This is a genomic window from Bacillus sp. FSL M8-0266, from assembly GCF_038613425.1.
GTDB classification, from domain to species: domain Bacteria; phylum Bacillota; class Bacilli; order Bacillales; family Bacillaceae; genus Bacillus; species Bacillus pumilus.
In genome coordinates this window covers 1-57,671 of record NZ_CP152015.1, presented here as the reverse complement: position 1 = coordinate 57,671, position 57,671 = coordinate 1, and the positions used below count along the sequence as shown (strand labels likewise).

Sequence of the window (57,671 nt, the reverse complement as noted above, 5' to 3'; positions counted from 1 at the left end):
TCTTTAATATCTCCATTTACAAAGTCTCCAGCTGCTGTTAATGGAATCTGCCCGGAGCTGTAAAACATGTTATTGACAATAATCCCTTGAGAGTAAGGTCCAATGGCTGCTGGTGCATGTTTGGTTTGAACAACTTTTGTCATATCAATCTCTCCCATTCAACTACATGTTTATCAACGCTTAAGCTTTCGAATGAAAAAACTCGTGGAAATTGCCTTCATTGATCTCAATGATCTTCTGCTTCATATCAATGGTTGAAAGCTTTAAAAGCGATACATATTCATCAACGAGACGTTCATCTACGCCTTCATCTTCTAAAAGAACACCGATCCCTGCAACATTTGCATTAAATTCCTCAAGCAAATTCACCATGCCGTTAATGGTTCCGCCCGCTTTCATAAAGTCATCAATGATCAGGACATTGGATCCTTTATCTAAGCTTCGCTTTGCAAGTGACATGGTTTGAATTCGATTAGACGAACCTGACGCGTAGTTAATACTTACAGTTGATCCCTCAGTTACTTTATTATCTTTTCTAACGATCACAACCGGCACATTTAAATAAGCAGCAACAGAATAGGCAATAGGAATACCCTTTGTCGCAACAGTCATGACGACATCAATCGCACGGTCTGCAAAGATGGTCGCAAATAGCTTACCGATTTTCGCAAGGATTGATGGATTCCCTAAAACATCGGTTAAATATAAATAACCGCCAGGAAGTACACGTTCAGGAGTCGATAGAGCTTCTCCGATATCGTTTACCACGTCGTCTGCTTCTTTTAGGTGAATCTTCGGAATATATTTCACTCCGCCAGCAGCACCAGGTACAGTAAGCAATGTGCCTATTCCCTGCTGTTCGAAGGTCTGTTTGATAATCGTTAAGTCTTCACTAATGGAGGACTTCGCAGATTGATATCTTTCTGCAAAAAAAGTTAACGGTACTAGTGCGTGCGGGTGGGCTAACAAATAATTTGTTAAGTCCACCAATCTGCCGCTTCGACGAAACTTCATGAACTTACCCCCAGAACCCGAATAATTTATGATAAATATAACTTAATATACGGATTTAATCAAGGGCATTTTGTTCGCCGATCATGCGGACAGCGTATACTTGATCACAAAATCCTCTCAGTCCGTTATATATTCTTTGTACCTTCGATTCATATTGAATCAAACCAAATACTGTAGGGCCGCTTCCACTCATTAAAACAGCGTCAGCACCGAAACGCTTCATCTGCCTTTTGATCATATCTACTTCTGGATACATCTTTAATGTCACAGACTCTAGAACGTTTCCGAGTGAGCCGCACATCTCTTTATAATCTTTCGCTTCAATCGCTTCAATCATACGCTTTACATTCGGGTGTTCTACTTTGCTTGCGTCATATTGTCTATAGACTTCTGCTGTAGATACCCCAATCACCGGCTTCGCTAAAATCACCCAGCAATGCGGCGGTGCCGCAATATGCTTCAGCTTTTCTCCACGTCCTGTCGCTAGTGCTGTGCCTCCGTGTACACAAAAGGACACATCTGAGCCGATCTCCGCTCCAAGCTCAGCTAGTTCATCTAACGTGAGGTTTAACTTCCACAAACGATTTAAGCCGCGAAGTGCTGCTGCTGCATCACTGCTGCCTCCAGCTAACCCTGCTGCGACTGGAATTGTTTTTGTGATGACAATGGATACACCTTTTTGAATACCGAACCTTGTTTTAAGTAATTTAGCCGCCTGATAAGCCAAATTACGCTGATCATCAGGCACGAATCGATTATGAGATGATACACGAATTTCATCCTTGTCCAGCTCCGTCAGCTCTAGTCGATCTGCAAGGTCTATTGTTGTCATCACCATCTCCACTTCGTGATATCCATCCGGTCTTTTTCCATGAACATCAAGTGAGAGATTAATTTTCGCCGGTGCTTTTTCTAAAATACGCAAACATTTCACCTACTTCTCCATCTAAACATAAGTATCAATATTGTATCACATTTGATGGATCTGATGAATATAGGCTTTTACGCCGAGCACACTGACTTTTTCATCAAAAAAAGCCAGAGACACCCGAGGTATCCCTGACCGTTTTTCTATCATTGATTCTCATCCTGAGCCATGTGCTGTTGAGCTAATTCAATGGCACGTTTGACCATATTACCTGCGTCACGCGCACGAATCTCTCCCCAGCCTCCATTTTTGACGGTATCATAAAATCCAAGATCCTTCGCCAGCTCGTATTTGAACTCATCTGACATAATGCCTCGGCGTCTACCCAAACGAAACAGCCCCTTTAGTCGAGAATTCGAATCAGCGCCACTGCTTGTGTGGCTTTCTTATTTTGTATCGAATCCTTTCTTTTACCCCTTTCAAAAAATGGACAGACTCCCATTCAGAAAAAAAGGCAAAACAAAAAGCAGTAAACAAAAAGTTCACTGCCCATTAATAGGCGACTGAGCTAGCGGTATCATCGAACGTTAATTCGACCGTCTCAGTCAGTATATCTGCATAACTATAAGAAACTCTTTCAAACGAATTCTCATCTTGATCTAATTGAATCACAAATACAGAAGGGTACGTTTCAGCTAAAATGCCCGAACGCTCAATTGTTTTACGGCGGCCCCCGTTAGCCTTTAACGTCAAACGTTTACCTAAGTTACCATCAAGCGATCTTTTGATGTCGGACAAAGTCTTCGCCATTGCATCCACCTCACTGAGATAATTATACAACAACGGCCCGTTTTTGTCAAATAAAAATTAAATTATATCAACGAACACGAGCCATTGTCAACAAAATAATTTTGACAAACTTCTACCTTTTCTCCTCCCTATTTTTCTCAATTTCCGGTGAATTATGTATCCTTTTGCAATTTCTTTTTGAACATAAAAAAAACCAGACTGAAATCAGTCGGGTTATGTCGATTCATGATCTCTTTTATATGGCATACCTACCCTTAGAACACCCTTCGTCTCGATGCCTCCGAGCCCTTTTTCTCTTGTTAATGTATTTCGGAGCACATCCCACACGTTGATTCGATCTACAAATGGAGTGAAGCTGATCTTCGCAACGATATAGACGGGGTCGAGCGCATGGATATTCACACGGGAAGGCGAGCTCGCAAAATTGGCACCTGCTTGGATCAATGATTCGAAATGAGATTGACAGGCACCAGCAAAGATCACAAGCTGATCTAAATGAGGGATTTTCCGTCTGGCTTTTTGAACCGTTTCAACGAAATGCCGAGAATGACGATAGGCACTGATATCATGTACGCCGCCCTTTTGCTTGGAATACGCATCATGTCCTGTGATAACCAATATATCTGGTCGATATTGATCAATTAACGAGTCAATCATGCTTGGCATTTTCTTCTCATGGCAATGCACCCCATACACAGGTACACCAATTCGTTCATATACATCTAAGCATTTCTTTAAGTATGAAGCATCTCCATCTAAATGAAGGACCTTTCCAGGCATGTGAAAATACTGCTCCTGATGCTGATATTGTCCAGAAGTATAATACTCTTGTTTTTCCCGCAGCAGCTGATAATCCTGTCTTAGTAAGTCGAGCGATTCATTGATTTTTCGTTCGTCATTTTTCTCTCTAGTCAGCTGTTCCTCTTTTTGAACCTTGACGAGATCTGACAACTTGGCATCAGCAATCAGCCTCACTTCATTCCCATGCAATATGGCGGTGGCTTCGTGCTGATCGGTCTCATCAATTCGAATGATTCGAAACAAAATATCCATTTGATAGGATGCCCTTGTCACCATATCTCCTATTTGAAATTGCATGCTTTTCACTCCACAATCAGGCTCATATCCTGTTGGTATCGTCTTGCACTAAATATGTTCGTCTTTCATGGTGCTGTTCTTTCTAGCCTATGCCCGAACAAACGAAGTGGTGAAAAACAAAAGAAAAAAGCCCTTAAGACAGGGCTTTTTGTAAAACATTCGACAAACGGGCAAATTCCTCAATGGATAATGACTCGCCGCGGCGCTTTCCATCAATGTCTGCTATTTGAAGTGCTTCTTCAATGATCGCTTTATGTTGCTTTCCATCAGGTAAGTTGTTCATGAGATTATTCATCAATGTTTTTCGGCGCTGACCAAAGCTCGCACGGATCAATTGAAAGAAAAACTCATTATTTTCTACTGAGACAGCAGGCGTTTCACGAACAGTTAGCTTGATCACAGCCGAATCGACATTTGGCTGTGGAACGAAAACCGTTTTAGGCACAACCATCACCGTTTTCGCTTCCGTATAGTATTGAACTGCGATAGACAGCGAATTGTATTCCTTTGATGAAGGGACAGCGGCCATACGATCTGCTACTTCTTTTTGCAGCATAACCACAATCCCTTTCAATGGAAGGTTTTCTTCAAGCAGTTTCATAATAATCGGTGTCGTCACGTAATATGGAAGGTTCGCGACCACCATCACTTCTTTACAGTCAGCAAAATTTTCCTCGATGACCTTCCTCACATCCGCCTTTAATACGTCTTGATGAATGATCGTAACATTATCATACGGAGAAAGCGTATCGTTTAAAATTGGCAATAAACGCTGATCGATTTCAAAAGCGGTGACTTTCTTTGCACGCTTAGCGAGCTGCTCGGTCAATGCACCGATACCAGGCCCAATCTCAATCACGCCGGTCTCATCCGTCACCTCTGCGTGATCGACAATACGATCGAGTATATTTGTATCAATTAAAAAGTTCTGCCCTAAGCTCTTTTTAAAAGAGAAACCGTATTTCTTCAGTATTTCCTTCGTTCTGATGGGTGTCGCTATATCTTTATTCATCGGCTTCCTCCTGCATGACGGTCTTTAAGGCCGCAATAAAATCATGTTTGGTTATTTGGAACATGTGAAGGCGCTTATGCAGCTGCTTCGCATTGGTATATCCTATATTTAATAGCACACCTAGTCGTTCTCGGCGGCGTTTCGATGATTCGCCTCCGATTAGGCCTGCGTCAAATAAGTCATCTAATGTAATGTCACTTTCCGTTACTTCCATTTCCTCATGGACATGGGCAAGGCATTCCCGAATACTGTCCAAGGAAGCATGCTCGACACCAATTCCTTTGTCCCGCTTCGCCTTCGCAAGATGTTTTGGCAAAAATGCGTGCTTACAGCCAGGAACCGCTTCTGCGATGGTTTTCCGGATCTTCTCCCCAGGGAAATCAGGATCAGTTAAAATAATGACCCCTCTCGTCTCCTGAGCAAGACGCACTTGTTGAATAACTGTATCGCCAATGGCTGATCCGTTTGTTTCGATCGTATCTGCATCAACTGCCATCTTCACCCTCGCAGTGTCGTCACGACCTTCCACTACAATGATTTCTTTGATTTTCATGTATTCCTCCGCTTGCAAAAACAATAAACAATTTTTGGTTAAAAAAACGAAACCTTTTATGCTGTTTTTGCGTCTAATTAATTAGAAAACAGTGCTTCTATTATAACCAAAAAAACAGAGGGTGCGCAAAGCCCTCTGTTCATATAAATGATTTGATGTGTTTATTTGAGTACTCTAATTTTCACTCGTTTATTTCCCCATTGATAAGCTGCCGACTTATTTGGGACGAACACATCAATTTTATTCCCTTTTATAGCAGATCCAGTGTCTGATGCAACGGCATATCCATAGCCTTCCACATACACTTTAGAGCCTAGCGGAATGACACTCGGATCAACTGCTATGACCTTTGCACCTGGATTTGATTTTAAATTATAGCCTGTTGACGTTCTGCCCGTACATCCAGCACAGCTCGCTGTATAGGCTGTCGACGCCACATAGAATTCTTTTCCTGACGATTCATTGCTTCTTGAAACGGCAGGTGTCGCTTTAGGCTCTTTTTGGGACTCTTGTGTACCAATGGCCACTAAACGATCCTTGCTATCTTTTTCAGTCACTTCTTTAATCAATTCTTTAGACACCACTTTGCCGTTTTCTTTCACAATGGCATAGTGCTTCTTCAATTTACCTTCTTCACCTTTTTTAAGCACCTTCTCTTTACCTTTTTCAAGAGAACGATCCTTTTTATGTTTGGTATCAAAAGCAATTTTCTCTTCCACTACATCGGTGACTTTTTCCACCCGAGTGATCTGGATATCTGCGCTTTTTTTAGAAATATGACTATGTAACGCAGGTTTGATCTTATCGTGCTTCTTGAGCTTCAGCTCTTGTTGCTTTAAAAAGTCAGCGACCGTAGTCGAAGTGGTCCACACTTTTTTCTCTTTTCCTCCATCATTTACGCTGACCTGAAAGGCCTGCTCAACCACAAGATCCATATCCTTTTTAATCTTGTCATTCTTTCCTGGAGTTACTTGATCGTGCTTCCCAATATCTATCTTCTCATTCTTCAATAATGCTCCTACCGTCTGATCTGTTGTCCATATCGTTTTCTCTTTCCCATCTAGGGTCAGATGAACCGGTATAGCCGCATCATACACAATGTTCATGTTGTCTTCAATCTTTGTATTTAGACTTGGAGAGATATGATCCTCCGCCTTGGTCTTTATTCCAAGGTCTGAAAACAGCTGTGCTACTGTCTCTTCATGTGTACGAATTGTCTTCTCTTTACCATTGATTGAAATGGTAATAGACTGCTTAGTGAGCTCATGCGCACCGTAAGCCGTCCCAGTTCCAGCTAAAAGCAAGCAAACAACTAGTAATAAAACCTTGCCTTTTCCTAGCTTAACAGAAAACAGATTTTTCATTTTTTGTACGATGAAAAACGCCTCCTTCTCCTCGGAGAGATTATATAGAGTATCTCAAAACCTGTCAACCCTTCCACCCACTGTACAAAAATGCTCGATTGTAACCCTATTATGGGAGATTAATGGAAGGAAGGGAAGAAAGACTTATCGACAACTTATCCTATGAAGAGGCGTAAACGTGTAGAACATTTTCGTTATGTTTCACAAATGGACAAGCTTAAACAAGGATTGACATCATATACTGTCAGTTTATACCGAAAACTTTTTTCGCATTTTTTGTGGTCAATTCAGCAAGCTCTTCAAAGCTTATTTCTCGTAACTCCGCAATTTGTTCTGCGATATATTTCACATAACTTGGCTCGTTGCGTTTTCCTCTAAATGGCGCTGGTGTTAAGTATGGGCAGTCTGTTTCAATCAAAAGTCGGTCACTTGGTATGTCTTTGACAACTTCCTTCGGTTTTTTGGCATTTTTAAATGTCACGGGTCCACCGAATGAAATATAAAAGTTCATATCCATACACGCTTTTGCGATTTCTAGGCTGCCAGTAAAGCAATGCATAATCCCTCCAACTTCAGCCGCTCCCTCTTCCTTTAAGATCGTCACGACATCTTCCGTTGCGTCACGATTATGAATAATAATTGGAAGATTCACTTCTTTCGCAAGAGCAATTTGACGTCTAAAGACTTCTTTTTGCACATCTTTTGGCGACTTGTCCCAATAGTAATCCAGACCCATTTCTCCAATCGCAACGACTTTTTCATGTTGAGATAATTCTTTGATCCACAGCAAATCCTCATCTGTCATATCGATGGCGTCGACTGGGTGCCAGCCAATGGCTGCATAGATGAAATCATACTCTTCAATTAATTCCATTGCTCTCGTAATTGTCGAGCGGTCAAACCCTACCACCACGATTTTTTCGACTTTTTCACTCTTCGCTCTTTCGATCACCTGCTCTAAGTCTTCATTATATTGTTCCGCATTTAAGTGGGCATGTGTATCAAATAACATCGTTGATTGCTCCTTTCGACAATTCTTCTAAAAAACAAAAGGTGTTCGACGAAATGTTACACGTGGAACACCTTTGTTGATTTATAAAATTTTTGTTCCATTCGCTAGAGATTGATCCACTTCAAGAACCTGCAATTTCCCGCTAGTTTCTCCAGTTAAAATCATTCCCTGGGAAATTTCCCCTCTGAGTTTAACTGGTGTGAGATTCGCTACACAGACAAGCTTCTTCCCTACTAATTCCTCAGGTTGATAATGCTTGGCTATCCCTGAAACAATTTGTCTCTTTTCAAATCCAAAATCAAGCTGCAGCTTTAAGAGACGATCTGCTTTTTTCACTGGGGCTGCTTCCAGTACCTGTGCGACTCGAAGATCAACTTTTGAGAAATCATCAAAAGCAATTTCTGCTCCCAGCTCAGGTAATTCTGTTTCTTCTATTTCTACTTTCTCTTCTTCTACCTTTGGTGCACTTCCCTGCATTTTCTCTTTAATATATGCTACTTCTTCTTCAACCTCTAAACGCGGGAACAAAGGCTCGCCTTTTTGTACCGTCGCTTGTTGAATCGCACCGAAAGTTAGAATGCTATCCCAGCTTTTAAGCTTCTCTTCTTCAATGCCAAGCTGGAAGAAAATTTTCTCAGGTGTTTTCGTTAGGAATGGCGTTAAGAGCACTGCTGTGATGCGCAATGATTCTGCTAAATGATACATGACAGAATGCAGCTCTTTTCGTTTTGTTTCATCCTTTGCCAGCACCCAAGGAGCTGTCTGGTCAATATATTTATTGGTTCTGCTGATTAATGTCCAAACATTTGAAAGAGCCACCGAGAATTCAAGATTTTCCATCGCTTCTTCATAGGCTTTGACTGTTTGCTCAGCTACTGCTTTAAGTTCCTCATCAAACTCATTAACTGGACCCTTATAGCTGCTTAATGTCCCGTCAAAATATTTTTGTACCATCGCAACTGTACGGTTAAGCAAGTTACCTAAATCATTGGCAAGATCATAGTTTACACGTTCCACGAATCCTTCTGGTGTAAACACACCATCCGCACCAAATGGTACTTCACGAAGGAGGTAATAACGAAGGGCATCAAGACCGTAGCGATCAATTAATGTGACCGGATCTACTACGTTCCCTTTTGATTTAGACATCTTACCATCTTTCATCAGCAGCCAGCCGTGTGCGAAAATTTGTTTCGGCAGCGGCAGATCGAGTGCCATCAGCATAATTGGCCAATAAATCGTATGGAAACGAACAATTTCTTTCCCTACGAGATGCACGTTGGCAGGCCAATATTTTTTATATTTTTCATCCTGATCAGTTCCGTAACCAATCGCAGTTAAATAGTTGAACAACGCATCAATCCATACATAGATGACGTGCTTTGGATTGTTTGGAACTTTAATTCCCCAGTCAAAGGTTGTTCTTGATACAGCTAGATCCTCTAAACCTGGTTTGATGAAGTTATTGATCATTTCATTCTTTCTTGATTCAGGCTGAATGAACGTTGGATTCTTTTCGTAATAGTCTAGTAAACGATCCGCATACTTACTCATACGGAAGAAATATGATTCCTCTTTAATTAATTCGACAGGATGTCCGCTGTCAGGGCTTTTCCCGCCAGTGACTTCTCCTTTTTCATTCCGCTCAACATCCACAAGCTGTGTTTCCGTATAGAATGTCTCATCAGGAATACTGTACCAGCCTTCATATTGATCTAAATAAATATCACCTTGATCAAGTAGCTTTTGAAACACTTGCTCAATGATTTTCGTGTGTCTTTTTTCTGTTGTACGGATGAAATCATCATTGGAAATGTCGAGTTTCTTCCATAGTGATTGAATGTCTGCTACGACCGGATCTAAATACTCGATCGGTGTGATGTTTTGTTCTTCAGCTTTTTGCTGAATTTTTTGTCCGTGCTCATCTGTACCCGTTAAATACATCACATCATAGCCTTGAAGACGTTTATAACGAGCCATAGCATCCCCTGCTACTGTCGTATAAGCATGTCCAATATGTAATTTTCCGCTCGGATAGTAAATAGGTGTTGTCAGATAGAACGTTTTTTTCTTTTCCGGCATGTTGGAACCTCCTGCGTGTGTGTAAAAGTCAAAAACTCCCGCCCAATGGACGAGAGCGGTTATCATCATTACATGAAAATGTGTTAGATCCATTTATTAAATTTTGCACTTGTGCTTTCTCTATGATACCATCTTAGCCTTTAAGATCAAGCATATATACATAGAACAAGATGAAATGATCGAAAAAGATGAGTTTTTCAAAAAAAACGACAACCTTGTCGACATTTTGTCGAATATTGTCGTATGAAATCTATCTCCAGATTTACAATTGTCTAATTTAGGGCAAAAGTCTTGTTAATCTGAACTCGTCATTTCTCATATTTTCATAGAAAAAACCCGCAAAATCCTTATAAATCAGTAGTTTCAAGGTCTTTTGACTTTAAGAGTCATATTTTACAAACAATAGTAAACAAAATGATTGACGATTTATGGAAACCTTGTTATGCTATGAATGTAAGGAATTTGTCGAATAATGACGAAGATAATATTATATTAAGAATAAGAACTCTTTGGGAGGAGAATGAAGATGAAATCTACAGGTATTGTACGTAAAGTTGACGAATTAGGGCGCGTGGTGATTCCAATCGAACTTCGCCGTACTCTAGGAATCGCTGAAAAAGACGCTTTGGAAATTTATGTTGATGATGAAAAAATTATCCTAAAAAAATATAAACCAAACATGACTTGCCAAGTTACAGGTGAAGTATCAGACGATAACCTTAAACTTGCTAATGGTAAATTAGTTCTTAGCCGTGAAGGTGCAGAGCAAATCATTAACGAAATCCAAAACCAACTTCAATCACAAAAATAAGTTTGATATAAAAAAGGTTCTTGCACCGTTTGCAAGAACCTTTCTTTATTGTTCAATATGATAGGCATCATATATGTTGCGCTTTGGTACACCACGTTCGACGGCTGTACGTTTAATGGCTTCCTTCGACGTTAATCCTTCTTCTATGTAATGGATCACGTGTTCTTTTTCTGATAAGGACTTCCACCAGGCTTCTTCATTTAGCTCTTCTTCATCTTGATCGTTACCTTGTACGACAAGACAGAATTCACCTCGTATTTGATTCTCTACCGCCCATGTCAGCACAGACTCTAAATCTCCACGAATAAACTCTTCAAATTTTTTCGTTAGTTCTCTCGTAATGGCGATATTCCGGTTGCCCCACACTTCCTTCATCAAAGTCAGCGTTTCTTTTAACCGATGAGGCGCTTCATAGAAAATGATTGTTTCTTGACGCTTCTTCAAAGCTTCGAGCTGTTTTTTCTTTTCCTTTTTTTGTCGGTCAAGAAATCCATAAAAGAAAAATGGCTGCGGCGTGATCCCTGAGGCAATGAGTGCTGTAAGTGCAGCATTTGCTCCAGGTAACGGAACGACATAACCGCCGATATTAGTAAAGTCACTGACCACTTCAGCACCTGGATCAGAGATCGTCGGTAAACCAGCATCACTCACTAGTGCGATGTTTTTTCCTTCTTTTAACCATTCGATCAACTTGTGGCCGCTGCTGTCTTTGTTATGCTCATGATAACTCGTTAATGGCGTATCAATTTCATAGACATGACAAAGTTTTTTCGTTTGTCTTGTATCCTCTGCGGCAATATAGTCTACATCTTTTAATGTTTGGATGGCTCGAAACGTCATATCTTCTAAATTGCCAATTGGGGTTGGGACGAGATATAGAATGCCCATATCTGATTGACCATCAAAGCTTTTCTGTGTTTTCATGTGCCGCCTCCTTTTCAATACGCATTTCTTCTATATAAAGATCTTTCTTTTTCCGTGTCCACGTTTTAAAACGATATTCTTGCTGCATGGCTTCTCTTTTGGTTGCAAAACATTCATGATAATACAGCTCAACCGGCCGTCTTGCTCTTGTATACTTTGCTCCCTTTCCACTATTGTGGGTCGTCAGTCTTTTTTGTAAATCATTTGTATAACCTGCATATAGGCTGCCGTCTGCACATTTCAATACATAGAAAAAATGATTATGCTTCTCCATACAGTATCGTCCTGATTTCCTCTGTATACTCTTGATCATCTCCATAAACAAAAAGAGGCGGGAGAATTTTCAGATCTGGTTTTCCATCTTTTATTCCCTCTACTAAGATGGTATTGGCTTCCTTACCCTGTTTGGGATAAACAAATTGAATTCGTTTTGGCTCAATTCGGTACTTCTTCATCAATTCCACAATCTCAAGTAGCCGGCCAGGCCGATGAACCATCGCCAGTTTCCCTCCTTGCTTCAGCAGCGTGGAAGAAACGCGAATGACATCTTCTAATGTACAATGAATTTCATGCCGAGCAATGGCCAAGTATTCATTTTCATTGATTTCTTCCTTAGAAGGTGTCTTAAAATATGGCGGATTACATGTGATGACATCTACTTTGTGATTGCCGTAGCGTGATGGCATATCATTCAGATCTCCATGAATCAGTTCTATCTGCTTTTCAAGTTGATTATACGCCACACTTCTTTTTGCCATATCAAACAGCCGTTCTTGAATTTCGACCCCAGTAATGGAGGCCTTAGATCGTGTCGAAAGCAGCAATGGCACAATGCCATTTCCCGTACAAAGATCAATAATCTCTCCTTTTTGGATGGGCACATACGCAAATTTTGCTAATAACACTGCGTCCAATGAAAAGGCGAAAACCGTTTTACTTTGAATAATCTTCATATCTTCGGCGAGCAAATAATCTAATCGTTCATCTTCTCTTAGTGAAACCATGATGTATCCTTTCTTTTCCTGTGAAAAAGGCTTCCGATTCAGCGGAAGCCTTTTCTCATTTTTTATTTAAAAATGACAGACAGAACAAACAGTCTCCCTCTTTACGTATGCTCCCATAATGTACATTGCAAATATGGAAGCCCTCCTGATATAACCGAGCCAGGTTATCATGACCTTCTCCTATATCAGAATGACCTGGTTTCTGAGCAGAATCATTCTCTGTCTCAGACGATTTGTCCCGATCGGACTGATCCAGACGTTCACGCAAGTGCTGATTCTCCATCTGCAGCTGATGATTTTCTTCAATCACTTCACCGATATGATTTTTCAAATCACCTAACTGGCGATAAAGAGAACCAATTTGTTCTTCTAAATTGATCACCGTATCAAATAGTTCCTTTTTATCCAAGGTGGCACACCTCGTTACTCAGTTGTTTGTGCAGATACAACGCCTTCTTGTAATAATTCTTCCCAAGTATATTCTACCACTTTTTCTTGCCCGGTTAATTCAACTTGCAAAATTCGTTCTAAAATGTTGAGCCCTACTACCTTTGCAGAGCCACTAGATGTTTGAATCGTTTCACCGATATCAGGCAATTGTTCTTTCGCTGTTTCATACTCATCATTCTCATACTTCAAGCAGCACATCAAACGACCGCAAAGCCCTGAAATTTTTGTGGGATTTAGCGACAAGTTTTGATCTTTTGCCATCTTAATGGATACTGGTTCAAAGTCTCCTAAGAATGTCGAACAGCAAAGCATTCGCCCGCAAGGTCCTATGCCACCCAGCATTTTTGCCTCATCTCTTACACCAATCTGGCGAAGTTCAATTCTCGTTTTGAAGATCGATGCAAGATCCTTCACTAGCTCGCGGAAATCTACTCTGCCATCCGCTGTGAAGTAGAAGATGACCTTGTTTCGGTCAAATGTAAATTCAACATCAACCAGCTTCATTTCAAGCCCATGTTCACTTACCTTCTGAAGACATGTATCAAAGGCTGTCATCGCTGCCTCTTTGTTTTCCTCAACGATGAGCCGGTCTCGTTCATCTGCTACACGAATCACCTTACGCAGAGGAAGAACGACATCGTGTTCATCTACTTTTTTATTAGCGATGACCACTTGTCCGTACTCAACACCTCTGACCGTCTCTACAATGACACAACTATCATTTTCTATATGAAATCCATTAGGATCGAAATAATAGATTTTGCCCGCTTTTTTAAAGCGAACACCAATTACGTTGTACAAGCTTATCCCTCCTGCAACATCAACACCAATTGCTCCATCAGCCCTTGGGCATTCACGTTGGATTGAAGTCTCTTTTTCGCTTCTAATACAGCAAGGATCTGGTTCGTCACCATCTGCTGTGTGGAATGCAGCGCGTGCTGCTTCATTGTCTGGAATAAGTCTTGATAAATGACTTTATCTTCATTTCCTATTTGAATCGACAATACATCACGATATATAAATAAAAGCATATCCAGACCTGTTTCTTGAAGGTCTTTCTCTTTGAAAAAAGGCATCCATTGATCTTGTATATAAAAAAATGCATGTTCTTTTCGCTGGTGTAAGACTTCATACAATTTTATCACTTTCGCTCTAGACTCTGCAAACTGATCATTTCGACTTAATTCGAGTGCTTCTGCTAAATTGTTGGTTAAATTCGACAAAAGCCTTGCAAGATGCTGAGATACGCCTTCTTGTAATAGCTGCTGCTCCAAGGATTGTGGCTGCAGCGGCTGAAAGCTGAGCATCTGACATCTTGAAATAATCGTATCCAACATTTTATGCGATTGCTCAGTGATTAAAATTGCCATCGTTTCCCGGTTAGGCTCCTCTAGGAACTTTAATAAACTGTTCGCGGCATTGACCGTCATTTTGTCCGCATGAAGAATGATATACATTTTTCGGTGAGATTCCACACCTGCTTTTGTAAATTCCTCTTGCAATGCCTGTACTTGCGCTTTCTTAATTGATTGACCATCAGGCTGCACGAGATGTAAATCGGGATGGTTTCCTGACTCAATCCTTTTGCAGTTTTGACAGGATTCACACGGTTTCACTCCTGATTCCAAGCAAAAAAAGCTCTTAGCCAAAAGCATCGCAGCATCCCGCTTACCGGTCCCTTTTTTCCCTTCAAATAAGTAGGCATGCGCAAGTCGGTCTTTATCAATACTATTAAAAATCAGCCGCATGACGCGCGGCTGCAAATCATTCATGTCATCCCAGCTAATTGCCATGTTATCACTCTCTATGTGTAAAGGTTAATCAATAAACCTTTTATTTCTCCAATACGTTCAAGCAAATCAATAGATGGCTTCTCTTGATCCATCATATCCTCTGTTAATTCAATCAGCTTTTCATCTAATGCTTTGACTAAAGCGAGTGTACGCGTGTTGCCATAAATGTCAAAGCTTCTTGATGTTTCTATATTTAACCCATTATCGACTGTCTCTTTCACAAAGCGCTTCACAAGACCTTTAAACCTAGCCAAGTCCTTTAAGTTTCGTGACTTTGTCAGCTTTTTACCGAACACTTCGATATCACTCAGCATAACCGTCAGCTGCTCTAAGCGCATTTTGCCGCTTTGCGTCTCCATCGATGCTTTAAAGGAGGCAGATGTCTGGCTTCCTTTCATGCCTTGGAGTTCACGCTTTTCTAAAAGCAGCCGCATATCTTGATTAATTTTCACAGCAACCCATCCTTAGAATTGATGAAATTGTTCAACTGGCAGAATAAAGACAGTAGCTCCACCAACTTCAACCTCAACAGGGTATGGTACATATGAATCTGCGTTACCACCCATTGGAGATACAGGTGCAATCATTTGATCACGTTTGCGGCAATTTTCTTTTATAAGCTGCAATGCTTTATCCACTCGGACATCATCACAACCAATGATAAAAGTCGTATTCCCAGACTTTAAAAACCCACCAGTTGAAGCTAATTTTGTCACGCCGAATTGATGTTCAGTCAATATTTTCAACAACTTGCTGCTATCTTGGTCCTGTACAACGGCAACAATTAATTTCATTTGATTGGCCTCCTTTGTTTTAGGCACAGGTGACATGCCGATGTCTTCCTCTATATTATAACAACGATTGGGAATGAGGTCATATTTGATTTTTCTTTAATGTGTCCTGAATCACTCGAAGTACTTCTTCATAAACATTTTGCATCGGCTGAGAAGCATCCACTACATGGAATCGTTCTGGTGATTGCGCAATAAGTAGTTCATAGCCTTCTCTGACCAACTGGTGGAAATTCAGCGTCTCCATGTCTAATCGATTCTTTTCTCTTCCTTGATTGGCGTGAATTCGCTTTAGCCCTTCCTCAGGTGTAATGGAAAAGTAAATCGTCATTTGCGGCATCGTGCCATTAATAGCAAAGTCGTTAATTGATCTGACTTGGTCAATTCCAAGCCCTCTCGCATAGCCTTGATAAGCAAGAGAGCTATCAACAAAACGATCACACAAGACTGTCTCTCCGCGCTGCAATGCCGGTTCTACCTTTTCAGCCAAATGCTGCCTTCTTGCTGCTGCATACAGCAATGCCTCTGTTTTCGCGTCCATTTTTGTATTTTTTTCATTTAAAATGACTTCACGGATCTGCTCAGCAATGTCAATGCCACCCGGCTCGCGTGTCGCCATCACTGCATATCCTTGACGTTCCATTTCTTCGTACACTTTTCGTATCACTGTCGTTTTTCCGGCACCCTCTGGCCCTTCAAACGTAATAAACATACCGCTCATAGTGTCTCCTCTTCTATATAAACATATAATTTTCTCTGATGAATGACCTGACTTGCTTGAATATGAACCTCGTGACCAAGCAAACGGCTTAACGCTTCAATTTGTTCTTTTTCAATACGCTCTCCCTTAATCATCAAAGGAATTCCAGGTGGATAGGGAATAATGGATTCTGCACTCATCCGGCCTGCTGCATGTTCAAATGGGACAGCCTCTATATCTTGATTTTGTTCATCAGTCTCAATAGATACCGTCTCATTTTGGGTATATTTTTTTCCTTTGAGCAATGAATCACTTTGCTTAAGAGCCTGCTCGATCCGCTTGAAAGGGACGTCCTTCCTCTGTTCTAAGCTAAGTACAAGTAAAACCTGATGTTCGTCCGCAAGCTCTGGATGAACATCCACTGATTCAAGCACCTGCTTTAGTTCGTAACCAGTCAGTCCTTTTGTTGATCGAATGACGCATTTTAAAGGATCGGAATGTAGCGAGTCAGGTTCAACCACTTCAAGATGGGTCAGACGGTTGAACTGATCTTTCAGCTCTGTCAGTTCTTTCATGATTACATCCAATGTCCCTTTTCCTTTGATCTCCTCGACATAAGCTCTTGCTACATCTAATGAGGCCATAATTGGATAAGAGGGCGAACTACTTTGAAGCATCGTGAGCAAGGTTTTCAAACGCTTCGCATCGATTCGGTCCCCTTGAAGATGAAGATAGGAACCCATCGTCATTGCCGGAAGGGTTTTATGTGCTGATTGTACCACCACGTCCGCTCCATAGGAAAGAGCAGATAGAGGAAAGGCACCGCCTAATACAAAATGCGCACCATGTGCCTCATCAACCAAAACAACCATTCCTGCTTCATGACACATGTGAATCAGCTTTGATAAATCAGCTGCATGTCCGTAGTAGTTCGGATAAGTCAAAACGATTGCCCGGCAATGAGGATGTCTTGCTATGGCTTTTCTCACTATATCTTCCGTCACATGTGTTGGAACGTGCAAGTGTGCGTCTATCTCAGCGTCTATCAGAATAGGCGTTGCCCCTGCAAGCTCGATCGCATGAAAGACAGACTTATGGCAATTACGCTGAACAAAAATCTCGTCTCCCGTGCGGCATGCTGTCATCACCATCGCCAAATTTCCGACTGTTGTACCATTCACAAGGAAGAAGCTTTGATCTGAACCATATAGCTTAGTCAATAAATGTTCTGCCTCTTGGATGACCCCAGTCGGGTGATGAAGATCATCTAGGCCTTCAAGCTCCGTCACATCCAATTGAAGGATTGAAGCATAGTGAGACCGTGCCTCATCAAAAAAGACATCTCCATTGTGATGTCCTGGAACGTGAAAAGAATAAGGCTTCTTTTCCGCATGCTGTGCTAATGCTGTATATAAAGGTGTTCTCAAACAAATCGACCCTTTTCACTTTAACGATATCTTAAGTCTATTATAACGTCCAAACAAGTGAACCGAAAGATGGTTTCTCATTCCTTTATTGGATTCGCCAACTGCTGCTCTGCCTCATACATACTGCTTTTCAATTGAGCTCGCTCTTGGCTTCCATGCTCTTTCACCTGTAACGTTTCCTGTAATGTTTCAGCTAATTGACGTTGAACCTTTTTCAAGGTATCTATAGGGGCTAAAGATGCCTCTTCAAAAATCTGCCCCTGCTGTTTCGATACATTTTCATATGTTTTTTGGATTCGGTCCTCAAGAACTGAATTGGCCCGCTGCTGAATATGCGTTAATGCAATCGACATTTGGTTGATCCATAGAGGAATAGATGCTGAAACAGTTGATTGAATGTGATTGGCCAATGTATGATTCGTATGCTGGATCATCCGAATTTGAGCATTACATTGCAATGCAATTTGCCGGCTTAACAGCAAATCATACTTTCGTTCCTTTAGTCTCTCCACATACTCTTCTTCATTGACTTCTTGACTCATCAATTGCTCCTCTAACGTCCGTTCAACAGAAAGTTGCGTTTCTGAAAGAGGCTGCTGCTCTAACGTTGTCATTTTCGCTTCAACTGCGGCAACCTGCATCGTCATCTCTTGTAAATATGTTTGATTTTCTTCAAATAAACGCTCTAATAACATATGGTCCGAGATTAATACGCCTCTTGCATATCGAAGCCTTGCTGACAATCTCTCGATCTGTGATTTTGCATGTTGAAAACGTGATATGATCTCCTGAGTAGATCGCTTATCCCGTTGAAACCATTTCAAAAAAAAACCCTGTTTCTTTGGCACTAAATCCTCAGGCTCCACTACATGTAGCTGCTGCAAAAAGGCCTCCAGCACGTCTCCTATTTGATCAATATCTTTTTTCTCAACATATTTCATCATCTGTTGTGATTGTTCCAATAGTCGTTCCTGCACACGTGTACCATAGAAAAGGAGCTTTTGCGGATTTTCAGGGATCTGCTGAGCTCGCTGCACAGCTTCGTTTTTCTCTTCATCAGATAAGGTATCAAACACCCGAAACTGAAGATCTGTATTGGGGATAGGCGGTGTTGTGGCGTGATCTTCCGGTTTCATCGAGTTTGACTCCTTTCATCTATTTCTTCATCATTTTATCAGCTACTTCAAGCTCAATATGAAGAGCTTCTATATCTCTTCCTAACACTTGCTGCAAATCATTCGTCAATTGCTTTTGCAGCTCTGTCAATGTCACTCGGGTTTGGCTCAATGTCATTTCCAGCTCATGACTACGATTGGGCTGATTATACAATAGTGCATATTTCTCAGTTAGTTCAACGACAGAATCCAAGCTTTCAAAATAAAAACGCTGTGCATCATAAAAGCGATTAGGCTCTTTTTTTGTTATTGTATAGATTCGTCGCGCAAGCCGAAAAACTTCATAATTATATTTGATCGTTTGTACGTTTTTCACAGCAAATAAAGCTTTTTTTAAACGCACAAGCTTTTGTCCTGCTTCTTTTAAATGCTGTTTGATATATACATAATCACTTCGAGACAGTCCGTGTTTCTTTAAAAACAATTGGAAAGCAGTCCATCTGCTCCCTACAAACATCACGCCCCACCCAATCATCGCATACAGTATCGATAATCCAGCATGATGATGGAAAACCCCTATACTGACGGTTAAAATCACAAGCGAAAAAAAAGTAGAGAGGATGGCCCATATAAATGTATAAAAGATTGATTTCATGTTCATCGACTCCTATGAATAATCAGGCTCTCTGTTTATCTTATTATGAATTACGGATGATGTCCAAACTAAGTTCCAAAAAACAAGCCCAATCCTTCATAGCTCATAAAAAAAGACCATCTAGTGGTCTATGAATACAAAGGCGGCGTATGAAGATTTTTAAGCTTTCTCACATAATCGGAATAGCTAGGATCCGAGGTCGATGTAGAAATTAACTTTCGCTCACAGTCGCGGCACAAAAACTGATGATATAAATAAATTCCCTTTGTCTTTTTCTCTTCACAAATCAAACAAATCGCTTCTCGCTCTTTTATGCTCATTGTGACACCTCCACTTATAGCTTCAGTATGCCCTAGCGCTTTCAATTGTATACAAAATTAAGAATGTTTTAGATGGTAGTTTAGTATATGTATCCATGTCAGATCGGGTGTTTGTTCCTTTTCTTAAAAAACAAAAAAGACCAGTTCCTTATGGAACTGATCCTTAGAAAAGCTTGGCGGCGTCCTACTCTCACAGGGGGAGACCCCCAACTACCATCGGCGCTGAAGAGCTTAACTTCCGTGTTCGGTATGGGAACGGGTGTGACCTCTTCGCTATCGCCACCAAACCTGATGGAGAGAATGTTCTCTCAAAACTAGATAACAATGTTCAAGCTTCACATTAGAATATAGGTTAAGTCCTCGATCTATTAGTATCTGTCAGCTCCACGTGTCACCACGCTTCCACCTCAGACCTATCAACCTGATCATCTTTCAGGGATCTTACTTCCTTGCGGAATGGGAAATCTCATCTTGAGGGGGGCTTCATGCTTAGATGCTTTCAGCACTTATCCCGTCCGCACATAGCTACCCAGCGATGCCCTTGGCAGAACAACTGGTACACCAGCGGTGCGTCCATCCCGGTCCTCTCGTACTAAGGACAGCTCCTCTCAAATTTCCTGCGCCCGCGACGGATAGGGACCGAACTGTCTCACGACGTTCTGAACCCAGCTCGCGTACCGCTTTAATGGGCGAACAGCCCAACCCTTGGGACCGACTACAGCCCCAGGATGCGATGAGCCGACATCGAGGTGCCAAACCTCCCCGTCGATGTGGACTCTTGGGGGAGATAAGCCTGTTATCCCCGGGGTAGCTTTTATCCGTTGAGCGATGGCCCTTCCATGCGGAACCACCGGATCACTAAGCCCGACTTTCGTCCCTGCTCGACTTGTAGGTCTCGCAGTCAAGCTCCCTTGTGCCTTTACACTCTGCGAATGATTTCCAACCATTCTGAGGGAACCTTTGGGCGCCTCCGTTACATTTTAGGAGGCGACCGCCCCAGTCAAACTGCCCACCTGACACTGTCTCCCTGCCCGATAAGGGCAGCGGGTTAGAAGGTCAATACAGCCAGGGTAGTATCCCACCGATGCCTCCACCGAAGCTAGCGCTCCGGTTTCCAAGGCTCCTACCTATCCTGTACAAGCTGTACCAACATTCAATATCAGGCTGCAGTAAAGCTCCACGGGGTCTTTCCGTCCTGTCGCGGGTAACCTGCATCTTCACAGGTACTATAATTTCACCGAGTCTCTCGTTGAGACAGTGCCCAGATCGTTGCGCCTTTCGTGCGGGTCGGAACTTACCCGACAAGGAATTTCGCTACCTTAGGACCGTTATAGTTACGGCCGCCGTTTACTGGGGCTTCAATTCGCACCTTCGCTTACGCTAAGCGCTCCTCTTAACCTTCCAGCACCGGGCAGGCGTCAGCCCCTATACTTCGCCTTACGGCTTCGCAGAGACCTGTGTTTTTGCTAAACAGTCGCCTGGGCCTATTCACTGCGGCTTCTCGGGGCTTTAACACCCTAAGAAGCACCCCTTCTCCCGAAGTTACGGGGTCATTTTGCCGAGTTCCTTAACGAGAGTTCTCTCGATCACCTTAGGATTCTCTCCTCGCCTACCTGTGTCGGTTTGCGGTACGGGCACCTCTCACCTCGCTAGAGGCTTTTCTTGGCAGTGTGGAATCAGGAACTTCGCTACTAAATTTCGCTCGCCATCACAGCTCAGCCTTTACGGGAAACGGATTTGCCTATTTCCCAGCCTAACTGCTTGGACGCGGATATCCAATACCGCGCTTACCCTATCCTCCTGCGTCCCCCCATTGCTCAAATGGTGAGGAGGTGGTACAGGAATATCAACCTGTTGTCCATCGCCTACGCCTTTCGGCCTCGGCTTAGGTCCCGACTAACCCTGAGCGGACGAGCCTTCCTCAGGAAACCTTAGGCATTCGGTGGACGGGATTCTCACCCGTCTTTCGCTACTCATACCGGCATTCTCACTTCTAAGCGCTCCACCAGTCCTTCCGGTCTGACTTCACAGCACTTAGAACGCTCTCCTACCACTGTTCGTAAGAACAGTCCGCAGCTTCGGTGATACGTTTAGCCCCGGTACATTTTCGGCGCAGAGTCACTCGACCAGTGAGCTATTACGCACTCTTTAAATGGTGGCTGCTTCTAAGCCAACATCCTGGTTGTCTAAGCAACTCCACATCCTTTTCCACTTAACGTATACTTTGGGACCTTAGCTGGCGGTCTGGGCTGTTTCCCTTTCGACTACGGATCTTATCACTCGCAGTCTGACTCCCAAGGATAAGTCATCGGCATTCGGAGTTTGACTGAATTCGGTAACCCGGTAGGGGCCCCTAGTCCAATCAGTGCTCTACCTCCGAGACTCTTACCTTGAGGCTAGCCCTAAAGCTATTTCGGAGAGAACCAGCTATCTCCAGGTTCGATTGGCATTTCACCCCTACCCACACCTCATCCCCGCACTTTTCAACGTGCGTGGGTTCGGGCCTCCATTCAGTGTTACCTGAACTTCACCCTGGACATGGGTAGATCACCTGGTTTCGGGTCTACGACCACGTACTCATGCGCCCTATTCAGACTCGCTTTCGCTGCGGCTCCGCATCTTCTGCTTAACCTTGCACGGGATCGTAACTCGCCGGTTCATTCTACAAAAGGCACGCCATCACCCTTTAACGGGCTCTGACTACTTGTAGGCACACGGTTTCAGGATCTATTTCACTCCCCTTCCGGGGTGCTTTTCACCTTTCCCTCACGGTACTGGTTCACTATCGGTCACTAGGGAGTATTTAGCCTTGGGAGATGGTCCTCCCGGATTCCGACGGAATTTCACGTGTTCCGCCGTACTCAGGATCCACTCTGGAGAGAACAACATTTCAGTTACAGGGCTGTTACCTTCTTTGGCGGGCCTTTCCAGACCTCTTCGCTTATATCGTTCCTTTGTAACTCCGTATAGAGTGTCCTACAACCCCAAGAGGCAAGCCTCTTGGTTTGGGCTGTTCCCGTTTCGCTCGCCGCTACTCAGGGAATCGCATTTGCTTTCTCTTCCTCCGGGTACTTAGATGTTTCAGTTCCCCGGGTATGCCTTCTCATACTCTATGTATTCAAGTATGGATACTACTCCATTACGAGCAGTGGGTTTCCCCATTCGGAAATCTCCGGATCAAAGCTTGCTTACAGCTCCCCGAAGCATATCGGTGTTCGTCCCGTCCTTCATCGGCTCCTAGTGCCAAGGCATCCACCGTGCGCCCTTTCTAACTTAACCATTTCTTACTTTAGAAAGAATCACTATGTGTGATGAACTTTGCATTGCATTCAATGTGAATGTATTACTTATTGTTATCTAGTTTTCAAAGAACACGTTGGTGGAGCCTAGCGGGATCGAACCGCTGACCTCCTGCGTGCAAGGCAGGCGCTCTCCCAGCTGAGCTAAGGCCCCGATTTAATAGAAGATGGTGGGCCTGAGTGGACTCGAACCACCGACCTCACGCTTATCAGGCGTGCGCTCTAACCAGCTGAGCTACAGGCCCATCTTTCATATCGAAGATATGATGTTGTAGGATCTTTTGCAAGTTCCTTCAAAACTAAACAAGACGAAAACGCACACTGCTCCATATATCCTTAGAAAGGAGGTGATCCAGCCGCACCTTCCGATACGGCTACCTTGTTACGACTTCACCCCAATCATCTGTCCCACCTTCGGCGGCTGGCTCCATAAAGGTTACCTCACCGACTTCGGGTGTTACAAACTCTCGTGGTGTGACGGGCGGTGTGTACAAGGCCCGGGAACGTATTCACCGCGGCATGCTGATCCGCGATTACTAGCGATTCCAGCTTCACGCAGTCGAGTTGCAGACTGCGATCCGAACTGAGAACAGATTTATGGGATTGGCTAAACCTTGCGGTCTCGCAGCCCTTTGTTCTGTCCATTGTAGCACGTGTGTAGCCCAGGTCATAAGGGGCATGATGATTTGACGTCATCCCCACCTTCCTCCGGTTTGTCACCGGCAGTCACCTTAGAGTGCCCAACTAAATGCTGGCAACTAAGATCAAGGGTTGCGCTCGTTGCGGGACTTAACCCAACATCTCACGACACGAGCTGACGACAACCATGCACCACCTGTCACTCTGTCCCCGAAGGGAAAGCCCTATCTCTAGGGTTGTCAGAGGATGTCAAGACCTGGTAAGGTTCTTCGCGTTGCTTCGAATTAAACCACATGCTCCACCGCTTGTGCGGGCCCCCGTCAATTCCTTTGAGTTTCAGTCTTGCGACCGTACTCCCCAGGCGGAGTGCTTAATGCGTTAGCTGCAGCACTAAGGGGCGGAAACCCCCTAACACTTAGCACTCATCGTTTACGGCGTGGACTACCAGGGTATCTAATCCTGTTCGCTCCCCACGCTTTCGCTCCTCAGCGTCAGTTACAGACCAGAGAGTCGCCTTCGCCACTGGTGTTCCTCCACATCTCTACGCATTTCACCGCTACACGTGGAATTCCACTCTCCTCTTCTGCACTCAAGTTTCCCAGTTTCCAATGACCCTCCCCGGTTGAGCCGGGGGCTTTCACATCAGACTTAAGAAACCGCCTGCGAGCCCTTTACGCCCAATAATTCCGGACAACGCTTGCCACCTACGTATTACCGCGGCTGCTGGCACGTAGTTAGCCGTGGCTTTCTGGTTAGGTACCGTCAAGGTGCGAGCAGTTACTCTCGCACTTGTTCTTCCCTAACAACAGAGCTTTACGATCCGAAAACCTTCATCACTCACGCGGCGTTGCTCCGTCAGACTTTCGTCCATTGCGGAAGATTCCCTACTGCTGCCTCCCGTAGGAGTCTGGGCCGTGTCTCAGTCCCAGTGTGGCCGATCACCCTCTCAGGTCGGCTACGCATCGTCGCCTTGGTGAGCCATTACCCCACCAACTAGCTAATGCGCCGCGGGTCCATCTGTAAGTGACAGCCGAAACCGTCTTTCATCCTTGAACCATGCGGTTCAAGGAACTATCCGGTATTAGCTCCGGTTTCCCGGAGTTATCCCAGTCTTACAGGCAGGTTACCCACGTGTTACTCACCCGTCCGCCGCTAACATCCGGGAGCAAGCTCCCTTCTGTTCGCTCGACTTGCATGTATTAGGCACGCCGCCAGCGTTCGTCCTGAGCCAGGATCAAACTCTCCGAAAAAGTACAAAACCGAAGTTTTGTTTTTCGTCAGCGTTTGACTGACTACCTATGATGTTTCATAGGATTTTTTTATAAAAACTCGAATTAACAGGTACGTTTTGTCTTGTTTAGTTTTCAAAGAACTTGTTTACCGCTTCAGAAGCGACTAGAACATCATACCACATTTAAATTGTTAATGTCAACAACTTTTTTGTTATCATGTTTTTTCGTTTCTTCGTCATCAGCGACGTATATTAATTTACCACCATACAGAATCAAAGTCAATAATATTTTTCATTAAATAATAAATTTTTCAATTACGACTAAAGCTGCTACGCCTGGGATGCCCAATAAACCACTGATTCCACTTGTTACAGGGTTAATAGAGACATGTAATCCTAGACTCTCACCAAATAGATTGAGGGAAAATAAAAAAAGAGCACCTGCCACAAACTTTATTCCGATCAGCCCTAACCATTTGATGGGGTTCGCTTGAACACCTGACATAAACAACAATAGTACAGCAAGCAAAATTGACCCGATCACAATAACAGGTTCCATAATCCTCTCATCTCCTCTTCATATGAATAGTACAAGCATATGAGAGGACTATGTAAAATAGACCTGCTATCTCCAGTTGTTTAAACGTAAATTCCTCTTTTTCGCTTCTCTTAGATAGAAAAAGTACTTCGCTTGAGCAAGCTTTAATTCGAATAGAATGTCCGGTGAAGGCTCAACGCTATTTGCGACAAGCTTTTTTTGTCTGTTCCATTCTTCCTTTTGCTTAAAAAGCTGTTGAATTAATTTCTCATCGAATTCTTTTCGAATTGATTTTCTGCGAAGAAAACCCATGTACCGTACTTCTCCTTCCTACATCTCACGTCTGCCCTCTAGAGCTTTAGACAGTGTGACTTCATCCGCATACTCTAAGTCTCCACCTACTGGTAGTCCGTGAGCAATACGAGAGAGTTTAATTCCTGATGGTTTCAACAATCTAGAGATATACATGGCTGTAGCCTCTCCTTCAATGTTTGGATTCGTTGCAAGGATTACCTCTGTCACTTGATCGTCTTGCAATCTTTTTAACAGATCAGGAATTTTAATATCCTCTGGACCAATGCCATCCATTGGCGAAATAGCACCATGAAGTACATGATATAAGCCGTTGTATTCTTTCATCTTTTCCATCGCGATCACATCTTTTGGATCTTGTACTACACAGATAACAGATTGATCTCTTCTTGTATCTTCACAAATATAGCAAGGATCTTGATCTGTGATATGGCCGCATACCGAGCAATAAGTTAAATTACGCTTTGCGTTAACAAGCGCCTTCGCGAAATCTAGTACGACATCTTCCTGCATACTAAGAACAAAAAAAGCCAGACGGACCGCAGTTTTCGGTCCGATTCCTGGCAATTTCATAAAGCTGTCAATCAGCTTTGATATTGGTTCAGGATATTGCATCTTCAGTTATTCCTCCTAGAATAAACCTGGCATGTTCATTCCTTTTGTGAATTGACCCATTGTTTCATTTGTTAACTCATCAACTTTTTTCAATGCATCGTTTGTCGCTGCAAGTACAAGATCTTGAAGCATATCGATATCTTCTGGATCAACAACTTCTTCATTGATTGCTACATCGACAACTTCTTTTTGTCCATTTACTTTTACAGTGACCATACCGCCACCAGCTGTACCTTCAAGGACTTTTTCTGCAAGCTCTTCTTGAGCCTTAGCCATATCCTTTTGCATTTTTTGCATTTGTTTCATCATTTTTTGCATATTTCCCATTCCACCACGCATATGAACACCACTCTCTTTCATTTTTATTAATCTTTAATTTCAATTAAATCGGTTCCTACTAACTTCTCTGCTTCTGCAATCAATGGATCCTCTTCAGCAGGAGTCCCCTGACCATCTGCCTGTTCATCTGGCTGATGATCTCTTAAAAATTCTTCTCTTATTTTACCCCATTGAGCGTCAGGAACGCCAACTAATTCCACTCTTTTCCCTAACATAGACTCTAGTAGCTGCTCAAGGTTGGTTCGAACACCACTTTTATCTTCAGCAACCATTTTACAATGTATTTCAAACTTGAATTTTAAAACAAAGGCATGAGTAGCAGCAGCAACTGGTTCACTATCCGTTAATAGTGCAGCGTGAGACACCTTATTCTGCAGTTTCAAGTGGGCAAGGAGTTCTCCCCATTTACCTTTAATTTTTTCTAGCTCTGGACGTTTTGCCTCTTTTAGAATCTCGTGAATTCGACCGACAGGTGCACGGTATCCATTTTTGTTACTCGTTTGTGGTCGAGGTGCTTCCTTTTTTTCTTGAGGATGATGAGAATGAGACATTGGCACACCCTCAGCTTTTATCCTAGATAGCTCCTGTTCCAACCTATCTATTTTATCCGTTAGCGCCGTTAAATCAGCGTTAGCATGAGCTTGTGGTATTCCAGCCGTTGACTGACATAGCTTGACAACAGCTACCTCAAAGAAAATCCTTGGATGATTCGTCCATTTCATTTCTTGGTGACTTTTATTCAGCACTTCAATTGTTTCATATAGAAATTGAGGTGTCACACGATCCGAAAGCGTCACGAAATTTTCATCGACCTTTACCTTTTCAAGGACCCCTTCCAGATCTGGTGCTGTTTTATAAAGCAGCATATCTCTAAAATAAAAAATCATGTCCTCTATTAATTTAGCAGCATCTTTCCCCTGCTGAAGTAATTCATTTAAGGTATCTAACGCCACAGCAATATTTTGATCAAAAATTGCTTCGGCTAGCTGACTAATGAATTGCTGAGAAACAGCTCCTGTAATGAGCAGCGCATCATCAATTGTCAGTTGCTCACCACTAAATGAAATTGCTTGATCTAAGAGGCTTAGTGCATCACGCATACCGCCATCAGCTGCACTAGCGATAATCTCGAGCGAGCCCTCTTGTACATTTAGGCTTTCTGCATCTACAATTTTCTGCATTCTTCCAACAATATCTTTTGTTGTGATTCGTTTAAAATCAAATCTCTGGCAACGAGATATGATGGTAAGAGGAATCTTATGAGGCTCTGTGGTAGCCAAAATAAAGATACAATGAGCGGGCGGCTCCTCTAACGTTTTAAGGAGGGCATTAAACGCCCCGATAGAGAGCATATGTACTTCATCTATAATATAAACCTTATATGTAACCGCCGAAGGAGCAAATTTCACTTTATCACGTATATCACGGATTTCATCTACCCCGTTGTTTGAGGCAGCATCTATTTCGATCACATCTGAAATCGAGCCGTTAGTAATCCCTTTACAGGCATCACATTCATTACAAGGTTCACTCACAGGTGACTTTTCACAGTTCACTGCCTTCGCAAAGATTTTAGCAGCACTTGTTTTACCTGTTCCTCTAGGACCTGAAAATAAGTAAGCATGAGAAAACTTCTTCTGCAAAAGGGCATTTTGCAACGTTTTTGTGATGTGTTCTTGTCCAACAACATCCTCAAAAACTTGAGGTCTGAACACTCGATACAAAGCTTGATAACTCACAAATACGCCCTCCTCCATTTATCATCTTTTTTATTATACATGATGCACCGATCAATTCAAAAGCACACCTTTATTTTCTAATAAACGAAAATGATGATTTCAACTATAGATTTTCTACTTTCTATGAATCAAAAACCTTTTTTCTAGATTTTCGAATTGATCTGCTACACCATAAAGAACACTAGTTCTCATCATGATTAATAAAAAAACAAAAGACTCTAAAAAGATTTTTTGGCTATTTGTATAAACAAAGCAGCTGAGCTATTCTTTAAACAGCAACAAAAAACTCACCTAGATTAACTAGATGAGTTACATTTAATATTGATTTACCGTGCACCTTCTGTCGATTCGCTACCCCAAGCGTTACTTAAACAGTTAGCTCGGCCCAGGCAACCCTGCGGCACATGAGAGGTTTCACTTAATGCTGCTTCCTTCCGGACCTGACATGGTTCATGAATTCCCATTGCGCAGGACCCAGACGTCAACACCACTTATTTAAGGCAGACCTTGAAGTAAACGAACCTTGAGAAGGGATTCGGCCTCGCTAGAGCGGATTGCGAGTACAGGGCACCGCTACCTCCCCGCTTAGCACGGCAAAATGAATATTAAATTGTTAGTGACGCAGACATAAGTATACCTTCTTATAGCCGAAATTGCAAACGACATCCATTCATTTACTTTTGGCTTGTTTCTTTCGCTGACGGAGATTTCGGAAGAACTGACTTAACAGCTCACCACACTCATTTTCAAGTACACCACCAATGACTTCAGACTGATGATTGAACCGTTCATCATCCAGTAAATTCATTAAAGTACCTGCACATCCACCTTTTGGATCGTATGCACCGAAAACGACCTTTTTCACTCTAGAAAGGACAATCGCTCCCGCACACATAGGACATGGTTCAAGCGTCACATAAAGTACAGCATCCTCTAAACGCCAGCTTCCAGCCGTTTTACACGCTTCATCAATGGCAAGTAATTCTGCATGTGCAATTGAACGCTGCTCTGTTTCCCTTAAATTATGAGCTCGGCTCACAATTTGGTCATCAACAACGATGATGGCACCGATTGGTACTTCTCCTATTTGTTCTGCTTTTAAGGCTTCAGAAATAGCTTCTTGCATAAACTGTTCATCTCTCGTCATAGCACGGCTCTCTTTTCATGTTTTTTAAAAGGATATTGAGGTTAACATATTAGCACAATCTTTTAAAGGGGGTCTTACTTTGTCAAAGCACCAAAAGGCACTGCTTATTATCGACATGATTAATAATTTTGATTTTGAAATGGGACATGTGCTCGCTGATAAAACAGAGCAAATGACCAATAAGATTTTAGCTCTTAAAGATCATGCTTTCAAGGAAAATTGGCCGATTATCTATATCAACGACCACTATGGTCTCTGGAAGGCTGATATTCAAGCTGTGATGGAAACATGTAAAAATGAAAGAAGCGCCCCTATTTTAGAGAAAATGGCACCATCTAAAGATGATTACTTCTTAATTAAACCGAAGCATTCTGCCTTCTATGGAACTGCATTAGAGACACTCTTAAATGAATTAGGTGTGCAAGACATCATTTTGACCGGAATTGCAGGAAACATTTGCGTTCTGTTCACTGCAAATGACGCATACATGCGAGAATACAACTTAATTGTACCTAAAGATTGTATCGCATCAAATGACGACAGAGACAACGAATACGCTTTAACGATGATGGAGAACGTTCTACTAGCAAAAATCACCACTGCTAAAGAGATCACGAATGAAAATCAAACATGATTTATCCATAACCCTCATAAATTGTTAGCAATAACAAAGGGGGCGTTGACTATTCAAATTTATGTTGTCAAAAGAGGAGATACTTTAAACGAAATTGCCATGCGTTTTAAAACAACAGTCAATGAAATCATCCGTACCAACGATATTGAAACACCAAATCAACTCGTCATTGGACAAACAATTGTCATTCCAATTAGAGGACAATTTTATGAGGTCAAACAAAATGACACACTTTATCAAATTGGAAGACGATTTCGAATTTCAGTGGAAGAGTTGGCACGTGTGAATAGAATACGGCCTGAAGCGATACTTCCTATTCGCTTCTTGCTCTATATTCCTCAAAGACCTAAGAGGAACATTAATTCGAATGCTTACATTGAACCACGGGGAAATCAAGTCAGTGAAAACTTAAAACAAGCAGCTAGAGAGGCCTCTCCATATTTAACGCATTTAGGCGCCTTTAGTTTTCAAGCGCAAAGAGATGGAACACTGAAAGAACCACCGTTAGATCAGCTACCTCAAATAGCCGCTCAGAGCAGAACCGTTTTATCCATGGTGGTGACTAACCTAGAGAATGATAAATTCAGTGATGAACTTGGGCGAATTCTTTTGAATAACCAATCTGTCAAAGCCACATTTTTAAATGAAATCGTTCGTGTTGCAAAAAAGTATCAATTAAAAGAAATCCATTTTGATTTTGAATATTTACGTCCCGCTGATAAAGATGCTTACATTCAATTTTTAAGAGAGGCAACAACCCGCTTCCATCAAGAAGGATGGACAATATCTGTTGCGCTTGCCCCTAAAACAAGTAGTCAGCAAAAGGGAAAATGGTATGAAGCTCATGACTATGAAGCCATTGGGAAGATCGTCGATCATGTTGTATTAATGACCTACGAATGGGGATACAGCGGCGGCCCTGCGCAAGCAGTCTCTCCCATTGGACCTGTCCGCCAAGTCATTGAATATGCACTGACCGTTATGCCAGCCAATAAAATTGTTATGGGCCAGAACTTATACGGCTATGATTGGACGCTACCTTACGTTCAAGGCGGCCCTATTGCTAAAGCTGTCAGTCCCCAACAAGCGATTGCAATTGCTAGAAGTAATAATGCCTCCATTCTATATGACGAAACAGCACAAGCACCTTATTTTCGTTATACAGATGCCAATAATAAAGAGCACGAGGTATGGTTCGAAGATGCTAGATCAATTCAAGCAAAGTTCAACCTCATCAAAGAGTTAAACTTGAACGGAATTGCTTATTGGAAATTAGGTCTATCCTTCCCTCAAAATTGGCTCTTATTATCCGATCAATTTAATATTGAAAAAAGAACGACATCGTAATCCGTTCGCTCTATCTCTCGGAAGGGGTATGGTACAATATACATTGGTTTGACAACTTTATAGATAGAGGAGAACGCCTATGTATCCTGCCCCTTTTATTGCAGTGGAAGGCCCAATTGGAGCCGGAAAAACAACTTTGGCTACAATGCTTGCGAAGGAATTTCAATTTCCTTTAGTAAAAGAGATTGTAGAAGAAAATCCATTCTTAGATAAATTTTATGAAGATATGGAACAATGGAGCTTTCAGCTTGAGATGTTCTTTTTATGCAATCGGTTCAAACAATTAGAATCTATTCAAGAAAACTATGTGAATCAACAGCAGCCGATTGTCACTGATTATCATGTCTATAAAAATATGATATTTGCAGAAAGAACATTATCAAAAAAGCACATGGACAAATACAGAAAGATCTATCACCTGCTAACAGATGATCTTCCTAAACCAAATGCCATCATCTATATAAAAGCCAGCCTTCCTACCTTACTTGAAAGAATACAGATGAGAGGACGCTCTTTTGAAGAAGACATTGACCCGGCTTATTTAAAAACACTCATTGAAGATTATGAGCTGGCCATTGAGCATTTAAAACAGACTGACCCAGGGCTTCCTATCATTACAATTGAAGGAGATCATACAGACTTCGTTTCCTCACAGCAAGATTACCAGCAAATTGTACAGAACATAAAGGAGCAAGTGCTATGAACAATATCGAAATACCAAAGGATGCAGTGATCACAATCGCCGGGACTGTTGGTGTCGGAAAATCAACTATGACTAAAACAATAGCGGACAAGCTTGGCTTTCAAACCTCTCTTGAAAAAGTAGATGATAACCCATACTTAGAGCCCTTTTATTCAGATTTCCAAAGATGGAGCTTCCATTTACAGGTCTATTTCCTAGCTGAGCGTTTTAAGGAGCAAAAACGGATTTTTGAATCTGGTGGAGGATATGTGCAAGATCGTTCAATTTATGAGGACACAGGCATTTTCGCAAAAATGCATGCGGACAAAGGTACGATGTCTGAAGTAGATTATGAAACGTATACGAGTCTATTCGAGGCGATGGTGATGACACCTTACTTCCCTCACCCTGATGTTCTCATCTATTTACACGGGGATTTAGATCATATTTTACATCGTATTGAGGAACGCGGCAGAGAGATGGAAACTCAAACGGATCGAGCCTATTGGGAAGAAATGTACACGCGATACACGGAATGGATCGAACAATTCGATTTATGTCCAGTGATTAAAATTAACATTGAAGATTATGACTTACTTCATGATGAAAGCTCACTTGATCCCATTCTTCATGAAATAGCTTCTGTTATTCAAAAAAATCGCTCTAAAACAAAATAAAAAAACCGCTGCATTTCGCGAATGCAGCGGTTTGACAATTCCAATTTTTATGCTTGCGTTTCAATTCAACTAAGGTAAAAAATCAATATGGCGGAGGAAGAGGGATTCGAACCCCCGCGGGCTTTGACACCCCTGTCGGTTTTCAAGACCGATCCCTTCAGCCGGACTTGGGTATTCCTCCGTATCGACAAGAATTAATATACCATATCGTTTTATTTCAAGTCAACATCTTTTCGAAAAAAATTTCAATAAGTTATTTTGGTATGAGAATCTGCCCATAAAAAAGCAGCCATCGACGGCTGCTCTTGATCTATTTTGTATCCTGTCTAATCTCTTCAATAAAATGATTCATCTCTTCTTTAAACTCATTTAATGATTCAATAATTTTCGTAAAGTCTGTCACTTGTTTTGCTTGTTCATTTGTTGAACTGCTGATTTGTGAGATGTTTTCAGACAAAGTGCCAATGCTGTCTTGGATCTCTTTTAAGAAGGTATTAATGGTTTCAGCCGCTTCCTTTGATCCATCTGATAATTTACGAACTTCATCAGCCACGACAGCAAACCCTTTTCCATTCTCTCCTGCTCTTGCTGCTTCAATTGCAGCATTTAGCCCTAGCAAGTTGGTTTGTCTAGCAATCCCGCCAATGGTTTTGACGACTTCTTCAATATTTGCAGATTTCTCTTCCGCTCTTCCTGCCTGTTCGCTTATTTCTAAACTTGTGGCAGCCAGCTCTTGTGAATGCGCAGCAATTTGCTCAATTCCACTTTGAAGTTCTTTCGCTACATCATTGATATGCTCCATATAACCGCTTAATTTCTTTTCACGATGATGTGAAAAAGCCACTAAAAAAGAGCCAATTACTTTTCTATTTTCATCAAAAATCGGGTAACCTTTTACTGCAATTTCATAACCATATAAAGACTCTGGTAAATGACCGTCATATTCTTGTCCTCTTAATGTCGTCGCCACGTTTTGGTCTTCTGGGTTCAATGGGTCCCCAACCTTCATGCCAAAATCTATTGTTTTAGACGGATAGTAACAAAGCACCTTCTCTGTATCAGTGATGCCGAAAAGGATACTTTCATCTAGAACTTTTCTAATTAATTGAGCCATTTCAACATAATAGTCAAGCCTATTCAAGGTTATTCCTTCTTTCCTAGAAGCTTTTAGTATTTCTATCGGCTAAATTTAGGAAAACTGTAGGACTTTTGGTAAAAAGAAAAAAGATGCCATAGCGGCATCTTATTTCATTACTTCTTTATTTCCCATATAAGGACGCAGTACTTCAGGAATGATCACAGTGCCGTCCTCTTGTTGATAGTTTTCTAAAATGGCCGCCACGGTTCTTCCTACTGCTAAACCAGATCCATTTAATGTGTGCACATGCTCTGGCTTGGCTTTAGGCTCTGGACGGAATCGAATGTTTGCACGTCTTGCTTGGAATGCTTCAAAGTTACTGCAAGAAGAAATTTCACGATACGTATCTTGGCTCGGAATCCATACTTCGATATCGTATTTTTTCGCAGCCGTGAATCCTAAATCTCCCGTACACATGCTCATGACACGGTATGGCAGGTTTAATAGCTGTAGGACTTTTTCTGCTTGATTTGTTAGTTTCTCTAATTCTTCATAAGAATCTTCAGGTCTAACAAATTTCACAAGCTCTACCTTATTAAATTGATGCTGACGGATGAGTCCGCGTGTATCTCTGCCGGCAGATCCAGCCTCTGATCTAAAGCAAGCACTGAATGCTGCATAATTGATTGGCAGCTGTTCATCTTCAAGGATTTCGTCACGGTGCATGTTGGTGATTGGCACTTCAGCCGTTGGAATGAGGAAGTAATCTTCTTCTCGAATTTTAAAGGCATCCTCTTCGAACTTTGGAAGCTGACCAGTTCCTGTCATGCTTGCTCTGTTAACCATATAAGGTGGAATCACTTCAGTAAAACCAAACTCATCCACATGTAAATCGAGCATGAAGTTATACAGTGCGCGCTCTAAGCGTGCGCCAAGCCCTTTATAAAAAACGAAACGGCTTCCTGTCACTTTTCCTGCACGTTCAAAATCTAGAATATCTAACTCATCCGCTACGTCCCAATGTGGCTTTGGCTCAAATGAGAATGCCGGCTGTTCGCCCCATTTTCTCACTTCCACGTTGTCATCTTCTGTTTCCCCAACGGGTACAGTGTCATGAGGGATATTCGGAATAGAGAATAGAATATGCTGCAAGCTTTCTTCTACTGTTCTTAGCTCATCATCCAGCTTCTTAATCTCATCTCCTACCTCACGCATTTCTTGAATAATGTGATCGGCGTCTTTCTTTTCTCTTTTTAGAACAGCCACTTGCTGTGATACTTCATTTCTTCGGCTCTTTAATTCTTCTGTTTTTCCGATTAATTCTCTTCTTTTTTGATCCAGCTCACCAAACTTATCAAAATCTGCTAAATCTTCGCCTCGGTGTGCTAATTTTTCTTTGATTTGATCAAAGTCCGTGCGCAGTTGTTTAATATCCAGCATGTGTAACACTCCTTTTTTTATCGAAAAATAAAAAGAGCCCTCATCCCATGAAAGGGACGAGAGCTCTCGCGTTGCCACCCTGATTGAAAACATGCAGAAGCATGCTTTCCTCTTTCCTCTGTAACGGTATCACCGTAAATGCTTACTTCTCGTGTTTCAGCATTTCGCTCAAGGATGGATTCAGACTGCATCTTTCACCGATTCGCACCAACCATCGGCTCTCTGAGAAAGAGGGGCTTCTTACTATTTCCCGTCAACGCTTTTTCGATCTTTGATTGTGATTTTAATGTACTATAAGTTTTATCTCTTTTCAACCGTTTTATACAGCGAGCTTCGTTTTATAGGACTTCACCATTTCAACAAACAGTTGTGTTAACCGGTGGTCGTCTGTCAGCTCTGGATGAAAAGAACAGCCTAAGATATTGTTTTCCTTCGCCATCACAATCCTGCCATCATATTCAGCCATGATGTCTACACTCTCATCTGCACTGATGATATGAGGCGCACGGATGAACACTCCTGTAAACGGCGCATCCAGTCCTTTTACTTCTAAATCTGCTTCAAAGCTGTCTACCTGTCTGCCAAATGAATTCCGTGCAACAGATACATTTAACAGTCCAAGATGAGCATCGTCTCGATCTTCTATATGCTTTGCCAGCATAATCAAACCGGCACAGGTCCCGAAAATCGGTTTCCCTTCTGCAGCGAACGCTTTGATCGGTTCAATAAATTGGTACGTATCCATGAGTCTTCTCATCGTCGTGCTTTCTCCACCAGGGATAATAAGACCGTCAACAGATGCTAGCTCTTCTGCTCGTTTGATGATCTTCCCTTCTGCAGCGCAAGCTTCAATCGATTGAATATGCTCTCTCACGGCTCCTTGAAGCCCTAGTACACCAATTGTTAGCATGTTCGTTTGCGCTCCCTTAATTACCAGCCACGCTCTTGCATACGCTCTTCTGGCAGTAGATTTGAGATTTCAATTCCTTTCATGGCTGTTCCAAGCTCTTTTGAAAGCTCTGCAATGAGACGGTAATCTGTGAAGTGAGTCGTTGCTTCAACAATTGCTTTTGCAAATTTCGCTGGATTGTCTGATTTAAAAATACCAGATCCAACAAATACACCGTCTGCTCCAAGCTGCATCATTAACGCAGCATCTGCTGGTGTCGCAACGCCTCCCGCTGCAAAGTTAACAACTGGGAGCTTGCCGTCTTTTTTGATTTGAAGCAATAAATCATACGGTGCTCCCAGGTTCTTCGCTTCTGTCATCAGTTCATCTTCACTCATTGCTGCTACTTTACGAATCTGAGCATTGACCTTTCTCATATGACGGACAGCTTCTACAATGTTGCCTGTCCCAGGCTCTCCTTTTGTGCGAAGCATAGAAGCGCCTTCTGCGATACGGCGGGTTGCTTCACCTAAATCACGGCAACCACAGACAAAAGGTACTGTGTATTCATTTTTATTTAAATGGAATTCCTCATCTGCGGGCGTCAGCACTTCACTCTCATCGATATAATCAACACCAAGTGCTTCAAGAACACGAGCCTCGACGATATGGCCGATACGTGCTTTTGCCATGACTGGAATCGTTACTGCATTTTGTACTTCCTCTACGATTCTTGGGTCTGCCATACGGGCAACACCGCCGGCTGCACGGATATCAGCTGGTACGCGTTCTAGTGCCATAACTGCCACCGCACCTGCTTCTTCTGCGATCTTTGCCTGTTCAGCATTGACGACATCCATAATGACGCCACCCTTTTGCATTTCTGCCATTCCACGTTTCACTCGTTCAGTTCCCTTATTGCTCACAATAGTTTCCTCCCATTTGTCAATTCGATTGATTTACCCCTTTATCATACAAGTGAGGTAGTATAACAATAAAGAGAATAGTATAACAATTCAATCCGCCGACAAATAAGCTTATACCCTTTTATATAAATGATTCCCTGCTGAAAATATGTCATTTTTCCTTTGAGGTGTCATTTACATGCTATAATGCAACTATAACAATTCAAATTCATGTATAACAATTTTGCACTCAATGGAGGTATCTCATGCATATTGATATCCATCGACATTCTGATACATCGCTTTCAAATCAGATTTACTTTTCAATCATTGATCATATCCAATCAGGTTTGCTTCAGCAGGGAGATAAGCTGCCAACTGTACGTGATTTAGCAAAGCAGCTGAATGTGAGTCTTGTCACGGCAGCAAAGGCATACACTCGGCTGAAGGACGACGGATATTTAACGACTGTGCAAGGAAAAGGAACGTTTGTGGATGAGTTGCAAAAGCAGTCAGAGATTCCGGTTCCATCATCTACCTCTTTTGATTGGCAGTTATCCATTCCGGATTATTTACCACGGTCTCAATTTGCTCAGTATCACTATGTCGAAGAAGCGATCAACCTTTCTTCCTCTATGATCGATCCAGGGCTTTTGCCAAACCGTTATTTAGAAAAAGAAATGCAGCATGTCCTAGCGAGACATCCTCAAATCATGTCAAAGTATGGGGAAATTCAAGGGGATCTTCAGCTTCGGCAGGTCATTCAGTCTTTTTTAGAAAAGCTAGATGTGCCTTCTACTCCTGAGAATATCCTTGTAACTAGTGGTTCTCAGCAAGGGCTTGATCTGGTTGCACGTGCGTTTATCGGTCCTGATGATGTAGTTGTCATGGAAGCACCGACCTATCCAGGCGCCATTGATGTCTTTATGGGGAGAGGGGCAAGAATTATTACAGTCCCGGTTGATCATGAAGGAATGAACATGAAGCAGCTTCAAAGCATTTGTGATAAATATAAACCAAAGCTCATCTACACGATTCCTACTTTTCACAGTCCAACAGGCGCCAGTATGTCAATGAAACGCAGAAAACAACTTCTCTTACTGGCTCAAAGTATTGATTGTCTTATTGTAGAGGATGATCCTTATCGTGAGCTTTATTTCGAAAAGAAGCCGCCAGCACCTATCAAAAGTCTGGATCATGATGGACACGTCATTTATTTACGAGGTTTAAGTAAAACACTTGCTCCAGGATGCAGAATTGGGATTATTACTGCTTCAGGCTCGATATTTAATCGTTTATTAGCTGCAAAGGCCAATAATGATTTAGGCAGCCCTCTTCTCACACAAAAAGCCATTCTGCCATTTCTGACTTCAAAGAAAATGATTGATCATACGAAAAAGTTGAGAACCGCCTTGATGGTGAGACGTGATTTAATGATAAATGTATTAACGAAGCATGCACCAAAAGATGTGACGTGGCAAATTCCTCAGGGTGGGCTCAATTTGTGGCTTAGCTTTCCTTCCTGGGTCGATACACGTGCACTTCTGCATGAGGCACGTAAGCAGCAAATCACCTTTCTGCCTGGCTCTGTGTGCTATCCTGGAGAGCCGAAGCAAAACTATATCCGCCTCAGCTTTTCTTATGTGAATGAAAAGGCACTGACCGAGGGAGTGGAAAAGTTATGTGGTATTTTTCAGCAAGCCTTGTCCACTCCTCAAAATCACAAACAATCGCTTTTCTTTTAATAAAAAAACTGCTCTCATGCATAGAGAGCAGTTTTTTATTAGAACCAACCTTTAACTGTGTCAACGATTCCGCCCCAAATGCCAGCGAAGAATCCACCTACACTACGCATTGCAAGGATGAACCAGTTTGCTTTTTCATCGCCTGTTTTCGTTATAAGCTCAACACCTGATTGATCTTTATTCAAATAGCCGTAGTCCTTCTCATCACCTGAATAAGAAGTCGTCAGCATGCCAACCTTCGTTCCTTTTTTAATAGGAGCTTCTAGTTTCGTTTTCTCGATATTTACTTTTGCTTTAAAGCTCTTTTCGTCGCCATTTTTTACTGGCACAGAGAAAGCTTCTTTCGTAACGACAGGTACTTCTTTGTCTTTACCTTTGTCGACTTCGATGTTTTCATGTCCTTTGATCTGTTGACCTTTTTTGTACATTTCTTTCATCGTGAAGTTTTTAAACGCATAATCGAACAGTTTTTTCGCCACGTCAAAACGTGCTGTATGAAGATTACCTTTTGCATTCAAGATCACTGCGATGACACGCATGTCACCTTGTTTAGCGGTACCTGTGAAGCTAGAACCAGCTGAATCTGTAGAACCTGTTTTCAGACCGTCTACACCTTTATATTCCTTCACAAGTCCTTTAAGCATGAAGTTCCAGTTAGGCATGTCCATTTCATCATCTGTGCCTTCTCTGAACTTTGTTTTCGCAATACTTGATGTTTCAAGAATTTCTGGGTGGTCTTTGATGAGATGCTGTGCAAGCAATGCCATATCTTTCGCAGATACTTCACTTTCTTCATCAGGACCTGTACCTTTTGGCTGTTTGCCATGTAAGTCTTTATTTTCTAGTCCAGTTGCATTCACGAATTTGTAGTTTGTTAAACCTAATTCTTTCGCTTTTGCGTTCATTTTTTCAACGAACTTCGATTCTGATCCAGCAATCACTTCTGCTAAGCCAATTGCTGCTGCATTTGCGGAATAAATAGCCGTTGCTTGATAAAGTTCTTTCACTGTATACGAGCCATCTTTTCTCAAAGGAACGTTTGATAAACTGCGGTCCTGAGAAATTTCGTATACATAATCATCTGGCGTATACGTTTGATCCCATTTCACTTTGCCTTCAGCAATCGCCTCTAGTAATAGATACTCTGTCATCATCTTTGCCATACTTGCAATAGGCAGTCTTTGCTCTGCGTTTTTACTATAAAGAATCTTACCTGTAGAAGCTTCAATTAGGATCGCTGCTTTCGCATTCACATTGAATGGATCTTCAGCTGCTTTTGCTTTGGACATTGGTGTAAATGCTGTCACAATCAATGCCAGTGCAAGGATAGAGACCATAAGCTGTTTCAATATCTTGCTGTTCAATCGTCATACCTCCGTTATCATCTTTTTTCGACATATTTCATATATATTTAATCCACAAGGGCTTATTTCAACACAACAGTATAAATTTTATCACAATAAAGACAAAAAAAATAGACAGAGTCATAGACCCTGTCAAATGTAATTTGATTGTCACAATTTATCAAGAAATTGTGTAGTTTGGTGATTCTTTTGTAATTTGTACATCATGTGGATGACTCTCACGAAGTCCTGCACCAGTCATGCGAATGAACTGTGCATCTTCTCTAAGTGAGCGTAAGTCCTGCGTTCCACAATAGCCCATACCAGAACGGATACCGCCAACGAGTTGATACACTGTATCAACGACTGGTCCTTTGTATGGTGTACGGCCTTCAATACCTTCTGGAACGAATTTTTTATTATCTTCTTGGAAGTAACGATCTTTACTTCCTTTTTCCATTGCAGCGACTGAACCCATACCGCGATAAACTTTGAAGCGTCTACCTTGGAAAATTTCTGTATCCCCTGGGCTTTCAGATGTACCAGCTAGAAGGCTTCCAAGCATTACAGCATGTCCACCAGATGCTAGAGCTTTTACGATATCACCTGAATATTTAATTCCACCATCTGCAATAATAGCTTTACCATGTTTTCTTGCTTCTGTTGCACAGTCATAGATCGCTGTGATTTGTGGTACACCAACACCTGCAACAACACGTGTTGTACAAATAGATCCTGGTCCGATACCGACTTTCACAATATCTGCTCCTGCTTCAAACAATGCTTTTGTTGCTTCGGCTGTTGCAACATTACCAGCAATGATATTAAGAGAAGGATACGTTTCACGGATTTTCGATACAGTGTTTAGAACACCTTGTGAATGTCCATGAGCAGTATCAATGACAACGACATCCACATTGGCTTCGACTAATTTTCTCACACGAGTCATTGTATCGCCAGTGACACCAACAGCGGCACCAACAATTAAACGGCCATGTGCATCTTTAGAGGAGTTAGGGAATTCGATCACTTTTTCAATATCTTTGATGGTGATGAGACCTTTTAACGTTCCTTCGTCATCTAAAAGAGGTAATTTTTCAATTTTATATTGCTGTAGAATTTTTTCAGCTTCTTCTAACGTCGTACCTACTGAAGCTGTCACAAGTTCCTCTTTTGTCATCACATCGCTAATCTTCATTGAATAATCCGAAATAAAACGAAGGTCACGGTTCGTAATAATACCAACAAGCTTTTGATCTTCTATGTTATTTACAATCGGTACACCTGAAATACGGTACTTACCCATTAGGTGCTCTGCATCAAATACTTGATGCTCAGGTGTTAAGAAGAATGGATTTGTAATAACGCCGCGCTCTGAACGTTTTACTTTATCCACTTGTTCTGCTTGTTGCTCTATAGACATGTTCTTATGAATGATACCAAGACCACCTTGACGTGCCATTGCAATCGCCATTTGTGATTCAGTCACCGTGTCCATTCCTGCACTGATAATTGGAATGTTTAGTTTTAATGTGCTTGTTAACTCAACTGATAAATCGACATCTCGCGGAAGTACTTCAGACTTAGCTGGAACAAGCAAAACATCGTCAAACGTCAAACCTTCTTTTGAAAATTTACTTTCCCACATTAGTAAATCCCCCTCTTTTCGGCAAAATATTATATGTAGATTATCAACTAGCAAACAGCATGTCAAGGAAGCAACAAACAGTTGCAATTTTTAGAAAATATAAAGAGAGTTGAGGAAGAAGATGAAAAGTTCAGGATGGAAGGATTTAAAACGTTTTTACTCACTTGAAACTTCCCAAAAGTTTCTATATCAACAATATGAGGAACGGAACATTCAAGATGCAAACCAGCAAGCCTATAAAAACTGTGAACGGTTTATTTATTTTTTAAAGCATGGCCATACGTTCTATGAACAGGCAGCTATCGCCCCACTAGAACTGAAGCCCATTTTATTATTTTATGGAATGGCTCAGTTGCTAAAGGCATGTTTACTGACAGTTGATCCTCACTATCCTTCTCAAACCTCTGTTTTGGCCCATGGCGTAACATCGAGAAAGAGAAAGAAGCAGCACTACCGTTTTAGTGAAGATGAAGTAAAAATTCAGCGAAATGGACTATGCATGCATGTGTTAAAGCATTTATTTCAATTAAATGGCCTTGAAGATGAGCGATTTACGATGATTCATCTCCTTTCAAAGATACCTGAAATGAGTCATATTCTGGAGTTTCAAAAGCAGCCCTCGACATTAGTTAAAGTGGAAAAGGCCAATGGGATGATGATTCAAGATCATATTCCATTGCTTTATAACATGTCTGCTGAACGTTTTATTGAATACTTTGAGTTTCATACAAGTTGGAAACTCAAACAGAGAGAAGCAAAAAAGCTGACGTTTGATGTATCTCTAGAAGAAAACCCAGCGCTCGCTACTCATCTTCATTATGATTTAGAAATGGATCAATGGTATATTCCGTCAACGCGTGATTCATTTTTAGGGATTCCTGAGATTATCAGCCATTACTTATTAATGTATAATCTCAGTATGATTGCCCGCTACGAAACTGAATGGTGGTACGAGCTGCTGTCTCAATACATTAGTGATGATTATGTCATGATTGAGCGCTACATGGAGATTGCCGAAGAGAAGTTCCCAGCTTATATCATGATGCTGTTAGAAGAATAAACAAAAAAGACCAGTTCCAAATGGAACTGATCCTTAGAAAAGCTTGGCGGCGTCCTACTCTCACAGGGGGAGACCCCCAACTACCATCGGCGCTGAAGAGCTTAACTTCCGTGTTCGGTATGGGAACGGGTGTGACCTCTTCGCTATCGCCACCAAACCTGATGGAGAGAATGTTCTCTCAAAACTAGATAACAATGTTCAAGCTTCACATTAGAATATAGGTTAAGTCCTCGATCTATTAGTATCTGTCAGCTCCACGTGTCACCACGCTTCCACCTCAGACCTATCAACCTGATCATCTTTCAGGGATCTTACTTCCTTGCGGAATGGGAAATCTCATCTTGAGGGGGGCTTCATGCTTAGATGCTTTCAGCACTTATCCCGTCCGCACATAGCTACCCAGCGATGCCCTTGGCAGAACAACTGGTACACCAGCGGTGCGTCCATCCCGGTCCTCTCGTACTAAGGACAGCTCCTCTCAAATTTCCTGCGCCCGCGACGGATAGGGACCGAACTGTCTCACGACGTTCTGAACCCAGCTCGCGTACCGCTTTAATGGGCGAACAGCCCAACCCTTGGGACCGACTACAGCCCCAGGATGCGATGAGCCGACATCGAGGTGCCAAACCTCCCCGTCGATGTGGACTCTTGGGGGAGATAAGCCTGTTATCCCCGGGGTAGCTTTTATCCGTTGAGCGATGGCCCTTCCATGCGGAACCACCGGATCACTAAGCCCGACTTTCGTCCCTGCTCGACTTGTAGGTCTCGCAGTCAAGCTCCCTTGTGCCTTTACACTCTGCGAATGATTTCCAACCATTCTGAGGGAACCTTTGGGCGCCTCCGTTACATTTTAGGAGGCGACCGCCCCAGTCAAACTGCCCACCTGACACTGTCTCCCTGCCCGATAAGGGCAGCGGGTTAGAAGGTCAATACAGCCAGGGTAGTATCCCACCGATGCCTCCACCGAAGCTAGCGCTCCGGTTTCCAAGGCTCCTACCTATCCTGTACAAGCTGTACCAACATTCAATATCAGGCTGCAGTAAAGCTCCACGGGGTCTTTCCGTCCTGTCGCGGGTAACCTGCATCTTCACAGGTACTATAATTTCACCGAGTCTCTCGTTGAGACAGTGCCCAGATCGTTGCGCCTTTCGTGCGGGTCGGAACTTACCCGACAAGGAATTTCGCTACCTTAGGACCGTTATAGTTACGGCCGCCGTTTACTGGGGCTTCAATTCGCACCTTCGCTTACGCTAAGCGCTCCTCTTAACCTTCCAGCACCGGGCAGGCGTCAGCCCCTATACTTCGCCTTACGGCTTCGCAGAGACCTGTGTTTTTGCTAAACAGTCGCCTGGGCCTATTCACTGCGGCTTCTCGGGGCTTTAACACCCTAAGAAGCACCCCTTCTCCCGAAGTTACGGGGTCATTTTGCCGAGTTCCTTAACGAGAGTTCTCTCGATCACCTTAGGATTCTCTCCTCGCCTACCTGTGTCGGTTTGCGGTACGGGCACCTCTCACCTCGCTAGAGGCTTTTCTTGGCAGTGTGGAATCAGGAACTTCGCTACTAAATTTCGCTCGCCATCACAGCTCAGCCTTCACGGGAAACGGATTTGCCTATTTCCCAGCCTAACTGCTTGGACGCGGATATCCAATACCGCGCTTACCCTATCCTCCTGCGTCCCCCCATTGCTCAAATGGTGAGGAGGTGGTACAGGAATATCAACCTGTTGTCCATCGCCTACGCCTTTCGGCCTCGGCTTAGGTCCCGACTAACCCTGAGCGGACGAGCCTTCCTCAGGAAACCTTAGGCATTCGGTGGACGGGATTCTCACCCGTCTTTCGCTACTCATACCGGCATTCTCACTTCTAAGCGCTCCACCAGTCCTTCCGGTCTGACTTCACAGCACTTAGAACGCTCTCCTACCACTGTTCGTAAGAACAGTCCGCAGCTTCGGTGATACGTTTAGCCCCGGTACATTTTCGGCGCAGAGTCACTCGACCAGTGAGCTATTACGCACTCTTTAAATGGTGGCTGCTTCTAAGCCAACATCCTGGTTGTCTAAGCAACTCCACATCCTTTTCCACTTAACGTATACTTTGGGACCTTAGCTGGCGGTCTGGGCTGTTTCCCTTTCGACTACGGATCTTATCACTCGCAGTCTGACTCCCAAGGATAAGTCATCGGCATTCGGAGTTTGACTGAATTCGGTAACCCGGTAGGGGCCCCTAGTCCAATCAGTGCTCTACCTCCGAGACTCTTACCTTGAGGCTAGCCCTAAAGCTATTTCGGAGAGAACCAGCTATCTCCAGGTTCGATTGGCATTTCACCCCTACCCACACCTCATCCCCGCACTTTTCAACGTGCGTGGGTTCGGGCCTCCATTCAGTGTTACCTGAACTTCACCCTGGACATGGGTAGATCACCTGGTTTCGGGTCTACGACCACGTACTCATGCGCCCTATTCAGACTCGCTTTCGCTGCGGCTCCGCATCTTCTGCTTAACCTTGCACGGGATCGTAACTCGCCGGTTCATTCTACAAAAGGCACGCCATCACCCTTTAACGGGCTCTGACTACTTGTAGGCACACGGTTTCAGGATCTATTTCACTCCCCTTCCGGGGTGCTTTTCACCTTTCCCTCACGGTACTGGTTCACTATCGGTCACTAGGGAGTATTTAGCCTTGGGAGATGGTCCTCCCGGATTCCGACGGAATTTCACGTGTTCCGCCGTACTCAGGATCCACTCTGGAGAGAACAACATTTCAGTTACAGGGCTGTTACCTTCTTTGGCGGGCCTTTCCAGACCTCTTCGCTTATATCGTTCCTTTGTAACTCCGTATAGAGTGTCCTACAACCCCAAGAGGCAAGCCTCTTGGTTTGGGCTGTTCCCGTTTCGCTCGCCGCTACTCAGGGAATCGCATTTGCTTTCTCTTCCTCCGGGTACTTAGATGTTTCAGTTCCCCGGGTATGCCTTCTCATACTCTATGTATTCAAGTATGGATACTACTCCATTACGAGCAGTGGGTTTCCCCATTCGGAAATCTCCGGATCAAAGCTTGCTTACAGCTCCCCGAAGCATATCGGTGTTCGTCCCGTCCTTCATCGGCTCCTAGTGCCAAGGCATCCACCGTGCGCCCTTTCTAACTTAACCATTTCTTACTTTAGAAAGAATCACTATGTGTGATGAACTTTGCATTGCATTCAATGTGAATGTATTACTTATTGTTATCTAGTTTTCAAAGAACACGTTGGTGGAGCCTAGCGGGATCGAACCGCTGACCTCCTGCGTGCAAGGCAGGCGCTCTCCCAGCTGAGCTAAGGCCCCGATTTAATAGAAGATGGTGGGCCTGAGTGGACTCGAACCACCGACCTCACGCTTATCAGGCGTGCGCTCTAACCAGCTGAGCTACAGGCCCATCTTTCATATCGAAGATATGATGTTGTAGGATCTTTTGCAAGTTCCTTCAAAACTAAACAAGACGAAAACGCACACTGCTCCATATATCCTTAGAAAGGAGGTGATCCAGCCGCACCTTCCGATACGGCTACCTTGTTACGACTTCACCCCAATCATCTGTCCCACCTTCGGCGGCTGGCTCCATAAAGGTTACCTCACCGACTTCGGGTGTTACAAACTCTCGTGGTGTGACGGGCGGTGTGTACAAGGCCCGGGAACGTATTCACCGCGGCATGCTGATCCGCGATTACTAGCGATTCCAGCTTCACGCAGTCGAGTTGCAGACTGCGATCCGAACTGAGAACAGATTTATGGGATTGGCTAAACCTTGCGGTCTCGCAGCCCTTTGTTCTGTCCATTGTAGCACGTGTGTAGCCCAGGTCATAAGGGGCATGATGATTTGACGTCATCCCCACCTTCCTCCGGTTTGTCACCGGCAGTCACCTTAGAGTGCCCAACTAAATGCTGGCAACTAAGATCAAGGGTTGCGCTCGTTGCGGGACTTAACCCAACATCTCACGACACGAGCTGACGACAACCATGCACCACCTGTCACTCTGTCCCCGAAGGGAAAGCCCTATCTCTAGGGTTGTCAGAGGATGTCAAGACCTGGTAAGGTTCTTCGCGTTGCTTCGAATTAAACCACATGCTCCACCGCTTGTGCGGGCCCCCGTCAATTCCTTTGAGTTTCAGTCTTGCGACCGTACTCCCCAGGCGGAGTGCTTAATGCGTTAGCTGCAGCACTAAGGGGCGGAAACCCCCTAACACTTAGCACTCATCGTTTACGGCGTGGACTACCAGGGTATCTAATCCTGTTCGCTCCCCACGCTTTCGCTCCTCAGCGTCAGTTACAGACCAGAGAGTCGCCTTCGCCACTGGTGTTCCTCCACATCTCTACGCATTTCACCGCTACACGTGGAATTCCACTCTCCTCTTCTGCACTCAAGTTTCCCAGTTTCCAATGACCCTCCCCGGTTGAGCCGGGGGCTTTCACATCAGACTTAAGAAACCGCCTGCGAGCCCTTTACGCCCAATAATTCCGGACAACGCTTGCCACCTACGTATTACCGCGGCTGCTGGCACGTAGTTAGCCGTGGCTTTCTGGTTAGGTACCGTCAAGGTGCGAGCAGTTACTCTCGCACTTGTTCTTCCCTAACAACAGAGCTTTACGATCCGAAAACCTTCATCACTCACGCGGCGTTGCTCCGTCAGACTTTCGTCCATTGCGGAAGATTCCCTACTGCTGCCTCCCGTAGGAGTCTGGGCCGTGTCTCAGTCCCAGTGTGGCCGATCACCCTCTCAGGTCGGCTACGCATCGTCGCCTTGGTGAGCCATTACCCCACCAACTAGCTAATGCGCCGCGGGTCCATCTGTAAGTGACAGCCGAAACCGTCTTTCATCCTTGAACCATGCGGTTCAAGGAACTATCCGGTATTAGCTCCGGTTTCCCGGAGTTATCCCAGTCTTACAGGCAGGTTACCCACGTGTTACTCACCCGTCCGCCGCTAACATCCGGGAGCAAGCTCCCTTCTGTTCGCTCGACTTGCATGTATTAGGCACGCCGCCAGCGTTCGTCCTGAGCCAGGATCAAACTCTCCGAAAAAGTACAAAACCGAAGTTTTGTTTTTCGTCAGCGTTTGACTGACTACCTATGATGTTTCATAGGATTTTTTTATAAAAACTCGAATTAACAGGTACGTTTTGTCTTGTTTAGTTTTCAAAGAACTTGTGTGTCACTCTCTTAAAGCGACCACTTAAATATATCATATATCTCTATCAACAGTCAACATTTTTCTTAAAAAACATTTTGTTTTTCTAAGAAGTTTTTACTGGGGAATGAGATAAAAAATAGAGCCTCTTTTTGCTCCTTTGAAAGATTAACACATATCTATGAAAAAAGCATTATAAATTTCAAAAAAAGTGATGTTTTTTCAAAAAAAATAAAGCCGGTGAAGAACCGGCTTTATTTTACTCAGATTGCTCTTGATCTGACTCTATATTTTCTACGTTCTCTTCATTATCTTCATCGTCTTCTTGTGATTGTTCAACTAATGCCACTGTTGCGACATGTTCCTCATCACCAAGACGGATTAGGCGGACACCTTGAGTGACACGGCCTGTTGTCGAAATGTCTGAAACGGCCATACGAATGATGACACCGCTCCCTGTAATAATCATCAAGTCTTCTTCAGCTTCAGCATTGGTCGCCTTCACTGTGATAAGCGGACCATTGTTGTCAGTGATCTTGCATGTTTTAAGACCTTTACCGCCTCGAGTTTGAACACGATATTCTTTTTCAGGCGTTAATTTACCATAACCTCTTTCAGTTACGATCAATACGTTTGCATCTGGCTCAAGGATTTCCATTCCAACGACGATGTCATCATCAGAAAGTGTGATCCCTTTGACCCCAGCTGCCGTACGTCCCATTTCACGAACATCTGTCTCGGCGAAACGAATCAGCATCCCCTTTTTCGTCCCAATGATGATTTGTTTTTCTCCATTGGTTAAACGAACGGCCATCAGTTCATCTTCGTCACGCAGGCTCAGAGCAATAAGACCATTGTTTCGAATGTTTGCAAACTGAGACAATGTTGTTCGTTTCGATACACCGTGTCTTGTTGTAAAGAAGAGGTACGAATCTTCATCAAATTCGCTTACTGGGATAATGGCGTTAATCCACTCTCCTTTTTCTACTTCAAGAAGGTTAATAATCGGAATCCCTTTCGCTGTCCGTCCGAATTCAGGAATCTCATACCCTTTCGCACGATAGACCTTCCCTTTATTGGAGAAGAAGAGGATTGTATCGTGGGTCGATGTTGAGATCAGTTGTTCAACGAAATCATCCTCGTTGGTCCCCATTCCTTGGACACCTTTACCGCCTCTTTTTTGACTGCGGTATGTTGATGCAGGGAGACGCTTGATATAACCATTATGCGTCAGCGTAATCACGATGTTCTCAACAGGAATCAAATCTTCGTCTTCAATTGTTTCAATACCCGCTGTCACAATTTCAGTACGGCGCGTATCATTGAAGCGCTCTTTGATTTCTATTAATTCTTCTCTAATGATTTCAAGTACTTTCTCATTGTCTGCTAGGATGGCTTTTAATTCAGCAATCAAATCAACAAGTCCTTTATATTCATCTTCTATCTTTTCTCGTTCTAGACCAGTCAAACGCTGAAGTCGCATATCAAGAATGGCCTGTGCCTGTTTTTCAGACAAGCTATAGTTTTCCATCAAACCATTTCTCGCAATTTCTGCAGTTTGAGAGCCTCTAATTAAAGCAATGACTTCATCTAAGTGATCAAGTGCAATTCTCAGACCTTCTAAAATGTGTGCTCTTGCTTCTGCTTTACGCAGCTCATACGCTGTTCTTCTGCGAATGATCACTTTTTGATGCTCTAGATAATACTCAAGACATTGTTTGAGGGACAAGACTTTCGGCTGTCCATCAACAAGTGCTAATAAGTTGATACCAAAAGACGTTTGAAGTGTCGTTTGTTTATAAAGATTGTTTAATAGAACATGAACGTTTGCATCTCTACGCAGTTCAATGACAATACGCATACCATTACGATCTGATTCATCGCGCAAATCTGTAATGCCATCAATCTTTTTATCACGCACAAGATCAGCAATTTTTTCAATTAAACGGGCTTTGTTGACTTGGTAAGGGATCTCATTGATAACAATGCGCTGTTTACCACTAGATGTTTCCTCAATATCCGATTTTGCTCTTAATGTGATAGAGCCGCGCCCTGTCTCATACGCCTTCCGAATACCACTTCGGCCAATGATTTGACCTGCTGTTGGGAAATCTGGGCCTGGGATGATATCCATAAGTTCCTGTGTGGTCATTTCAGGGTTTTGACTGATAGCCAATACCCCATCAATCACTTCACCTAATTGGTGTGGCGGAATATTGGTCGCCATTCCTACAGCAATTCCTGTCGCTCCGTTGACCAATAAGTTCGGGAATCTTGCAGGCATCACCATTGGCTCTCTTTCACTGCCGTCATAGTTATCTTGATAATCAATGGTATCCTTAGTGATATCACGGAGGATTTCCATAGAAATCTTCGATAGACGCGCCTCGGTATAACGCATCGCCGCTGCTCCGTCTCCATCGACTGAACCAAAGTTTCCATGACCATCTACTAACATATAACGATAGTTGAAGTCTTGCGCCATACGAACCATCGCTTCGTATACAGCGCTGTCACCGTGAGGGTGATACTTACCGATAACTTCCCCGACGATACGTGCAGATTTCTTAAATGGTTTATCACTTGTCATACCTAGGTCATTCATCGCATACAAAATTCTTCGATGCACGGGCTTTAATCCGTCACGCACATCTGGTAATGCACGCGACACAATCACACTCATTGCATAATCTAAAAAGGACGTACGCATTTCTTGGCTGATATTCACTTCGCGTACATTTGGTGTATGTTGTTCACTCACTATAAGAACCTCCCTTTACGTATCACATGAAATAAATTATGTGGGAGTAAAATATGTATTTATCTTCACAAGACTATTCTTCATTATATCAATAATCTCTGCTTTATACACATTAATTTACTAGAAAATCAACGAAACATAGAAAACCAGGACATTCGTTTCACAGGCCTAAATCTTGAAAAACAACCTTATTCCAAACAAGAAATAAGGTTGTTCTCAAGGGGACCTATCTAAATATCAAGATTTTTCACGTATTGTGCATTTTCTTCGATAAAGTTTCGTCTCGGTTCTACTTTATCTCCCATCAACATTTCAAATGTCTCATCAGCATCAATCGCATCCTCAAGCGTCACTTGAAGAAGTGTTCTCGCATCAGGATCCATTGTTGTTTCCCAAAGCTGAGTTGCGTTCATTTCTCCAAGACCTTTATAGCGCTGAAGTCCAGGTTTTGGTGTTTGAGGCAATGTCTTTAGCAGCTCATCTAGCTGTTTATCGTTATACACATACTCAACACGTTTACCTTGCTGCACTTTAAATAAAGGTGGCTGCGCAATATACACATAACCGTTTTCAATGATTTCACGCATGTAGCGATAGAAGAACGTTAAGAGCAGCGTGCGAATATGGGCACCATCGACATCCGCATCCGTCATGATCACAACTTTGTGATAGCGAGCTTTCTCTAAAGTGAAGTCTTCACCGATTCCAGTTCCTAACGCTGTAATCATAGAACGAACTTCGTTGTTCGATAGAATTTTATCTAGTCGCGCTTTTTCAACGTTTAAGATCTTCCCTCTTAACGGTAAGATCGCTTGGAAGTGACGATCACGGCCTTGCTTAGCAGATCCGCCCGCAGAATCTCCCTCTACGATATAAAGTTCAGAGATGGAAGGGTCTTTAGAAGAACAGTCCGCCAGTTTCCCTGGTAAGCTGGAGACTTCCAGTGCACTTTTACGTCTTGTCAGCTCACGTGCCTTTTTGGCAGCCATTCTTGCACGAGCTGCCATCACGCCTTTCTCCACAATTTTCTTTGCTGCATCAGGGTTCTCTAAGAGGAATTTCTCAAGTGCTTCAGAGAAAAGGGAGTCGGTAATGGTTCTTGCTTCTGAGTTCCCAAGCTTTGTCTTCGTTTGTCCTTCGAATTGAGGATTTGGATGTTTGATGGAGATAATGGCTGTTAAGCCTTCTCGCACATCTTCACCGCTCAAATTCGAGTCTCCATCTTTGAATACGCCATTTTTACGAGCATAATCATTGATGACACGCGTCAGCCCTGTTTTAAAGCCTGCTTCGTGTGTTCCGCCTTCATACGTGTTGATATTGTTGGCGAAGGAATAGATGTTGCTTGTATAGGAATCGTTATATTGTAATGCCACTTCAACCGTGATTCCATCTTTTTCACCTTCAATGTAAACGGGTTCTTCATGAACGACTTCTTTTGAGCGATTTAAATGTTCTACATAGCTCTTAATACCGCCTTCATAGCAGTATTCATTTCGTCGTTCTTTCCCCTCACGTAAATCTTCAATAACGATGTTGACACCTTTTGTTAAGAAAGCTAACTCACGTACACGGTTGGCAAGTGTGTCGTAATCAAATTCAATGGTTTCAGTAAAAATTTCTGTATCTGGCACAAAATGAGTGGTTGTCCCTGTAACATCTGTTTCACCAATGATCTCTAAATCTCCAACTGGAACACCGCGTTTGAATTGTTGATAATGAATTTTCCCATCACGATATACGGTCACGTCTAAGGTCGTAGATAACGCATTAACAACAGATGCCCCTACGCCATGCAGACCGCCAGATACTTTATAACCGCTGCCGTCAAATTTACCGCCAGCGTGAAGAACAGTCATAATAACCTCTACAGCAGGACGTCCCATTTTCTCATGAATCCCAACAGGAATTCCGCGGCCATTATCTTTCACTGTAATGCTATTATCCTTTTCAATTTGCACCGTAATATCTGTGCAATATCCAGCTAAAGCCTCATCAATACTGTTGTCGACAATTTCCCATACAAGATGGTGAAGTCCTTTTGCACTGGTTGACCCAATGTACATTCCTGGACGTTTTCTAACAGCTTCTAGTCCTTCAAGCACCTGTATCTGATTTTCATCATAACTATTATGTTGCTGTTCCATTGCCACGTACATTCACCTACACTTTTCTTAAACGATATATTTATATGAATTGAGCTTTTAGACTTCAATTTCAATCACAAATGAAGCACGTTTTTTGAGCGTGCTTGAGGAAAGAGGAGAGTAATAAACAGATTTAGTTGTGACGACGATGGATTTGGGTGTCCCTTGTGATAACGAAATGATTTGTCCTTCTTGTTTTTGGAGAAACTCTTCTACAACAGAAGACGACCTCATTTTGTAATCAACAATTGCGACAATCTCTCGTGTAGAAACAACACAATCATCACCTAAATGAATATACAAGACCCACACCTCATTTATCAGTCAATTACTTTTCCACTGGCTACTCTGAAAATTTCCGCTTCTTTCAAGGTGGCGTGATCGATGCCTTCAACACTTGTTGTGGTGACGAAGGTCTGTACACGTCCCTGAATGGTATGGAGCAAATGAGACTGTCTGTAATCATCAAGTTCAGATAAAACATCATCGAGTAGAAGAATGGGATATTCTCCAATCTCTTCGTGTATCAAGTCGATTTCTGCCAGCTTTAGTGAAAGAGCTGTTGTTCTTTGCTGCCCTTGAGAGCCATATGTCTGAACATCCCGACCATTCACAAAGAAAAGAAGGTCATCTCTGTGAGGTCCCCACAGCGTCACTCCTCGGTCTATTTCTCTGTCTCTTAGTTTCTGAAACGATTCTTCATAGCTATTCTTTATTTTCGACAAGTCTGACGCTTCTGATACCTCTATCGCCGTGTGGTATTGGAGCGTGAGTGTTTCTAGCTCTCTAGAAATGCCAAAATGCAACGGCTGCGCCCATTTCTCGAGCTGTTTCGTAAAAGTCAGTCGTCTTTTGACAACTTTCGCTGCCGCATCAATCAACTGCTCTGTTAAAACCTCCAGCATCGCTTGATCCTTTTGCTTTCTTGTCTGCAATTGTTTCAAGTAATGATTCCGCTGAGAGAGAATTTTTTGATAGAGCGATAAATCATGCAAGTAGACAGCAGAAACTTGTCCAATCTCCATATCGAGAAATCTTCTGCGGATTTGCGGGCTGCCCTTTACAAGACTTAAGTCCTCTGGTGCAAACATGATGGTGTTTAACGCACCAACATAATGACTGAGCTTCTGTTGTTCAATGTGATTGACCTTGCCCCTTTTCCCTTTTTTTGAAATCACGAGCTGCATAGGGAGTGGACCATTTTTTTTGATGACTCTACCTTCTATTTTAGCATAGTCTTGGTCCCATCGGATAAGTTCTTTATCATTTGACGTACGATGCGACTTTGCCATCGACAATACATAGATCGCTTCCATCAAGTTCGTTTTACCTTGGGCATTCTCACCGATCATGACATTCACCTTGTTGTCGAATTGAAGCTCGGTGTGTTCATAGTTTCGGTATGAAGTTAACGCCAGACTTTGAATGTACATGTATTGTCACCCGTTTCTAATTCACAACTTGAAATGTGCCATAACCTTCTATCTCGACAACATCTCCTGGGTATAGTTTGCGTCCCCGTCTATTATCTGGCTCTTGATTAATGAACACCTCATGTTCACTTAAAAACCATTTCGCCATTCCGCCAGATTGGATGACTTCGGCTAATTTCAAAAATTGCCCTAATGTAATCATTTCTTTCTCAATGGTTATAAGATTAGGCATTGTATCGACCTCTTTCAATATCACTAATATCTAATTGTACTAAAAAACAAGACAAGAAGGAAAGGGGGAAAGCGAACTGGGATGAAAGAAAGCATGGTAAACGAGAAGAAAAGCTGCTGTGCACTCTCACAGCAGCTATTTTAGATTGAATTAATATGTTCTGACTGGAAGAATCAACTGCAAGATTGAATCATCATTTGGCGTGCGCAATAGGAACGGTCTCATGGCTCCAGTGAAGCTTACATGAATTTCAGTTCCCTCTAATACTTTTAACGCATCTAGCATATATTTTGGACTGAAGGAGATTTTGAGGTCCTCCCCTTTAATGTCATCTGCTTGAACCGTTTCGACTACTTTACCAATTTCAGGTGAATTAGAAGAAATCTCAAGGCTTTGTTCAGGATCAGCTGACAGCTTTACGACGTTATTGCGCCCTTCTCTTGCCAAAAGTGATGCACGATCAATGGCTTGAAGGAATTCCTTCGTGTTGACCACGACATCCGTTTTACTTTCCTGCGGGATCAGGCGAGCTGTATCTGGATAATTACCATCCAGCAATCTTGAGAAGAACAACACGTTTTGTGCTTTAAAGAGAACTTGCGTTTCTGTAATTACGATGCTCACAAGATCTTGTCCGTCATCAAGGATTCTACTTAACTCTGTTAAACTTTTCCCTGGAATCACGACATTGTATGAGCTTTCCTCGTCAATATCCAACTTTGCTTTTCTTAAAGCAAGACGGTGGCTATCCGTCGCTGTGCATATTAATTCACCTTTTTCTACCCTCCAGTTTACACCTGTCAAGATAGGTCGTGTTTCTGAGGTGGACACTGCAAAAACGGTTTGACGAATTAAGTTTTTAAGCAGGTCTGTCGGAATTTGAAATGCATGATGCTCTTCAATTTGCGGAAGATGCGGATATTCCTCAGCATCTAAGCCGTTTAAGTTAAATTCCGCTGAACCAGAACGGATGATGGTGAGGTGATTTTGTTCTACTTCAATTTCGACAGTAGCCATTGGCAGTTTCTTCACAATTTCACTAAAGAAGCGGGCCTGAAGCACAATACTCCCTGGACGATCAATCGTGATCACTTCTAAATCTCCATCTCTTAGAGAAATAAAGGATTCAATTGAGATATCGGAGTCACTTCCTGTGAGAGAAACCCCCTCATCAGATGCAACAATTTTTATCCCTGTCAAAATAGGTATCGTTGTTCTAGAGGATACGGCCTTTAATACATCTTGGACACTTTCGACAAGACGATCTTTTTGAATCGTGAATTTCATAGTGGTCCTCCTAAATTTTCTTAATGACATGTATATATATTTTATTAATAAAAATCGTAGAAGTAATAGTAGGGCTTGTGAATATGTGGATAAGTCGGTAAAAAGAAAGGAAAGACAGCCTATCCACATGTGGACAGACTGTGTATGACTATGCTCTAGTTATTCACATTTTCCCGTACTTATTATATCAGCTAGGTTATTTCAATTGTTCTTTTATTTCTTTCACATGCTGCTGAAGCTGTTCATCTTCAACGATTAATTTCGAAATCTTCTCATGAGCATGAATGACAGTCGTATGATCACGACCTCCAAATTCTTCTCCTATTTTAGGCAGAGAGGAATCGGTCATTTCTCTAGAGAGATACATGGCAATTTGTCTTGGATAAGCAACTGACTTCGTACGTTTCTTCGCTTTGAAATCCTCTAAACGAATATTAAATTGCTGCCCTACAATTCTTTGAATATCTTTAATTGTAATGATCCTTGGCTTCGACGAAGGAATGATGTCCTTTAGCGCCTCAGCTGCTAGATCCGCATTGATGTCTTTATTAATTAAAGAAGAGTAAGCAACGACACGAATCAAAGCACCCTCCAGTTCACGAATATTGCTGTCGATTTGATTGGCAATATAAAGCATGACTTCATTTGGAATGTCTAAGCCTTCTGCTTTTGCTTTTTTTCGTAAAATTGCAATACGTGTTTCTAAATCTGGCGGGGTAATGTCTGTGATTAAGCCCCATTCGAATCGAGAGCGTAATCTGTCTTCAAGTGTCGGAATTTCTTTCGGCGGCCGATCACTAGAAATGACGATTTGCTTACTTTCTTCGTGAAGTGTGTTGAATGTATGGAAAAACTCTTCTTGTGTTTGTTCTTTTCCTGCTAAAAATTGAATATCATCTATCAAAAGCACATCGACATTCCGATAGCGATTACGGAAATCGACAGCTTTGTTGTCTCGGATTGAGTTGATAAATTCATTTGTAAATTTTTCAGATGATAGATAGACCACTTTGGCTGATGGATTATGGTCGATGACATAATGACCAATCGCATGCATCAAGTGAGTCTTTCCTAAACCAACGCCCCCATAAATAAAGAGCGGATTATATGCTTTTGCTGGTGCTTCCGCAACTGCAAGTGAAGCGGCATGCGCAAATCGGTTGCCTGAACCAATAACAAAAGTATCAAATGTATATTTTGGATTCAGCATATTTTGTGGAATATCGACGGGATCTTCTTTAGACATTTTTTTAATTGGAGACTTTGGCATAGCTTCCACTTCATCTTGATTTTGAGGAATGATAAATTTAATGCTGAGCTCTTCACCTGTCAGTTCGTAGATGGTATCAGCAATTAAGTGAAGATATCTTGATTCCAGCCAGTCTCTAGCAAATTCATTAGGTGCCGTAATTGTGAGCGTATCACCTTGAAGAGAATGGGCTTTTGTCGATTTCATCCATGTCTCAAAACTGGGTTTGCTCAACTTTGTCTCTATTTTTTGAAGTGCTTTATTCCAGAGATCCAAAATATTTTCCAT

General features: G+C 42.6%; 50 protein-coding genes, 5 tRNA genes, 6 rRNA genes, 1 other RNA gene and 1 other annotated feature (1 of these 63 running past the window's edge). Of the genes, 7 read left to right on the top strand and 55 right to left on the bottom strand.

The annotated features are described in order from the left end of the window. The 11 genes from ridA to metG all read right to left on the bottom strand — a co-directional run. Positions 1-143, bottom strand: partial view of a 2-iminobutanoate/2-iminopropanoate deaminase gene (gene ridA / locus MKY83_RS00310; protein WP_003217959.1) — the 5' end (the start) only. Its footprint begins 235 nt before the window's first position; only the first 143 of its 378 coding nucleotides appear in the window; its start codon is at positions 141-143; its stop codon lies beyond the left edge, outside the window. Between the two features lie 37 nt (positions 144-180). Continuing rightward, positions 181-1,014: a pur operon repressor gene (gene purR / locus MKY83_RS00305; protein ID WP_065097661.1), complete on the bottom strand. Its 834-nt coding sequence runs from the start codon at positions 1,012-1,014 to the stop codon at positions 181-183. A gap of 55 nt (positions 1,015-1,069) precedes the next feature. After that, positions 1,070-1,939 carry a 4-(cytidine 5'-diphospho)-2-C-methyl-D-erythritol kinase gene (gene ispE, locus MKY83_RS00300; protein WP_044140396.1) on the bottom strand — a complete coding sequence of 290 codons (870 nt, stop codon included), beginning with the start codon at positions 1,937-1,939 and terminating at the stop codon, positions 1,070-1,072. A gap of 149 nt (positions 1,940-2,088) precedes the next feature. Then, the gene (locus MKY83_RS00295) at positions 2,089-2,271 is read right to left on the bottom strand and encodes a small, acid-soluble spore protein, alpha/beta type (protein ID WP_065097662.1); all 183 of its coding nucleotides are present in this window, start codon (positions 2,269-2,271) and stop codon (positions 2,089-2,091) included. A 163-nt stretch (positions 2,272-2,434) separates the two neighbouring features. Continuing rightward, positions 2,435-2,692: a Veg family protein gene (locus MKY83_RS00290; protein ID WP_003217979.1), complete on the bottom strand. Its 258-nt coding sequence runs from the start codon at positions 2,690-2,692 to the stop codon at positions 2,435-2,437. Between the two features lie 213 nt (positions 2,693-2,905). Then, positions 2,906-3,790: a sporulation peptidase YabG gene (gene yabG, locus MKY83_RS00285; RefSeq protein ID WP_034620903.1), complete on the bottom strand. Its 885-nt coding sequence runs from the start codon at positions 3,788-3,790 to the stop codon at positions 2,906-2,908. Positions 3,791-3,923: 133 nt separating this feature from the next. Further along, the gene (gene rsmA, locus MKY83_RS00280; RefSeq protein ID WP_044140395.1) at positions 3,924-4,802 is read right to left on the bottom strand and encodes a 16S rRNA (adenine(1518)-N(6)/adenine(1519)-N(6))-dimethyltransferase RsmA; all 879 of its coding nucleotides are present in this window, start codon (positions 4,800-4,802) and stop codon (positions 3,924-3,926) included. Beyond that, entirely contained in the window at positions 4,795-5,355 is a 561-nt protein-coding gene (gene rnmV / locus MKY83_RS00275; RefSeq protein WP_012008650.1) for a ribonuclease M5, read from the bottom strand. The genes rsmA and rnmV overlap by 8 nt, the downstream gene beginning before the upstream one ends. Before the next feature lie 161 nt (positions 5,356-5,516). Continuing rightward, the gene (locus MKY83_RS00270; RefSeq protein WP_034620901.1) at positions 5,517-6,719 is read right to left on the bottom strand and encodes a G5 and 3D domain-containing protein; all 1,203 of its coding nucleotides are present in this window, start codon (positions 6,717-6,719) and stop codon (positions 5,517-5,519) included. A gap of 244 nt (positions 6,720-6,963) precedes the next feature. Continuing rightward, on the bottom strand, positions 6,964-7,731 hold the full coding sequence (locus MKY83_RS00265; protein WP_217013154.1) for a TatD family hydrolase: 768 nt from the start codon (positions 7,729-7,731) through the stop codon (positions 6,964-6,966). 81 nt (positions 7,732-7,812) lie between these two features. After that, positions 7,813-9,813 (bottom strand): methionine--tRNA ligase, encoded by a 2,001-nt coding sequence (gene metG, locus MKY83_RS00260; RefSeq protein ID WP_106067700.1) that lies wholly within the window; start codon positions 9,811-9,813, stop codon positions 7,813-7,815. A 520-nt stretch (positions 9,814-10,333) separates the two neighbouring features. Between metG and MKY83_RS00255 the strand changes: the two genes are divergently transcribed. After that, positions 10,334-10,624 carry an AbrB/MazE/SpoVT family DNA-binding domain-containing protein gene (locus tag MKY83_RS00255; protein WP_087975202.1) on the top strand — a complete coding sequence of 97 codons (291 nt, stop codon included), beginning with the start codon at positions 10,334-10,336 and terminating at the stop codon, positions 10,622-10,624. Between the two features lie 45 nt (positions 10,625-10,669). Here MKY83_RS00255 and rsmI read toward each other — a convergent pair whose 3' ends face one another. The 25 genes from rsmI to tadA all read right to left on the bottom strand — a co-directional run bounded on the left by rsmI (position 10,670) and on the right by tadA (position 29,662). Further along, entirely contained in the window at positions 10,670-11,548 is an 879-nt protein-coding gene (gene rsmI / locus MKY83_RS00250) for a 16S rRNA (cytidine(1402)-2'-O)-methyltransferase (protein WP_065097667.1), read from the bottom strand. Beyond that, the gene (locus MKY83_RS00245; protein ID WP_106067701.1) at positions 11,526-11,822 is read right to left on the bottom strand and encodes a GIY-YIG nuclease family protein; all 297 of its coding nucleotides are present in this window, start codon (positions 11,820-11,822) and stop codon (positions 11,526-11,528) included. Before MKY83_RS00245 ends, rsmI begins: the two co-directional genes overlap by 23 nt. Next, entirely contained in the window at positions 11,809-12,552 is a 744-nt protein-coding gene (locus tag MKY83_RS00240; RefSeq protein WP_341026464.1) for a tRNA1(Val) (adenine(37)-N6)-methyltransferase, read from the bottom strand. The genes MKY83_RS00245 and MKY83_RS00240 overlap by 14 nt, the downstream gene beginning before the upstream one ends. 55 nt (positions 12,553-12,607) lie before the next feature. Next, the gene (gene yabA / locus MKY83_RS00235; protein ID WP_003217957.1) at positions 12,608-12,961 is read right to left on the bottom strand and encodes a DNA replication initiation control protein YabA; all 354 of its coding nucleotides are present in this window, start codon (positions 12,959-12,961) and stop codon (positions 12,608-12,610) included. A gap of 14 nt (positions 12,962-12,975) precedes the next feature. Next, positions 12,976-13,803, bottom strand: a complete 828-nt coding sequence (locus MKY83_RS00230; protein ID WP_003217932.1) for a stage 0 sporulation family protein — start codon at positions 13,801-13,803, stop codon at positions 12,976-12,978. Positions 13,804-13,805: 2 nt separating this feature from the next. Further along, the gene (gene holB / locus MKY83_RS00225) at positions 13,806-14,795 is read right to left on the bottom strand and encodes a DNA polymerase III subunit delta' (RefSeq protein WP_044140389.1); all 990 of its coding nucleotides are present in this window, start codon (positions 14,793-14,795) and stop codon (positions 13,806-13,808) included. 11 nt (positions 14,796-14,806) lie between these two features. After that, on the bottom strand, positions 14,807-15,247 hold the full coding sequence (locus tag MKY83_RS00220; protein WP_044140388.1) for a DUF327 family protein: 441 nt from the start codon (positions 15,245-15,247) through the stop codon (positions 14,807-14,809). 12 nt (positions 15,248-15,259) lie between these two features. Next, the gene (locus MKY83_RS00215; RefSeq protein ID WP_012008640.1) at positions 15,260-15,589 is read right to left on the bottom strand and encodes a cyclic-di-AMP receptor; all 330 of its coding nucleotides are present in this window, start codon (positions 15,587-15,589) and stop codon (positions 15,260-15,262) included. Between the two features lie 79 nt (positions 15,590-15,668). Beyond that, the gene (gene tmk, locus MKY83_RS00210; RefSeq protein WP_106067703.1) at positions 15,669-16,307 is read right to left on the bottom strand and encodes a dTMP kinase; all 639 of its coding nucleotides are present in this window, start codon (positions 16,305-16,307) and stop codon (positions 15,669-15,671) included. Next, entirely contained in the window at positions 16,304-17,713 is a 1,410-nt protein-coding gene (locus tag MKY83_RS00205; RefSeq protein WP_106067704.1) for an aminotransferase class I/II-fold pyridoxal phosphate-dependent enzyme, read from the bottom strand. The genes tmk and MKY83_RS00205 overlap by 4 nt, the downstream gene beginning before the upstream one ends. 77 nt (positions 17,714-17,790) lie before the next feature. Continuing rightward, a complete protein-coding gene (locus MKY83_RS00200) occupies positions 17,791-18,849 on the bottom strand; it encodes a toxic anion resistance protein (RefSeq protein WP_065097672.1) in 1,059 nt (352 codons plus the stop codon). Between the two features lie 19 nt (positions 18,850-18,868). Beyond that, positions 18,869-19,483, bottom strand: a complete 615-nt coding sequence (locus MKY83_RS00195) for a 5-bromo-4-chloroindolyl phosphate hydrolysis family protein (protein ID WP_106067705.1) — start codon at positions 19,481-19,483, stop codon at positions 18,869-18,871. A gap of 128 nt (positions 19,484-19,611) precedes the next feature. Next, a complete protein-coding gene (locus MKY83_RS00190) occupies positions 19,612-19,803 on the bottom strand; it encodes a sigma factor G inhibitor Gin (protein ID WP_044140383.1) in 192 nt (63 codons plus the stop codon). Between the two features lie 171 nt (positions 19,804-19,974). Further along, positions 19,975-20,090 (bottom strand): 5S ribosomal RNA (gene rrf / locus MKY83_RS00185). Between the two features lie 61 nt (positions 20,091-20,151). Then, positions 20,152-23,082 (bottom strand): 23S ribosomal RNA (locus tag MKY83_RS00180). A gap of 98 nt (positions 23,083-23,180) precedes the next feature. Further along, positions 23,181-23,256: transfer RNA gene (locus MKY83_RS00175), tRNA-Ala, on the bottom strand. Between the two features lie 14 nt (positions 23,257-23,270). Then, positions 23,271-23,347: transfer RNA gene (locus MKY83_RS00170), tRNA-Ile, on the bottom strand. A gap of 95 nt (positions 23,348-23,442) precedes the next feature. Next, positions 23,443-24,991: ribosomal RNA gene (locus tag MKY83_RS00165) — 16S ribosomal RNA — on the bottom strand. The 16S, 23S and 5S rRNA genes sit together here with 2 tRNA genes alongside, the layout of an rRNA operon. Positions 24,992-25,267: 276 nt before the next feature. After that, entirely contained in the window at positions 25,268-25,531 is a 264-nt protein-coding gene (locus MKY83_RS00160) for a pro-sigmaK processing inhibitor BofA family protein (RefSeq protein WP_106067746.1), read from the bottom strand. 66 nt (positions 25,532-25,597) lie between these two features. Further along, positions 25,598-25,822: a YaaL family protein gene (locus MKY83_RS00155; RefSeq protein ID WP_003218088.1), complete on the bottom strand. Its 225-nt coding sequence runs from the start codon at positions 25,820-25,822 to the stop codon at positions 25,598-25,600. Positions 25,823-25,840: 18 nt separating this feature from the next. Next, positions 25,841-26,437 carry a recombination protein RecR gene (gene recR / locus MKY83_RS00150; protein WP_003218094.1) on the bottom strand — a complete coding sequence of 199 codons (597 nt, stop codon included), beginning with the start codon at positions 26,435-26,437 and terminating at the stop codon, positions 25,841-25,843. A 15-nt stretch (positions 26,438-26,452) separates the two neighbouring features. After that, positions 26,453-26,776: a YbaB/EbfC family nucleoid-associated protein gene (locus MKY83_RS00145; protein ID WP_008342011.1), complete on the bottom strand. Its 324-nt coding sequence runs from the start codon at positions 26,774-26,776 to the stop codon at positions 26,453-26,455. A gap of 26 nt (positions 26,777-26,802) precedes the next feature. After that, on the bottom strand, positions 26,803-28,515 hold the full coding sequence (dnaX, locus tag MKY83_RS00140; RefSeq protein ID WP_065097771.1) for a DNA polymerase III subunit gamma/tau: 1,713 nt from the start codon (positions 28,513-28,515) through the stop codon (positions 26,803-26,805). A gap of 329 nt (positions 28,516-28,844) precedes the next feature. After that, positions 28,845-29,109, bottom strand: an RNA gene (gene ffs / locus MKY83_RS00135) — signal recognition particle sRNA large type. Between the two features lie 76 nt (positions 29,110-29,185). Next, complete coding sequence (tadA, locus tag MKY83_RS00130; protein ID WP_044140444.1) at positions 29,186-29,662, bottom strand: tRNA adenosine(34) deaminase TadA; 477 nt, start codon at positions 29,660-29,662, stop codon at positions 29,186-29,188. A 79-nt stretch (positions 29,663-29,741) separates the two neighbouring features. Here tadA and MKY83_RS00125 point away from each other — a divergent pair, with 79 nt between their 5' ends. From MKY83_RS00125 to MKY83_RS00110, 4 genes are all read left to right on the top strand, one after another. Continuing rightward, complete coding sequence (locus MKY83_RS00125; protein ID WP_065097772.1) at positions 29,742-30,296, top strand: isochorismatase family cysteine hydrolase; 555 nt, start codon at positions 29,742-29,744, stop codon at positions 30,294-30,296. 45 nt (positions 30,297-30,341) lie between these two features. After that, positions 30,342-31,643: a glycoside hydrolase family 18 protein gene (locus MKY83_RS00120; RefSeq protein ID WP_044140446.1), complete on the top strand. Its 1,302-nt coding sequence runs from the start codon at positions 30,342-30,344 to the stop codon at positions 31,641-31,643. A 79-nt stretch (positions 31,644-31,722) separates the two neighbouring features. Then, the gene (locus MKY83_RS00115; RefSeq protein ID WP_044140447.1) at positions 31,723-32,346 is read left to right on the top strand and encodes a deoxynucleoside kinase; all 624 of its coding nucleotides are present in this window, start codon (positions 31,723-31,725) and stop codon (positions 32,344-32,346) included. Further along, positions 32,343-33,002 (top strand): deoxynucleoside kinase, encoded by a 660-nt coding sequence (locus MKY83_RS00110; RefSeq protein WP_003218104.1) that lies wholly within the window; start codon positions 32,343-32,345, stop codon positions 33,000-33,002. The genes MKY83_RS00115 and MKY83_RS00110 overlap by 4 nt, the downstream gene beginning before the upstream one ends. A gap of 88 nt (positions 33,003-33,090) precedes the next feature. Here MKY83_RS00110 and MKY83_RS00105 read toward each other — a convergent pair. From MKY83_RS00105 to pdxS, 5 genes are all read right to left on the bottom strand, one after another. Then, positions 33,091-33,183 (bottom strand) — tRNA-Ser (locus tag MKY83_RS00105). Between the two features lie 129 nt (positions 33,184-33,312). Continuing rightward, a complete protein-coding gene (locus tag MKY83_RS00100; RefSeq protein WP_003218096.1) occupies positions 33,313-34,143 on the bottom strand; it encodes a methyl-accepting chemotaxis protein in 831 nt (276 codons plus the stop codon). 102 nt (positions 34,144-34,245) lie between these two features. Next, a complete protein-coding gene (gene serS / locus MKY83_RS00095) occupies positions 34,246-35,520 on the bottom strand; it encodes a serine--tRNA ligase (protein WP_106067747.1) in 1,275 nt (424 codons plus the stop codon). A 49-nt stretch (positions 35,521-35,569) separates the two neighbouring features. Continuing rightward, positions 35,570-35,786 (bottom strand) — a binding site (T-box leader). 53 nt (positions 35,787-35,839) lie between these two features. Beyond that, positions 35,840-36,430 carry a pyridoxal 5'-phosphate synthase glutaminase subunit PdxT gene (gene pdxT, locus MKY83_RS00090; protein ID WP_050945825.1) on the bottom strand — a complete coding sequence of 197 codons (591 nt, stop codon included), beginning with the start codon at positions 36,428-36,430 and terminating at the stop codon, positions 35,840-35,842. Positions 36,431-36,450: 20 nt separating this feature from the next. Then, positions 36,451-37,335 carry a pyridoxal 5'-phosphate synthase lyase subunit PdxS gene (gene pdxS / locus MKY83_RS00085; RefSeq protein WP_044140451.1) on the bottom strand — a complete coding sequence of 295 codons (885 nt, stop codon included), beginning with the start codon at positions 37,333-37,335 and terminating at the stop codon, positions 36,451-36,453. A gap of 245 nt (positions 37,336-37,580) precedes the next feature. Here pdxS and MKY83_RS00080 point away from each other — a divergent pair, with 245 nt between their 5' ends. After that, complete coding sequence (locus MKY83_RS00080; RefSeq protein WP_106067748.1) at positions 37,581-39,059, top strand: PLP-dependent aminotransferase family protein; 1,479 nt, start codon at positions 37,581-37,583, stop codon at positions 39,057-39,059. A gap of 38 nt (positions 39,060-39,097) precedes the next feature. Here MKY83_RS00080 and MKY83_RS00075 read toward each other — a convergent pair whose 3' ends face one another. Both MKY83_RS00075 and guaB read right to left on the bottom strand, forming a co-directional pair. Then, on the bottom strand, positions 39,098-40,423 hold the full coding sequence (locus tag MKY83_RS00075) for a D-alanyl-D-alanine carboxypeptidase family protein (RefSeq protein ID WP_044140453.1): 1,326 nt from the start codon (positions 40,421-40,423) through the stop codon (positions 39,098-39,100). 160 nt (positions 40,424-40,583) lie between these two features. Further along, positions 40,584-42,050 (bottom strand): IMP dehydrogenase, encoded by a 1,467-nt coding sequence (guaB, locus tag MKY83_RS00070; RefSeq protein WP_003218109.1) that lies wholly within the window; start codon positions 42,048-42,050, stop codon positions 40,584-40,586. Between the two features lie 121 nt (positions 42,051-42,171). Here guaB and MKY83_RS00065 point away from each other — a divergent pair, with 121 nt between their 5' ends. After that, positions 42,172-43,110: a YaaC family protein gene (locus MKY83_RS00065; RefSeq protein WP_342487636.1), complete on the top strand. Its 939-nt coding sequence runs from the start codon at positions 42,172-42,174 to the stop codon at positions 43,108-43,110. Between the two features lie 41 nt (positions 43,111-43,151). On the opposite strand, the gene rrf (MKY83_RS00060) is transcribed toward MKY83_RS00065, so the two are convergent. The 12 genes from rrf (MKY83_RS00060) to dnaA form a co-directional block, all read right to left on the bottom strand. Next, positions 43,152-43,267: ribosomal RNA gene (rrf, locus tag MKY83_RS00060) — 5S ribosomal RNA — on the bottom strand. Between the two features lie 61 nt (positions 43,268-43,328). Continuing rightward, positions 43,329-46,259: ribosomal RNA gene (locus tag MKY83_RS00055) — 23S ribosomal RNA — on the bottom strand. 98 nt (positions 46,260-46,357) lie between these two features. After that, a tRNA-Ala gene (locus MKY83_RS00050) sits at positions 46,358-46,433 on the bottom strand. A gap of 14 nt (positions 46,434-46,447) precedes the next feature. Then, positions 46,448-46,524: transfer RNA gene (locus MKY83_RS00045), tRNA-Ile, on the bottom strand. 95 nt (positions 46,525-46,619) lie between these two features. Beyond that, positions 46,620-48,168 (bottom strand): 16S ribosomal RNA (locus MKY83_RS00040). A gap of 365 nt (positions 48,169-48,533) precedes the next feature. Beyond that, positions 48,534-51,035 (bottom strand): DNA gyrase subunit A, encoded by a 2,502-nt coding sequence (gene gyrA, locus MKY83_RS00035; RefSeq protein WP_342487634.1) that lies wholly within the window; start codon positions 51,033-51,035, stop codon positions 48,534-48,536. Positions 51,036-51,265: 230 nt separating this feature from the next. Then, complete coding sequence (gene gyrB, locus MKY83_RS00030; protein ID WP_044139139.1) at positions 51,266-53,182, bottom strand: DNA topoisomerase (ATP-hydrolyzing) subunit B; 1,917 nt, start codon at positions 53,180-53,182, stop codon at positions 51,266-51,268. A gap of 57 nt (positions 53,183-53,239) precedes the next feature. Next, positions 53,240-53,485, bottom strand: a complete 246-nt coding sequence (locus MKY83_RS00025) for an extracellular matrix/biofilm biosynthesis regulator RemA family protein (protein WP_041815080.1) — start codon at positions 53,483-53,485, stop codon at positions 53,240-53,242. Between the two features lie 17 nt (positions 53,486-53,502). Beyond that, a complete protein-coding gene (gene recF / locus MKY83_RS00020; RefSeq protein WP_044139026.1) occupies positions 53,503-54,615 on the bottom strand; it encodes a DNA replication/repair protein RecF in 1,113 nt (370 codons plus the stop codon). A gap of 16 nt (positions 54,616-54,631) precedes the next feature. After that, on the bottom strand, positions 54,632-54,847 hold the full coding sequence (gene yaaA, locus MKY83_RS00015; protein ID WP_003215257.1) for a S4 domain-containing protein YaaA: 216 nt from the start codon (positions 54,845-54,847) through the stop codon (positions 54,632-54,634). 150 nt (positions 54,848-54,997) lie between these two features. Further along, a complete protein-coding gene (gene dnaN, locus MKY83_RS00010; RefSeq protein ID WP_044139028.1) occupies positions 54,998-56,134 on the bottom strand; it encodes a DNA polymerase III subunit beta in 1,137 nt (378 codons plus the stop codon). A 196-nt stretch (positions 56,135-56,330) separates the two neighbouring features. Next, entirely contained in the window at positions 56,331-57,671 is a 1,341-nt protein-coding gene (gene dnaA, locus MKY83_RS00005; protein ID WP_003214781.1) for a chromosomal replication initiator protein DnaA, read from the bottom strand.

What these genes read in the sequence shown, in the direction of transcription:
- tmk (WP_106067703.1), bottom strand. Translation starts at nt 16,307, where the DNA reads ATGAGCGGTATGTTTATTACGTTTGAAGGGCCAGAGGGTGCCGGAAAA.
- MKY83_RS00110 (WP_003218104.1), top strand. Translation starts at nt 32,343, where the DNA reads ATGAACAATATCGAAATACCAAAGGATGCAGTGATCACAATCGCCGGG.
- rsmA (WP_044140395.1), bottom strand. Translation starts at nt 4,802, where the DNA reads ATGAATAAAGATATAGCGACACCCATCAGAACGAAGGAAATACTGAAG.
- guaB (WP_003218109.1), bottom strand. Translation starts at nt 42,050, where the DNA reads ATGTGGGAAAGTAAATTTTCAAAAGAAGGTTTGACGTTTGACGATGTT.
- tadA (WP_044140444.1), bottom strand. Translation starts at nt 29,662, where the DNA reads ATGACGAGAGATGAACAGTTTATGCAAGAAGCTATTTCTGAAGCCTTA.
- MKY83_RS00080 (WP_106067748.1), top strand. Translation starts at nt 37,581, where the DNA reads ATGCATATTGATATCCATCGACATTCTGATACATCGCTTTCAAATCAG.
- MKY83_RS00195 (WP_106067705.1), bottom strand. Translation starts at nt 19,483, where the DNA reads ATGAAATCAATCTTTTATACATTTATATGGGCCATCCTCTCTACTTTT.
- metG (WP_106067700.1), bottom strand. Translation starts at nt 9,813, where the DNA reads ATGCCGGAAAAGAAAAAAACGTTCTATCTGACAACACCTATTTACTAT.
- MKY83_RS00145 (WP_008342011.1), bottom strand. Translation starts at nt 26,776, where the DNA reads ATGCGTGGTGGAATGGGAAATATGCAAAAAATGATGAAACAAATGCAA.
- recR (WP_003218094.1), bottom strand. Translation starts at nt 26,437, where the DNA reads ATGCAATATCCTGAACCAATATCAAAGCTGATTGACAGCTTTATGAAA.
- MKY83_RS00240 (WP_341026464.1), bottom strand. Translation starts at nt 12,552, where the DNA reads ATGGTTTCACTAAGAGAAGATGAACGATTAGATTATTTGCTCGCCGAA.
- dnaA (WP_003214781.1), bottom strand. Translation starts at nt 57,671, where the DNA reads ATGGAAAATATTTTGGATCTCTGGAATAAAGCACTTCAAAAAATAGAG.
- MKY83_RS00190 (WP_044140383.1), bottom strand. Translation starts at nt 19,803, where the DNA reads ATGAGCATAAAAGAGCGAGAAGCGATTTGTTTGATTTGTGAAGAGAAA.
- rnmV (WP_012008650.1), bottom strand. Translation starts at nt 5,355, where the DNA reads ATGAAAATCAAAGAAATCATTGTAGTGGAAGGTCGTGACGACACTGCG.
- MKY83_RS00065 (WP_342487636.1), top strand. Translation starts at nt 42,172, where the DNA reads ATGAAAAGTTCAGGATGGAAGGATTTAAAACGTTTTTACTCACTTGAA.
- MKY83_RS00115 (WP_044140447.1), top strand. Translation starts at nt 31,723, where the DNA reads ATGTATCCTGCCCCTTTTATTGCAGTGGAAGGCCCAATTGGAGCCGGA.
- yaaA (WP_003215257.1), bottom strand. Translation starts at nt 54,847, where the DNA reads ATGCCTAATCTTATAACCATTGAGAAAGAAATGATTACATTAGGGCAA.
- serS (WP_106067747.1), bottom strand. Translation starts at nt 35,520, where the DNA reads ATGCTGGATATTAAACAACTGCGCACGGACTTTGATCAAATCAAAGAA.
- MKY83_RS00215 (WP_012008640.1), bottom strand. Translation starts at nt 15,589, where the DNA reads ATGAAATTAATTGTTGCCGTTGTACAGGACCAAGATAGCAGCAAGTTG.
- MKY83_RS00245 (WP_106067701.1), bottom strand. Translation starts at nt 11,822, where the DNA reads ATGGAGAAGCATAATCATTTTTTCTATGTATTGAAATGTGCAGACGGC.
- MKY83_RS00255 (WP_087975202.1), top strand. Translation starts at nt 10,334, where the DNA reads ATGAAGATGAAATCTACAGGTATTGTACGTAAAGTTGACGAATTAGGG.
- gyrB (WP_044139139.1), bottom strand. Translation starts at nt 53,182, where the DNA reads ATGGAACAGCAACATAATAGTTATGATGAAAATCAGATACAGGTGCTT.
- MKY83_RS00155 (WP_003218088.1), bottom strand. Translation starts at nt 25,822, where the DNA reads ATGGGTTTTCTTCGCAGAAAATCAATTCGAAAAGAATTCGATGAGAAA.
- MKY83_RS00160 (WP_106067746.1), bottom strand. Translation starts at nt 25,531, where the DNA reads ATGGAACCTGTTATTGTGATCGGGTCAATTTTGCTTGCTGTACTATTG.
- MKY83_RS00270 (WP_034620901.1), bottom strand. Translation starts at nt 6,719, where the DNA reads ATGAAAAATCTGTTTTCTGTTAAGCTAGGAAAAGGCAAGGTTTTATTA.
- recF (WP_044139026.1), bottom strand. Translation starts at nt 54,615, where the DNA reads ATGTACATTCAAAGTCTGGCGTTAACTTCATACCGAAACTATGAACAC.
- yabG (WP_034620903.1), bottom strand. Translation starts at nt 3,790, where the DNA reads ATGCAATTTCAAATAGGAGATATGGTGACAAGGGCATCCTATCAAATG.
- purR (WP_065097661.1), bottom strand. Translation starts at nt 1,014, where the DNA reads ATGAAGTTTCGTCGAAGCGGCAGATTGGTGGACTTAACAAATTATTTG.
- holB (WP_044140389.1), bottom strand. Translation starts at nt 14,795, where the DNA reads ATGGCAATTAGCTGGGATGACATGAATGATTTGCAGCCGCGCGTCATG.
- MKY83_RS00200 (WP_065097672.1), bottom strand. Translation starts at nt 18,849, where the DNA reads ATGAAACCGGAAGATCACGCCACAACACCGCCTATCCCCAATACAGAT.
- MKY83_RS00290 (WP_003217979.1), bottom strand. Translation starts at nt 2,692, where the DNA reads ATGGCGAAGACTTTGTCCGACATCAAAAGATCGCTTGATGGTAACTTA.
- MKY83_RS00265 (WP_217013154.1), bottom strand. Translation starts at nt 7,731, where the DNA reads ATGTTATTTGATACACATGCCCACTTAAATGCGGAACAATATAATGAA.
- rsmI (WP_065097667.1), bottom strand. Translation starts at nt 11,548, where the DNA reads ATGAAAACACAGAAAAGCTTTGATGGTCAATCAGATATGGGCATTCTA.
- dnaN (WP_044139028.1), bottom strand. Translation starts at nt 56,134, where the DNA reads ATGAAATTCACGATTCAAAAAGATCGTCTTGTCGAAAGTGTCCAAGAT.
- pdxT (WP_050945825.1), bottom strand. Translation starts at nt 36,430, where the DNA reads ATGCTAACAATTGGTGTACTAGGGCTTCAAGGAGCCGTGAGAGAGCAT.